Annotated in this window: 56 protein-coding genes, 2 tRNA genes and 1 pseudogene (1 of these 59 only partly in view); 32 read left to right on the forward strand and 27 right to left on the reverse strand. The window is 51.9% G+C overall.

Going from position 1 to position 55,932, the window contains the following annotated elements:
- Positions 1 to 359: 359 nt before the first annotated feature.
- Positions 360 to 725: pseudogene (locus KXR87_RS00005) on the reverse strand (type VI secretion system tube protein Hcp).
- Between the two features lie 437 nt (positions 726 to 1,162).
- Here KXR87_RS00005 and KXR87_RS00010 point away from each other — a divergent pair.
- A complete protein-coding gene (locus KXR87_RS00010) occupies positions 1,163 to 1,630 on the forward strand; it encodes a type VI secretion system contractile sheath domain-containing protein (protein ID WP_437430229.1) in 468 nt (155 codons plus the stop codon).
- Between the two features lie 219 nt (positions 1,631 to 1,849).
- Complete coding sequence (gene tssF / locus KXR87_RS00015; protein WP_437430230.1) at positions 1,850 to 3,682, forward strand: type VI secretion system baseplate subunit TssF; 1,833 nt, start codon at positions 1,850 to 1,852, stop codon at positions 3,680 to 3,682.
- A 449-nt stretch (positions 3,683 to 4,131) separates the two neighbouring features.
- Here the strand turns inward: tssF and KXR87_RS00020 are convergent, their stop codons facing one another.
- The 3 genes from KXR87_RS00020 to KXR87_RS00030 form a co-directional block, all read right to left on the reverse strand.
- Positions 4,132 to 4,890: a hypothetical protein gene (locus tag KXR87_RS00020; protein WP_437430231.1), complete on the reverse strand. Its 759-nt coding sequence runs from the start codon at positions 4,888 to 4,890 to the stop codon at positions 4,132 to 4,134.
- Between the two features lie 435 nt (positions 4,891 to 5,325).
- Positions 5,326 to 5,405 (reverse strand) — tRNA-Ser (locus KXR87_RS00025).
- Between the two features lie 453 nt (positions 5,406 to 5,858).
- A tRNA-Ser gene (locus KXR87_RS00030) sits at positions 5,859 to 5,938 on the reverse strand.
- A gap of 210 nt (positions 5,939 to 6,148) precedes the next feature.
- Between KXR87_RS00030 and ghrA the strand changes: the two genes are divergently transcribed.
- From ghrA to KXR87_RS00050, 4 genes are all read left to right on the forward strand, one after another.
- Positions 6,149 to 7,087, forward strand: coding sequence for a glyoxylate/hydroxypyruvate reductase GhrA (gene ghrA, locus KXR87_RS00035; protein WP_437430232.1), 939 nt, complete (start codon positions 6,149 to 6,151; stop codon positions 7,085 to 7,087).
- Positions 7,088 to 7,169: 82 nt separating this feature from the next.
- On the forward strand, positions 7,170 to 7,907 hold the full coding sequence (locus KXR87_RS00040) for a phosphatase (RefSeq protein WP_437430233.1): 738 nt from the start codon (positions 7,170 to 7,172) through the stop codon (positions 7,905 to 7,907).
- A 23-nt stretch (positions 7,908 to 7,930) separates the two neighbouring features.
- Entirely contained in the window at positions 7,931 to 8,485 is a 555-nt protein-coding gene (locus tag KXR87_RS00045) for a TorD/DmsD family molecular chaperone (protein WP_437430234.1), read from the forward strand.
- Positions 8,486 to 8,588: 103 nt separating this feature from the next.
- On the forward strand, positions 8,589 to 9,056 hold the full coding sequence (locus tag KXR87_RS00050) for a DUF1097 domain-containing protein (RefSeq protein ID WP_437430235.1): 468 nt from the start codon (positions 8,589 to 8,591) through the stop codon (positions 9,054 to 9,056).
- Positions 9,057 to 9,105: 49 nt separating this feature from the next.
- Here the strand turns inward: KXR87_RS00050 and csgG are convergent, their stop codons facing one another.
- From csgG to csgD, 4 genes are read right to left on the reverse strand one after another with little or no spacing between them, the layout of a single operon-like run.
- Complete coding sequence (gene csgG / locus KXR87_RS00055; RefSeq protein ID WP_437430236.1) at positions 9,106 to 9,939, reverse strand: curli production assembly/transport protein CsgG; 834 nt, start codon at positions 9,937 to 9,939, stop codon at positions 9,106 to 9,108.
- Between the two features lie 26 nt (positions 9,940 to 9,965).
- A complete protein-coding gene (gene csgF / locus KXR87_RS00060; protein WP_437430237.1) occupies positions 9,966 to 10,382 on the reverse strand; it encodes a curli production assembly/transport protein CsgF in 417 nt (138 codons plus the stop codon).
- 28 nt (positions 10,383 to 10,410) lie between these two features.
- Positions 10,411 to 10,800, reverse strand: a complete 390-nt coding sequence (csgE, locus tag KXR87_RS00065; protein ID WP_437430238.1) for a curli production assembly/transport protein CsgE — start codon at positions 10,798 to 10,800, stop codon at positions 10,411 to 10,413.
- Between the two features lie 4 nt (positions 10,801 to 10,804).
- Positions 10,805 to 11,455 (reverse strand): biofilm master transcriptional regulator CsgD, encoded by a 651-nt coding sequence (gene csgD / locus KXR87_RS00070; protein ID WP_437430239.1) that lies wholly within the window; start codon positions 11,453 to 11,455, stop codon positions 10,805 to 10,807.
- Between the two features lie 759 nt (positions 11,456 to 12,214).
- Here csgD and csgB point away from each other — a divergent pair.
- The 5 genes from csgB (at position 12,215) to KXR87_RS00095 (ending at position 16,267) form a co-directional block, all read left to right on the forward strand.
- Complete coding sequence (csgB, locus tag KXR87_RS00075; protein ID WP_437430240.1) at positions 12,215 to 12,670, forward strand: curli minor subunit CsgB; 456 nt, start codon at positions 12,215 to 12,217, stop codon at positions 12,668 to 12,670.
- A gap of 40 nt (positions 12,671 to 12,710) precedes the next feature.
- Positions 12,711 to 13,151 (forward strand): curli major subunit CsgA, encoded by a 441-nt coding sequence (gene csgA / locus KXR87_RS00080; protein WP_437430241.1) that lies wholly within the window; start codon positions 12,711 to 12,713, stop codon positions 13,149 to 13,151.
- A gap of 57 nt (positions 13,152 to 13,208) precedes the next feature.
- Positions 13,209 to 13,538 carry a curli assembly chaperone CsgC gene (gene csgC / locus KXR87_RS00085; protein ID WP_437430242.1) on the forward strand — a complete coding sequence of 110 codons (330 nt, stop codon included), beginning with the start codon at positions 13,209 to 13,211 and terminating at the stop codon, positions 13,536 to 13,538.
- A 575-nt stretch (positions 13,539 to 14,113) separates the two neighbouring features.
- Positions 14,114 to 14,656, forward strand: coding sequence for an O-acetyl-ADP-ribose deacetylase (gene ymdB, locus KXR87_RS00090; protein ID WP_437430243.1), 543 nt, complete (start codon positions 14,114 to 14,116; stop codon positions 14,654 to 14,656).
- Positions 14,657 to 14,785: 129 nt separating this feature from the next.
- Positions 14,786 to 16,267, forward strand: a complete 1,482-nt coding sequence (locus KXR87_RS00095; RefSeq protein ID WP_437430244.1) for a phospholipase D family protein — start codon at positions 14,786 to 14,788, stop codon at positions 16,265 to 16,267.
- Positions 16,268 to 16,287: 20 nt separating this feature from the next.
- Here KXR87_RS00095 and mdoC read toward each other — a convergent pair whose 3' ends face one another.
- Positions 16,288 to 17,436, reverse strand: coding sequence for a glucans biosynthesis protein MdoC (gene mdoC, locus KXR87_RS00100; protein WP_437430245.1), 1,149 nt, complete (start codon positions 17,434 to 17,436; stop codon positions 16,288 to 16,290).
- Between the two features lie 275 nt (positions 17,437 to 17,711).
- Here mdoC and mdoG point away from each other — a divergent pair, with 275 nt between their 5' ends.
- The 3 genes from mdoG (at position 17,712) to KXR87_RS00115 (ending at position 22,065) form a co-directional block, all read left to right on the forward strand.
- Positions 17,712 to 19,247, forward strand: a complete 1,536-nt coding sequence (mdoG, locus tag KXR87_RS00105) for a glucans biosynthesis protein MdoG (RefSeq protein ID WP_437430543.1) — start codon at positions 17,712 to 17,714, stop codon at positions 19,245 to 19,247.
- Entirely contained in the window at positions 19,240 to 21,768 is a 2,529-nt protein-coding gene (gene mdoH, locus KXR87_RS00110) for a glucans biosynthesis glucosyltransferase MdoH (RefSeq protein ID WP_437430246.1), read from the forward strand. The genes mdoG and mdoH overlap by 8 nt, the downstream gene beginning before the upstream one ends.
- Positions 21,769 to 21,837: 69 nt before the next feature.
- Positions 21,838 to 22,065: a YceK/YidQ family lipoprotein gene (locus KXR87_RS00115; RefSeq protein ID WP_437430247.1), complete on the forward strand. Its 228-nt coding sequence runs from the start codon at positions 21,838 to 21,840 to the stop codon at positions 22,063 to 22,065.
- 1 nt (position 22,066) lies between these two features.
- On the opposite strand, the gene KXR87_RS00120 is transcribed toward KXR87_RS00115, so the two are convergent.
- From KXR87_RS00120 to KXR87_RS00130, 3 genes are all read right to left on the reverse strand, one after another.
- A complete protein-coding gene (locus tag KXR87_RS00120) occupies positions 22,067 to 22,441 on the reverse strand; it encodes a MysB family protein (RefSeq protein ID WP_437430248.1) in 375 nt (124 codons plus the stop codon).
- An 81-nt stretch (positions 22,442 to 22,522) separates the two neighbouring features.
- Positions 22,523 to 23,779 carry a multidrug efflux MFS transporter MdtG gene (mdtG, locus tag KXR87_RS00125; RefSeq protein ID WP_437430249.1) on the reverse strand — a complete coding sequence of 419 codons (1,257 nt, stop codon included), beginning with the start codon at positions 23,777 to 23,779 and terminating at the stop codon, positions 22,523 to 22,525.
- 148 nt (positions 23,780 to 23,927) lie between these two features.
- The gene (locus KXR87_RS00130) at positions 23,928 to 24,848 is read right to left on the reverse strand and encodes a Kdo(2)-lipid IV(A) acyltransferase (protein WP_437430250.1); all 921 of its coding nucleotides are present in this window, start codon (positions 24,846 to 24,848) and stop codon (positions 23,928 to 23,930) included.
- 214 nt (positions 24,849 to 25,062) lie between these two features.
- On the opposite strand from KXR87_RS00130, the gene trhO reads away from it, so the two are divergent.
- Positions 25,063 to 26,112 (forward strand): oxygen-dependent tRNA uridine(34) hydroxylase TrhO, encoded by a 1,050-nt coding sequence (gene trhO / locus KXR87_RS00135; protein ID WP_437430251.1) that lies wholly within the window; start codon positions 25,063 to 25,065, stop codon positions 26,110 to 26,112.
- A gap of 34 nt (positions 26,113 to 26,146) precedes the next feature.
- Here trhO and KXR87_RS00140 read toward each other — a convergent pair whose 3' ends face one another.
- From KXR87_RS00140 to mdtH, 10 genes are all read right to left on the reverse strand, one after another.
- Positions 26,147 to 26,722 carry a YceI family protein gene (locus KXR87_RS00140; RefSeq protein WP_437430252.1) on the reverse strand — a complete coding sequence of 192 codons (576 nt, stop codon included), beginning with the start codon at positions 26,720 to 26,722 and terminating at the stop codon, positions 26,147 to 26,149.
- A 1-nt stretch (position 26,723) separates the two neighbouring features.
- The gene (locus tag KXR87_RS00145; protein ID WP_437430253.1) at positions 26,724 to 27,290 is read right to left on the reverse strand and encodes a cytochrome b; all 567 of its coding nucleotides are present in this window, start codon (positions 27,288 to 27,290) and stop codon (positions 26,724 to 26,726) included.
- 269 nt (positions 27,291 to 27,559) lie between these two features.
- Positions 27,560 to 27,676: a YceO family protein gene (locus KXR87_RS00150; protein ID WP_437430254.1), complete on the reverse strand. Its 117-nt coding sequence runs from the start codon at positions 27,674 to 27,676 to the stop codon at positions 27,560 to 27,562.
- A 53-nt stretch (positions 27,677 to 27,729) separates the two neighbouring features.
- Positions 27,730 to 28,848 (reverse strand): N-methyl-L-tryptophan oxidase, encoded by a 1,119-nt coding sequence (solA, locus tag KXR87_RS00155; protein WP_437430255.1) that lies wholly within the window; start codon positions 28,846 to 28,848, stop codon positions 27,730 to 27,732.
- Between the two features lie 116 nt (positions 28,849 to 28,964).
- Entirely contained in the window at positions 28,965 to 29,219 is a 255-nt protein-coding gene (gene bssS / locus KXR87_RS00160; RefSeq protein WP_437430544.1) for a biofilm formation regulator BssS, read from the reverse strand.
- Positions 29,220 to 29,489: 270 nt separating this feature from the next.
- A complete protein-coding gene (gene dinI, locus KXR87_RS00165) occupies positions 29,490 to 29,735 on the reverse strand; it encodes a DNA damage-inducible protein I (protein WP_437430256.1) in 246 nt (81 codons plus the stop codon).
- A gap of 74 nt (positions 29,736 to 29,809) precedes the next feature.
- Positions 29,810 to 30,856 (reverse strand): dihydroorotase, encoded by a 1,047-nt coding sequence (pyrC, locus tag KXR87_RS00170; protein ID WP_437430257.1) that lies wholly within the window; start codon positions 30,854 to 30,856, stop codon positions 29,810 to 29,812.
- 112 nt (positions 30,857 to 30,968) lie between these two features.
- The gene (locus KXR87_RS00175) at positions 30,969 to 31,529 is read right to left on the reverse strand and encodes a lipoprotein (protein WP_437430258.1); all 561 of its coding nucleotides are present in this window, start codon (positions 31,527 to 31,529) and stop codon (positions 30,969 to 30,971) included.
- A gap of 113 nt (positions 31,530 to 31,642) precedes the next feature.
- On the reverse strand, positions 31,643 to 32,290 hold the full coding sequence (grxB, locus tag KXR87_RS00180) for a glutaredoxin 2 (RefSeq protein ID WP_437430259.1): 648 nt from the start codon (positions 32,288 to 32,290) through the stop codon (positions 31,643 to 31,645).
- 64 nt (positions 32,291 to 32,354) lie between these two features.
- Positions 32,355 to 33,563, reverse strand: a complete 1,209-nt coding sequence (gene mdtH / locus KXR87_RS00185) for a multidrug efflux MFS transporter MdtH (RefSeq protein WP_437430260.1) — start codon at positions 33,561 to 33,563, stop codon at positions 32,355 to 32,357.
- A gap of 234 nt (positions 33,564 to 33,797) precedes the next feature.
- Between mdtH and rimJ the strand changes: the two genes are divergently transcribed.
- From rimJ to murJ, 4 genes are all read left to right on the forward strand, one after another.
- Positions 33,798 to 34,382 (forward strand): ribosomal protein S5-alanine N-acetyltransferase, encoded by a 585-nt coding sequence (gene rimJ, locus KXR87_RS00190; RefSeq protein WP_437430261.1) that lies wholly within the window; start codon positions 33,798 to 33,800, stop codon positions 34,380 to 34,382.
- 9 nt (positions 34,383 to 34,391) lie between these two features.
- Positions 34,392 to 35,039 carry a YceH family protein gene (locus tag KXR87_RS00195; protein ID WP_437430262.1) on the forward strand — a complete coding sequence of 216 codons (648 nt, stop codon included), beginning with the start codon at positions 34,392 to 34,394 and terminating at the stop codon, positions 35,037 to 35,039.
- A 2-nt stretch (positions 35,040 to 35,041) separates the two neighbouring features.
- Positions 35,042 to 35,965 carry a Gfo/Idh/MocA family protein gene (locus KXR87_RS00200; RefSeq protein ID WP_437430263.1) on the forward strand — a complete coding sequence of 308 codons (924 nt, stop codon included), beginning with the start codon at positions 35,042 to 35,044 and terminating at the stop codon, positions 35,963 to 35,965.
- Positions 35,966 to 36,070: 105 nt separating this feature from the next.
- Positions 36,071 to 37,606 carry a murein biosynthesis integral membrane protein MurJ gene (murJ, locus tag KXR87_RS00205; protein WP_437430264.1) on the forward strand — a complete coding sequence of 512 codons (1,536 nt, stop codon included), beginning with the start codon at positions 36,071 to 36,073 and terminating at the stop codon, positions 37,604 to 37,606.
- A gap of 62 nt (positions 37,607 to 37,668) precedes the next feature.
- On the opposite strand, the gene flgN is transcribed toward murJ, so the two are convergent.
- The 3 genes from flgN to flgA form a co-directional block, all read right to left on the reverse strand.
- Entirely contained in the window at positions 37,669 to 38,091 is a 423-nt protein-coding gene (gene flgN / locus KXR87_RS00210; protein ID WP_437430265.1) for a flagella biosynthesis chaperone FlgN, read from the reverse strand.
- A gap of 4 nt (positions 38,092 to 38,095) precedes the next feature.
- On the reverse strand, positions 38,096 to 38,389 hold the full coding sequence (gene flgM / locus KXR87_RS00215) for a flagellar biosynthesis anti-sigma factor FlgM (protein WP_437430266.1): 294 nt from the start codon (positions 38,387 to 38,389) through the stop codon (positions 38,096 to 38,098).
- Between the two features lie 94 nt (positions 38,390 to 38,483).
- Complete coding sequence (flgA, locus tag KXR87_RS00220) at positions 38,484 to 39,143, reverse strand: flagellar basal body P-ring formation chaperone FlgA (protein ID WP_437430267.1); 660 nt, start codon at positions 39,141 to 39,143, stop codon at positions 38,484 to 38,486.
- A 158-nt stretch (positions 39,144 to 39,301) separates the two neighbouring features.
- On the opposite strand from flgA, the gene flgB reads away from it, so the two are divergent.
- The 11 genes from flgB to flgL all read left to right on the forward strand — a co-directional run bounded on the left by flgB (position 39,302) and on the right by flgL (position 49,198).
- Entirely contained in the window at positions 39,302 to 39,715 is a 414-nt protein-coding gene (flgB, locus tag KXR87_RS00225; protein ID WP_437430268.1) for a flagellar basal body rod protein FlgB, read from the forward strand.
- Between the two features lie 3 nt (positions 39,716 to 39,718).
- Positions 39,719 to 40,123 (forward strand): flagellar basal body rod protein FlgC, encoded by a 405-nt coding sequence (gene flgC, locus KXR87_RS00230; RefSeq protein WP_437430269.1) that lies wholly within the window; start codon positions 39,719 to 39,721, stop codon positions 40,121 to 40,123.
- An 11-nt stretch (positions 40,124 to 40,134) separates the two neighbouring features.
- Positions 40,135 to 40,821, forward strand: coding sequence for a flagellar hook assembly protein FlgD (gene flgD, locus KXR87_RS00235; protein WP_437430270.1), 687 nt, complete (start codon positions 40,135 to 40,137; stop codon positions 40,819 to 40,821).
- A gap of 26 nt (positions 40,822 to 40,847) precedes the next feature.
- Positions 40,848 to 42,119 (forward strand): flagellar hook protein FlgE, encoded by a 1,272-nt coding sequence (gene flgE / locus KXR87_RS00240; protein ID WP_437430271.1) that lies wholly within the window; start codon positions 40,848 to 40,850, stop codon positions 42,117 to 42,119.
- A gap of 20 nt (positions 42,120 to 42,139) precedes the next feature.
- Positions 42,140 to 42,895, forward strand: a complete 756-nt coding sequence (locus KXR87_RS00245; RefSeq protein WP_437430272.1) for a flagellar basal body rod protein FlgF — start codon at positions 42,140 to 42,142, stop codon at positions 42,893 to 42,895.
- Between the two features lie 15 nt (positions 42,896 to 42,910).
- A complete protein-coding gene (flgG, locus tag KXR87_RS00250) occupies positions 42,911 to 43,693 on the forward strand; it encodes a flagellar basal-body rod protein FlgG (RefSeq protein ID WP_437430273.1) in 783 nt (260 codons plus the stop codon).
- 61 nt (positions 43,694 to 43,754) lie between these two features.
- Positions 43,755 to 44,453: a flagellar basal body L-ring protein FlgH gene (locus KXR87_RS00255; RefSeq protein WP_437430274.1), complete on the forward strand. Its 699-nt coding sequence runs from the start codon at positions 43,755 to 43,757 to the stop codon at positions 44,451 to 44,453.
- Positions 44,454 to 44,465: 12 nt separating this feature from the next.
- Positions 44,466 to 45,560, forward strand: coding sequence for a flagellar basal body P-ring protein FlgI (locus KXR87_RS00260; protein ID WP_437430275.1), 1,095 nt, complete (start codon positions 44,466 to 44,468; stop codon positions 45,558 to 45,560).
- Entirely contained in the window at positions 45,560 to 46,516 is a 957-nt protein-coding gene (gene flgJ / locus KXR87_RS00265; RefSeq protein WP_437430276.1) for a flagellar assembly peptidoglycan hydrolase FlgJ, read from the forward strand. The genes KXR87_RS00260 and flgJ overlap by 1 nt, the downstream gene beginning before the upstream one ends.
- Before the next feature lie 76 nt (positions 46,517 to 46,592).
- Positions 46,593 to 48,230 carry a flagellar hook-associated protein FlgK gene (gene flgK, locus KXR87_RS00270; RefSeq protein WP_437430277.1) on the forward strand — a complete coding sequence of 546 codons (1,638 nt, stop codon included), beginning with the start codon at positions 46,593 to 46,595 and terminating at the stop codon, positions 48,228 to 48,230.
- Positions 48,231 to 48,244: 14 nt separating this feature from the next.
- Positions 48,245 to 49,198: a flagellar hook-associated protein FlgL gene (flgL, locus tag KXR87_RS00275; protein WP_437430278.1), complete on the forward strand. Its 954-nt coding sequence runs from the start codon at positions 48,245 to 48,247 to the stop codon at positions 49,196 to 49,198.
- 72 nt (positions 49,199 to 49,270) lie between these two features.
- Here flgL and KXR87_RS00280 read toward each other — a convergent pair whose 3' ends face one another.
- Positions 49,271 to 50,485, reverse strand: coding sequence for an MFS transporter (locus tag KXR87_RS00280; RefSeq protein ID WP_437430279.1), 1,215 nt, complete (start codon positions 50,483 to 50,485; stop codon positions 49,271 to 49,273).
- A gap of 113 nt (positions 50,486 to 50,598) precedes the next feature.
- Between KXR87_RS00280 and KXR87_RS00285 the strand changes: the two genes are divergently transcribed.
- Positions 50,599 to 51,534, forward strand: coding sequence for a LysR family transcriptional regulator (locus KXR87_RS00285; RefSeq protein WP_437430280.1), 936 nt, complete (start codon positions 50,599 to 50,601; stop codon positions 51,532 to 51,534).
- 42 nt (positions 51,535 to 51,576) lie between these two features.
- Here the strand turns inward: KXR87_RS00285 and rne are convergent, their stop codons facing one another.
- Complete coding sequence (gene rne / locus KXR87_RS00290; protein ID WP_437430281.1) at positions 51,577 to 54,798, reverse strand: ribonuclease E; 3,222 nt, start codon at positions 54,796 to 54,798, stop codon at positions 51,577 to 51,579.
- A 572-nt stretch (positions 54,799 to 55,370) separates the two neighbouring features.
- Between rne and rluC the strand changes: the two genes are divergently transcribed.
- Positions 55,371 to 55,932, forward strand: the 5' portion of a protein-coding gene (rluC, locus tag KXR87_RS00295) for a 23S rRNA pseudouridine(955/2504/2580) synthase RluC (protein ID WP_437430282.1). The gene runs 392 nt beyond the window's last position; only the first 562 of its 954 coding nucleotides appear in the window; its start codon is at positions 55,371 to 55,373; its stop codon lies beyond the right edge, outside the window.

Below are 55,932 nucleotides of genomic sequence, written 5' to 3' on the forward strand. Positions count from 1 at the left end.
CGTCCCAGCCTGAGAATCTGCCGGTGACCTCCGCGTCAAGCCGGAAGGGTGTGGAGAGGTGCTGCTGAAGGGAAAAGGTGACGACGGCGATGGCACGCGGGGGGAGCCCCTCCACGTCAAGGGTAAAGCGAAGGCCTTCCTGAGACATAAACTTCTCCCGGTCCAGATAGTTAATTATGGAGCCACGATTTTCCGTGGCAGACTTACAGGCGTAATGGCAATTCCAGGCACGCTACCGCCAGAGTGTCCGGCATCTGCCATCTCCCATATGCAAAGGGTATTGCCGGGGGGCTGACCTGGTCATTCCGCCCCTGGTAAAAAATGCCACTCTTCTTGCAGTCGCAGTGGCATGGGTTGGATTATGCTTTCAGTGGTATGCGCAAGGCGTCCACCTCAGAGGGGCAGCGAAGAGGTGCTCCCACTCGACCTTGCAATAAGCCAGAGAGGCATTAACCAGTTGAGCGAATTCACGCTTTTCCACGTCCTGACAGTGCGGCAGATGGCAGTCGATAACCACGATCGTGGAGTCGGTAAGACAGGTGGTTAAGAGAGGCTCCTGTTTTGCCTTTAACAGAAAGACGATGCCAGTGCAGTTCAGTAGCCGGCAGCATTTCGTCTTCCTGAACCTGGCCATAGATGTTGCCCACAGACTCCACCGTAAATGCACGATGGGCGCTCAGCCCCTGAGTTTGTCCTTTAACTAAGAGGGAACACGGTATTGGCACGGGGAGTACTCCTTGTAGGGCATCGTAGTCATTTTGTAACGGCCTCCCTTCATCAAAATAATGATTTGATCTGATAATCTTTTATTTAATTTTGGGTGGATTCATTATTTATTTTTTAACCTATAACTTTATCAAAAAAGGTGTTTATCCCATTTTGCGTTGATGTTACCAGGGCGATTGCTTATTGAGCTTTAATAGCGCGAATGTATTCATCCATCGAATGATTGTTATGTATCCTATAGTGTATTGGATGCATTTGTGGTTCGGTTCTCTTGTTTATGTGCATTAATCTATTTATAGCATGTGTTTTTGCAGGAGTTATGTGCGAGTTGCCACAGTTTAATGTGTTTATTTTTAAAATGGTTTTAAAGGTAGAGTGATTAAAGGTATATATGACGATATCTTTTGTGTTCTGTTTTATATCATCAGGACGATTTATGAGTATTCTCTTAATAATTAAGAAAAGTCTTTTTCAACTCGACACTGAAATCCATGATACTTCGCGTCAGGAGATGGCAGCCGTTATCGACGCGTTATTGTACAATACAGCTGCATCTGTTGATATTCTTGTAGTAAATGCGATGATTGCACATATAAACGCCGGTGCTGGCCAACAGTGGGACCCTATTTTTTATACTCATGAGTTTCAAGAACGTAAAGCACAGCTTCGTTCACTAATCTTGCTGGTTGATCGCATTAAAATGCGTGAAAAAATTAGAATTCATCTGAGACATCTTATGAAAGAGAAAGTAGTTGACGATAGAGTGTTTGCGTCGGGCATCACGCGGGCAGGAGTTTACAAACACGTCTGTTCCAGCAAATATGGTGAATCTGGCGGTGAGTCTGTCACGGCCGCCATCGGTAATTATGCCTTGAAAAAACTGCTGTGGATTTTACGTTGCTAAATACGTTAATACGGGCAATGCAATGGTTTACACGACGTTCTTATCTTCGGTTGCGCCAGAATTGTTCGGCCTAGCTTCATGGTCGAAACGACAGGGTAAAAGGATAGAGCATCAATATTTGAAGGCCCGGCATATATCCAGTGACGATGGCTGCGTGAACTGTCCTAAATTTGGTATTTTGCTGGACTATTGCCAGCGCTAACGGGTGGTGTGAACAATATGGATGTTGAAGAGCGTTATTATCGAGAGGAACTGGACTACCTGCGTCAGTTGGGAAAATTACTGGCTAAAGAAAAACCCTTTTTAGCCCATTTTCTTAAGGAAAAACAGGGAGATACTGATGTTGAGCGCCTGATGGAATCTTTCGCTTTTTTATCGGGGAGATTACGGCAAAAGCTTGAAGATGAGTTTCCCGAGTTTACTCATGGTATCATCCGTATGTTATGGCCTAATTACCTTCGTCCGGTTCCGGCTATGACGGTCATTAAGTACGAACCTGAAAAGACGCTAAAAATACCCGTGCAGATTTTACGTAATGAATTGATTAGCACAGGTACGTTGCGGATTATTCGCCCAGAGGGGAACGTTCTGGGAAGCGATACGGCATCGTCTCCTCCAGCTTGCCATTTCACGCTGGCACGGAATATCTGGTTGCAGCCCTTAGCGATAAAAAACGTTCGCAACGCAAGCAGCCTTGATGAAGGTATTATTGATATTGAATTTTACACTGACAAAGGTATCACTGCTGACACACTGGATTTAAATAAAATCAGTTTCTGGCTGGGTAATCACGACGATAATACCCGCTATCAGCTCTATTTATGGTTAAGTGAGCGTTTGATGGACGCAGAAATAATTATGGGAAACATTAGCATGCCCTTGCCCAACTTATGGCTGGACCCTGCAGGGTTTGAGCGAGAGGATGCGCTACTGTCATGGCCTAAAAATATCCACAATGGATACCGGATACTGCACGAGTATTTTTGCTACCCAGAGAGTTTCTTCTTTTTTCATCTTCGTGATGCTGAACCGTTAATGGAGGATTTCCGCGGCGGCGAGTTCACGTTGCGTTTGCGTTTCAATCAACCGCTGCCCACCGATATAAAGTTGCGTAAGGATTCATTGCACGTGAGCTGTACGCCTGCGGTGAACCTTTTTTTACATCATGCTGAACCAATACGCCCAAATGGTGACTTACAGCAATATCCGTTACAGGCTAGCCACCAAGATCCGTATGCTTACGATATTTTTCGGGTCAAGTCCGTCACAAATAAAATTCCCAGTGCAAATGATGGGCCTGAACAACGATCGAATTCCGTCATTCACTGGCCAGAATTTGAAAGTTTCAAGCATCAGGTTGAATACAGAAACCAACGTGAGGTAATTTACTGGCATCATCGCACCAGGACGTCTTTATTTCATCGCGGTCTGGATCACAGTATTGCTTTTGTTCATGCTAATGGGGATGTACCAAATCCCGCTCGACTGAAGGGGGCGGTGATTAACCCCTTGCTGGTTTGCACAAACCGAATGCTTCCTATTGAACTTAATACGGGCGATATCAGTGTTGCTGTTAGCAAAAATCCGGCTGTCGCCTCATTCAGCAATATCACTTGTCCCACACGTCCTCTCGATCCGGTGATGGATGGAGATATGCACTGGTCGCTTATTTCCAGTATGAATTTGAATTATCTCTCTCTTTTGGACAGAGATGCGTTGGTGAACATTCTGCGTACCTTTGATATTCCCGGTATTCATCATCCCCAACGAGCTCGCTTATCTCAGCCAAAACTGGATGCAATTGAGAAGATGGAAACACATCCGGTGGATCGGCTTTTTAAAGGGATACCGGTAAGGGGACTTGCCACCACGCTATGGATCAATCCAGCACCTTTTATCTGTGAGGGGGAGATTTACCTGTTGGGTGCGGTTTTGTCTCATTTTTTCGCGCTATACGCCAGTATCGTCTCGTTCCACCTACTGAAAATTATCAATGCGGAAAGTCAGGAGGTCTGGGAATGGGAGAGTACTGGTCAGCATGCCCTGATGTAATCTTTTCGCAAGATGCGAATAATCACAATTTTTATGTGCTTCTGGCGTCACTGTAGCGCCAGGCTCGTTGTCGGTCGCTCTGTTCTGATTGTCAATTTTGCCCTCGGTGGGTAAAAATCTTATGGTCATTTTTTATTTTAAGTGACATGGACAATTACAAGGAGTGATTTTTGCAGGGTTTTCTCCACTGGACTCAGTTGGGAATACAAGAATATCAGGCGTACAGAACGGTGTTCCTCACGCTATTACCGATAGTGCAGTGCAAGCAGTATCATTTAATTATGAAAGTATTAACTATTGATGGCAAACATAGCCAATAACACTCTCTTAAATCTAAAAGTCTGGTTGCTGGAAAAAGGTATATCACCGCTTTTGTTTACCATTATTATGCAACACTGCCTGCCGCCACATCATACTGGCGGCAGGTGAGTAGACGGTGTATTCAGTGGTTATTGATAGCGTTTTACCAAATCTTTTACCACTGCGGCGATCGTTTTTTGTTTTAACTGACTCATCGTTTGTTGTGACAATGGTATTTTTTCGTTAAGTCGTAAGGAAAGATTTTCTTCATAGTTAATCGGAGACCAGGTTGCCCACGTGCCTGTTGCCACATCGACCAGAGCAAAACGTATCAGATAGCGTAGCGAACCCGAACTGGTGACTGTTTCATTTTGATAATCTGTCCATATGGTCGTTTTAGTTGCGTTTTGATAATGACCTGTTTGCAGTGCGTCCCAATAAACGAGTACCGTTCTTTGCTGCCCTTTTGCAGCGATATAACGCAGTGACTGCATATAGTTCATGTTTTCGCTGAAGGCGGCCTGGCCCTCGTCATTTTTCAGTTTATTGCAGGACAGGTTTCTTTGTCTGTCCGGGATACCTGAAAATGTCGTTACTCTGTAATATTTACTTAATTCCTGCTGCATAGCCGTCTCCGGCGCTCGACTGCCCGACTGAATGAGAATAATAGCTGAGCCCGGCGGCACACTGAGCTTTTCGTCATCAAGCGCAGCCTGAATATCCTCTTCTGAAACGGCGAGTGTAGTCTCGTTTCCAAATACATCTTTATCTGTCAGTTGGAGTGGGATGTTTTTACTCTTCCTTGCTTCAGTTTCGGGTGCGCTTTTTTTTCTGGCATCAATTGAAGATTGGGTGCAACCATTCGTCAGTAATGCTGCAGCGAATACAAGTAATAAAGGCGTTCTCATGAAGTATCTCGTGTAGGGATGGGTGGGTTATTTTACCCTGGCTGGGCGAAGTATCTTTGTTTTATTTTGATTATAAATAATTAAGGGGGGCTTTATATTTATTGCATCAATAAGTAAGTAGATTTAATAACTTTCAATATTAGGACTCTGATAGCGCGTAATTATAACCGGGCAACGTTCGCTATCTCCTGGCAAATACCTTAAGCGCAAATGCCGGAAGGCTGCGCAGATTTCCTTCCTCATGCTTATAAAGGAAGAGGGAGGGGGGATTGACTCGCTGCGCTCGCCCTGCGGGCAGCTTCCTCGCGGGCTCGTCAGCTGTCCACCCGGCTGTCGCCGGTTGTCGAACCCCGGTCGGGGGTTCTCATCCCCCCCGGGGGAGTGCAACATGCGAAAAAAAAGCCCGCATTTGCATGCGAGCTCTTCTTAAAATAATGGCGGTGAGGGGGGGATTCGAACCCCCGATACGTTGCCGTATACACACTTTCCAGGCGTGCTCCTTCAGCCACTCGGACAGCTGTGAGCAACGGACATTATTAAAAAGGATTGAAATGCTGAAATGTCGGAAGGCTGCGCAGATTTTCTTCCTCATGCTTATAAAGGAAGAGGGAGGGGGGATTGACTCGCTGCGCTCGCCCTGCGGGCAGCCTCCTCGCGGGCTCGTCAGCTGTCCACCCGGCTGTCGCCGGTTGTCGAACCCCGGTCGGGGGGTCTCATCCCCCCTGATGCGGGAGAATATAAAAGAAAAAAGCCCGTACTTACGTACAGGCTCTCATCTGAAATAATGGCGGTGAGGGGGGGACTGACTCGCTGCGCTCGCCCTGCGGGCAGCTTCCTCGCGGGCTCGTCAGCTGTCCACCCGGCTGTCGCCGATTGTCGAACCCCGGTCGGGGGTTCTCGTCCCCCCCGGGGGAGTGCAACATGCGAAAAAAAAGCCCGCATTTGCATGCGAGCTCTTCTTAAAATAATGGCGGTGAGGGGGGGATTCGAACCCCCGATACGTTGCCGTATACACACTTTCCAGGCGTGCTCCTTCAGCCACTCGGACAATCAACTTTTTCAATTAAGTCGCGCGATTATACAAACTTCAAACAACCTGCTTCTAAAATGCTCTGAAACTGACTTTTTTCTCAGCAGCACGCTTTTTTCACCGTGTTATCAATGATCTTTGCTATGTTGATGTGCCTGTTCGCGGACGTAACTTACGCCAACATATTGACGGATGTCCGGGACATCACAAACCATAACGGGAGCAGAGATGGACATTATCTTTTATCACCCCTCATTCGACAGTGAGCACTGGACCCAGGAACTGAGCAACGCACTGCCTGATGCGAGGATAAGGGTCTGGCAGCCAGGAGATGATAAACCAGCCGATTATGCACTGGTCTGGCATCCACCCGTTGAGATGCTGCGTGGACGAAACCTGAAAGGTGTGATCAGTCTGGGCGCCGGTGTGGATGCAATCCTGACGACATTAAAAGCGCATCCGGAAATGCTGGCACCGGATATTCCGCTTTATCGACTCGAAGACACAGGGATGGGACGGCAGATGCAGGAATATGCCGTCAGCCAGGTACTGCACTGGTTCCGGCGTTTCGATGATTATCAGCGGCTTAAGCAACAGGCGCGGTGGCAGGAGCTTGAGGAATACCGACCTGAAGAGTTTACCATTGGGATCCTTGGCGCAGGCGTACTCGGCACGCAGGTCGCAGAAAGTTTACAGGTTTGGGGTTTTCCACTGCGCTGCTGGAGCCGTTCGCGAAAGCATATTCCGGGGGTAACAAGTTTTGCTGGTAAAGAAGAGATGCGCGATTTCCTGCGCGATACACGTGTTCTTATCAACCTTTTACCGCACACGCCGGTGACCGCTGGCATCATTGACCACGCGTTGCTCAACCAGCTTGCCGATGAGAGCTATGTAATGAATCTCGCCCGCGGAGCTCATCTGGTCGAAAGTGATTTGCTGGCTGCGCTGGCATCCGGCAAGATCAAAGGCGCGATGCTGGATGTGTTTAATCAGGAGCCTTTGCCAGCTGATAACCCGCTCTGGTTACATCCGCGTGTAACTATCACTCCGCACATCGCAGCGGTTACCCGTCCCGATCAAGCCATTGTTTATATCGCCAGAACGATTCATAACCTGGAGCGTGGAGAGACAACAAGCGGGCAGGTGGACAGAACGCTGGGCTATTGAGTAAAACGCGATCGCCGGGGTTTTCATTAAAAATAGCGATGATAACTGCTATCCTTGCAAAAAACATTTACAGGAGAGTTTCATGTATCCCGTTGACCTGCATATGCATACCGTCGCCAGCACCCACGCCTACAGTACCCTCCAGGACTATATCTCTCAGGCTAAGCGCAAAGGAATCAAGCTTTTTGCGATTACCGATCACGGGCCAGACATGGCCGATGCCCCGCACTACTGGCACTTTGTGAATATGCGTATCTGGCCCCGTCTGGTTGATGGCGTAGGCATTTTGCGTGGCATTGAAGCGAATATTAAAAATACCGACGGCGAAATTGATTGCAGCGGACCGATGCTGCCGTCGCTTGACCTGATTATTGCCGGTTTCCATGAACCGGTGTTTGCACCACAGGATGAAGCGACCAACACCCAGGCGATGATTGCCACTATCGCGGGCGGCATTGCCCATATTATCAGCCACCCGGGAAATCCTAAGTACCCTATTAATATTAAGGCAGTTGCTGAAGCCGCAGCGAAGTATGATGTAGCGCTGGAAATTAACAACTCTTCTTTCCTGCACTCACGTAAAGGTAGCGAGGCCAATTGCCGCGCCATTGCCGCTGCCGTTCGCGATGCAGGCGGGTGGGTCGCGTTGGGATCCGACTCCCATACTGCTTTTACCCTCGGCGATTTTGACGAATGCCGTAAGGTCCTCGATGATGTGGGCTTCCCGGAAGAAAAGATCCTTAACGTCTCACCACGCCGTTTACTCTCTTTCCTTGAATCTCGCGGGATGGCGCCCATTAGCGAATTCGCTGAACTTTAATCTGTCATTTACTGGAACCTTGCATGAACGAATTTTCCATCCTTTGCCGTGTACTCGGCTCTCTTTTTTATCGCCAGCCGCAGGATCCCCTTCTGGTGCCGCTGTATACCCTGATTCGCGACGGCAAACTCGCTGAAAACTGGCCGCTTGAGCAGGATGAGCTGCTCACCCGATTGCAAAAGAACTGCGATGCACAAAGCCTGGCGGCAGATTACAACGCGCTGTTCGTTGGCGATGAGTGCCGTGTCTCGCCCTACCGTAGCGCATGGGTGGAAGGGGGGACGGAAGCTGAAGTGCATGCGTTTCTCGCTTCGCGTGGGATGCCGTTAACCCAGACGCCAGCGGATCATTTTGGCACTTTATTACTGGCTGCCTCCTGGCTGGAAGATCAGTCGGCAGATGATGAAAGTGAGGCGCTGGAAACCCTGTTCGCAGACTATTTATTGCCCTGGTGCGGTACTTTCCTGGGAAAAGTCGAAGCGCATGCCACCACACCTTTCTGGCGTACGCTGGCGCTACTTACCCGTGAAGCTCTCTCTGCCATGTGGGATGAGCTGCAGGAAGCAGAAGAGGAGTAACGTGTGATACTGATCACATTAACAATGTAACGGTTATTTTCTTGTTGCATTTATTGTGGTGTAAATCACATACGAAGAACGCGTATCTGCTAAGATGCGCGCCATGAACATACTTCTCTCTCTCGCATTAACAACAGGGCTACTGTCCGGTCTTTGGGGCTGGGTTGCTGTCTCACTTGGCCTTATCAGCTGGGCAGGTTTTCTCGGTTGTACGGCTTATTTCGCCTGCCCCCAGGGCGGCGTAAAAGGTCTCCTTATTTCGCTGTGTACCTTACTGAGCGGTGCGGCATGGGCGCAGGTGATCATTCACGGTAGCGCGCTTGCCCCTCATCTGGAAATCGTTGGCTATGTGGTTACCGGCCTGGTGGCGTTTTTGATGTGCGTGCAGGCAAAAAGCCTGCTGCTTTCATTTGTACCAGGGACTTTTATTGGTGCCTGCGCCACCTTTGCCGGACAGGGTGACTGGCGTCTGGTCGTCCCTTCGCTGGTGGTGGGGTTACTGTTTGGTTTTGCAATGAAAAACAGTGGCCTTTGGCTTGCGTCACGTCACACCCGTGCACTGACGAAATAACAGAAAAAAGCGTGAAGGAATAACCCGACACGCTTTTTTTATAGGGAAATCAGGATTCCGGTGGTACTGCCATTTCACGGTATTTCACTAAAACTTCATTTTTGGTTTCCGCTTTATTTTGCAGATCCCATAATCCACGATCGATACCATCATTAATAAGTAAAATAACACCGGTTTCGATAGCGGACATCAGGCAAAGCATTACTGGTTCGTTAGCGGTATAACCCACTTCTCCTTCCAGCAGACGCTGGTAATCAACGAAGCGGAAAACCCCGGCCTGAACCTCATACGACAGGATAGTCTTGCTGGTGTTCACCGAGGAAAGTATTTCCCCCGTGCTCACATTCACTACGCGCAAATTAACGGCTATCTGGTCGAGTTGATATTGCGTATCTGCGCCGATACCAAAATAGCGTGCTCCCGCACCACCGGATTTCACATTGCTTTCATAGCCAATGATCGATCCCTCAACCATGACGTTTGCTGCCGTCAATGACTGAAGAGGAAACCGGTTATTTACCGCAACGGTGCCATTCTCCTGTGCAGCACGGATAATTTTGCGCTCATTGAGTAAATTCTGCAGCCCCTGACGCTCCAGAGGAACAAACCAGCGTGAATCTTTCAGTGCCGTGACCAGCATTGACGTCGCGCTTTGCGGCACGGCAGTCGAGAAGTTGCTGGCAGGATAAGGTTTGAACTGCCCGGTTTCATCCTGAATGTTATAAACGGAAACGAAAATCTTGCCTGTCGGTAACGGCAGATGGGTTAAATCCTGATAGCTCTGAGCCCGGGGTAATAACGTAGGTTTAGCGGCCTGTTTTGGCGGCGCAGTTAAGCACCCGCTTAATAAACATACGGCCAAAATAAGTAAAAAGCGCTGCATGAGTATAGTCCTGTAAAGGCGATGCCTTAAAAATCAGTTGAACCGCTTTGCAGACCTGAAACTTCGATGGTTGAGGTTCTGCCTGTTTTTCTGTCGGTTACGTTTAATTGCAGTTGCCCGTCCCGGTTGGCAATATCAACGATATAATCGCTGGTAACCATTCTGCCCGGTTTTCCACTATTAATATTGGTTAATAACCCCCCCAGTATTTGTGACTGAATGGATTGGGTGAAATTATCCAGGGCGGAAGTGGACTCTATTCCGTAGTCATCCTTATAAGCAGGATCTTTATATGAATTTTGCGCTTGCGCGCTGTTTAATAGAAACGAGCCATTATTCGGATTGCCGCCAAAGTTAGGATTGCGGAACTGAAAGGTCATATTGCCGGCCCAGCTTAATGGTGCGACAAGCATTAACAAAGTTATGGCAGATGCGATACGCATTTGTGCCTCCGTAGAGGGTTATTGTGTGTCAGAACTCGTCTTTCGCTAAATCACCGGTGCTGAGTAGCACCTGGTTAATCTGCAGATGGTCGAGCGCTTCCTGTGTTTGTGCCAGGGCGAGATCGATGTTTTTATCGAAGTCGCGTTTTGTTGGGAAAAGAAATGTCTGGTAAACCACATTCTGATTAACCGCAATGGTTATCCAGCTTCCCCAGCGGGCACTGGGCCGTTCATTAATAGTGAGGTTTCCTGTCCAGGTACTTTCCCATTTATCACTGAACGCACGGTAAAAATCGTGGCCGATTGAAGAAACGGTATGATCGGTTAGCAGTCCGGGAATCTCCACCTCGACAGCGTGTGACGTCCCGGCGGCAAACGCTAAACTCATTGCCGCGAGATAACTCAGGTAACGTTTCATGATGCTAACGCCTGAGATTATCGTTTGCCCAGGAGACGGCCTGAGTACGGTTTTTTACCGATATCTTTTTAAAAAGGTTATAGAGATGGGTTTTAACTGTGTTTTCGCTTATAAACAGTGAGCGGGCGATTTCTATGTTTGATGCGCCGATACGCAGCTTATTTAAAATCTCCTTTTCCCGGTGGGTCAGCAGGGCCGATTCCGAACTGTTATAACGATAATTTCCTGAGTGGGTAATTAAATAGCTTGCCAGTTTTTGTGAGAAATAACACTCGCCACGCTGTATCCCTTGTAACCCTTCAATCATGCTGGTTTCATCTTCGGAGACATAAAAGACCCCGTTAATATGAGGCCAGTTCTCAATCTCACGGAAAGGGTATTCATCAGGTGTGTTCATTAACAATAATTTCAAGTTATTGTTTCTGCGAGATAAAATATCCTGCCAGTAATGAATCATTTTTTTATCTGCTTCCATCATATCAAATAACACCACACTGCCGCTGGAGATATCGTCCAGAGACCGTTGAATGTTATGGATTTTTCCCGTCAATGACAGAGAGTGTTTTAGATGCTGCAACAAGGCTGTTGCCTGCAAGGAAGGTTTGGTGATTAACAGTAATACCTGATTCTGAACATTTTGGACTTCACTATACATGATGAACCCCGCTTTTTGCACATCCGCAGTCTTCCCCATAGCAATGGGGAAGCCAGAGGTACTGACAGATGCAGTTTTGCTGTGTGTAGTAATAAAAGCTCAGCCCACAAAGGGGAAATTAATAAAATTACATGAGTACTGCTGATTTCAATCTAGTCCCAGCCAATCTTAAATCAAGTGTTAAACGTGTAACATAATGTAAAAATCAATATTAATTTGTTAAAATCGATTCATCTAAGGTTTGTTATTGATACATAAGTTGTACATTTTTTGGATTTTGCATAAATTTTAGGTTGCGAGATTTAATATACAATTCATTGTAATTTATAGCTATTTTTAATATAGAAACTTTCTTAAGGTTTTGTAAAAAAGAAAAACCCTTCAACCTTTTAGCCATTCTTTTTTCGTACAGAAAAAGTCGTGCCGTGACGTAAGGGATGCGAGAAAATGCAAAGCTGATCGCATCATCGGTACGTATTTAGGCCAAAGGAGCAGGCGGTTATAAGCAAAGGGATCATGGTGAAATACTGCGACCATTCTTTATGTGTGATTTTAAAAATTATCTGGCAGTCATACTTTGGGGTGAATAATATTTTTCAAAATACAACGTGCGGCGTAGTTATTTAAAATTTGTGCCTGCGCATACTGATTTTCGTAACGCAGCGTTAACAAATATGTCGAGTTTGTCTGCAGCGATACTGGCGAAACAAAATAATTATCCTTTTGCTTCGTGAACGTTAACCAGACCAGGGTGATAACATGAAAAACAAATTGTTGTTTATGGTGTTAACTGTGCTGGGTATGCCTGGGTTTGCAAGCGCAACAGGTTATGATTTAGCTGGCTCTGAATTTAACCAGGCGGTGAATGAATTAAGTGCAGCGTCTTATAACAAGTCAGCTATTATTGGTCAAAACGGTTCCAATAATAATGCACAGATTAACCAGGGTGGTTCCAGATTATTGTCGGCAATTTCCCAGGATGGTGCCAGAAATTCCGCAAGAATAGACCAGTCAGGTTCATACAACCTTGCTTATATCGATCAGTCAGGTAATTCCAATGACGCGAACATATCGCAAGGAGCTTACGGCAATACAGCGATGATTATCCAGAGAGGTTCAGGTAACAAAGCGAGTATTGCCCAGTACGGTACGCAGAAAACAGCAGTTGTTGTTCAAAGACAGTCGCAAATGTCGATTCGCGTTATTCAACGCTGAACGCAGAGCGACGTTTAATTCAATCCGATGGGGGTTTACCATGAAACTTTTCAAAGTGGCAGTTGTAGCAGCTCTCGTAGTGTCAGCCAGCGCATTTGCAGGTTCTGTTCCTCAGTATGGTCATGGCAACCATGACAATAGTGGCCCTGATTCCGATCTGAGCATTTACCAGAGCGGTAGCGGTAACTCTGCACTGGCGCTGCAGACCAATGCACGCGGTTCAGAAACCACCATCCGTCAGAACGGCGCAAGCAATGGTGCTGACGTTGGTCAGGGCTCTGATCGCAGCGAAATCAGTCTGTCACAAAATGGTTTCCGTAACAGCGCAACCATCGATCAGTGGAATAGCCACAACTCTGATATTACTGTCAGCCAGTATGGTGGCCGTAACGGTGCGCTGGTTAATCAGACCGCATCTGATTCAAGCGTCCTTGTACACCAGGTCGGTTTTGGCAACAACGCCACGGCAAACCAGTACTAATCAGCAATTATCAACAAGAACAGGGCTCAGGCCCTGTTTTTGTTTTTGCGGGGTTCTATGCACACTTTATTACTGCTGGCTGCCCTTTCCAGCCAGATAACATTCAACGCGACTCAACAAGGGGACCTGTACACCATCGTGCCGCAGGTCGTGTTAAGCGAAGACTGCCTATGTCAGGTTCAGATTCAGGCTATCCGGCAGGGGGATGGGGGGGAAAGCCGGACACAGCAGCGAAAAACCCTGAAGCTTAAAGCCGGTCGATCTACCGCACTAATGACATTGCGCATGTCAATCACGCCGCAGGATAACGTCACTATTACCGTAACGGTGACGGACGGAGAGAGACTGCACATGTCTCAGCAGTGGTCACCGGTAAATCGCACTTAAGTTATTCATTTCATGAATGAATATAGGAAAAAATATTTGGTTAATAATCTGTTAAAAATGTTTATTTAATGTATATATGAGGCTGGCATTCTGCATGAGCAGAGATTCAGAGGGGAAAGCTTTCTCCTCTGCCTAACAACATATTATTGAGGTCAATATGTCAGCGTCGCGAAAGCTTTTACTTTCCTTGTTTTTCCTGCTGTCCGGCAGCGGCATTCAGGTTGCTGTTGCCGGGACGGGAGGCATGGTTCAGTTTGAAGGGATGATTGTTGAGCCCCCCTGTGAAATGAATGTTCATCAAAACAGTTAATTTTTTCCTGTGCAAGGGAAGGTCGGGTTTATACCCGAACCATTACTTTCAGGCAGTTAACGGACGAACCACAGGGGGTTAAGAATATTGCTACAGTGCAAATGCACTATCTTAATCCCGGGCATACGCTTGCGGTTATGGATATCGTCTATAACTGAAGGGGTTTTATCCGGTGCACGTCAGGTTGTGCCGTCGCTTTTTTCATACTTCCCGCTCCTGCCTGCGATACACTATTAAAAAGAAAATGTTGATGAGAGGCGTCAATATGCAACCACGTTTACAGGTTTTGCAGGGCGACATCACCACCGTGAAGGTGGATGTCATAGTCAATGCCGCGAATGCGTCTCTGCTGGGCGGCGGAGGGGTAGACGGTGCAATTCATCGCGCCGCGGGTCCCGCACTGCTGGAGGCATGTAAAAAAGTTCGCCAGCAAGAGGGTGAGTGCTCACCGGGCCATGCCGTCATAACGACCGCTGGGAATTTGCCGGTAAAAGCGGTTATCCATACCGTTGGCCCGGTCTGGCGTGGCGGTAATGAACACGAAGCGCGTCTGCTGGAAGATGCCTACCGCAACAGCCTTAAACTGGCGGAAGCAAACGGCTACGAAACTATTGCTTTCCCTGCTATCAGTACTGGTGTGTATGGCTATCCGAAACCTGCGGCGGCTGAGATAGCCGTCAACAGCGTGTGGAGTTACCTGGCAACCCACTCGTTTATCAAACAGGTGATTTTTGTCTGCTTTGATGAAGAAAACAGGGCGCTTTATCAGCGCCTGTTAACTCAGCACGGTTTTCTGCCTGAATCCTGATATTTCCCCGTCGCCTGAGAGAGCCTGTCAGGCGATTTTCCCTCTTCTTTCATTATGTCCGGACCGGGACCTCCTGTTTCGGATTTCTCACCAACCTAACGGCAGAAGGGCAGATATAATTATACTGCCATGACAATAACAATCTCTGAGAGTGAGCCTTTTACGGTGGAAAACCATCCTGCCCGGCCCGATACGCGCCTGGGGCGTGCCGTTACACCTTTATGCGCCCGACATCAGGGGCTTTGCGGCCTGGTGGCCCTTGACGACAGTATGGATGCCTTCGTCGCCCGGCATCGGCTTGCGGAAATGGCTCAGTCGACGCTGGATGTGCAGTACTACATCTGGGATGACGATATGTCAGGGCGTTTACTCTTTCTGGCGCTGCTGGCTGCGGCTGACAGGGGCGTTCAGGTACGTATTTTGCTGGATGACAATAATACCTCGGGTATGGATGACGCATTACGTCAGCTTAATGCTCACCCACGCATAGAAGTCCGCCTCTTTAATCCTTTTTCATTTCGCACCCTGCGAGCACTGGGATATTTAACGGATTTCGCGCGTCTTAACCGCCGGATGCACAATAAAAGTTTTACCGCGGATGGTGTGGTCACCATCGTGGGCGGTCGCAATATTGGCGATGCTTATTTCGGTGTCGGGGAAGAGCCACTGTTTACCGACCTGGATGTGCTGGCGATAGGGCCGGTAGTGGCCGATGTTGAAAAAGATTTCGAACGGTACTGGCAGTCGGCGTCCGTCTCCTCGTTACGGGAAGTGCTTGATATTGATAACGATAATATCGCAGCGCGCATCCGAATGCCCGATGTCTGGTATGAGGACCCGACAGCGACACGCTACCTCAGGACGCTGGAAACAACGCAGTTTGCCAGCCAGCTCGAACAGGGCAGTTTACCGCTTATCTGGGCGAAAACGCGTCTACTTAGCGACGATCCGCGAAAAGGAGAAGGAAAAGCGTCGCCACGAACGCTTTTACCCCAGCGTTTGCTCAATGTGATGGGTAAACCCGAACAGCAGATTGACATCATCTCAGCTTACTTCGTCCCCGGTCGAGCGGGAGTGGCGCAGCTGCTACAAATGGTGCGCAAAGGCGTCCGTGTTGCCATCCTGACCAACTCACTTGCGGCCAATGACGTGAGTGTGGTCCATGCCGGTTACGCCCGCTGGCGTAAGAAACTTTTGCGACATGGGATTGAGCTCTATGAGCTTAAACCCACCCGCGAAAACGTCCACCCGCTGCATGACCGCGGCTTAACCGGCAATTCCGGCTCCAGTTTGCACGCCAAAACTTTCAGCATCGACGGCAGCAAAGTTTTTATCGGTTCGTTTAATTTCGATCCTCGCTCGGCGATGCTCAATACAGAGATGGGTTTTGTTATCGAGAGTGAGACTCTGGCGCGGCAGATCCACCACCGCTTCATACGTAGTCAAAAAGCCGCTGCCTGGCAGCTACGCCTTGATCGGTGGGGAAGAATTAATTGGATCGAAAGACGACATGGCGAAGATGTCATTCTGACCAAAGAGCCGAAGACCCGATTCTGGCAGCGGGTAATGGTGAAACTGGCTTACTGGTTGCCGGTTGAATGGCTGCTCTGACCCTGAGCAGCCCGTAGCTATTAGCCAGCGGTTGCCCGTGAGGCATCCGCTTTGCTCTGGGGTTTTCCGGAAAAAAGGAATTTCAGCACCGGAATGCGCAAATGCGCTTCATACAGCACCAGTGCACAGCCGTTCACAAACACCAGTCCGGTCAGAAAACCCAAAAGATTAGAGTGAATTAGAGGCGTTATCCAGGCTCCGAAAAAGAGCGTTAACGGATGATGGACCAGATAAATAAACAGTGATGCATTCACGAAGTAGCTCACGCGAGCAGACTGGAAATTGAGCAAGCGGTATCCCAGGGAAAAGACCACGTTAACCATCCATACGCCAAGCAGCATTGTGATCACCGACTCCGTTTCATACATCCAGCCATCACCGCTCCCGTACCGCTGATTGAGCAGGTAAGCAATGAAAGCGAGAAGGGAACCCACCATGCAGGCAGGGGAGGGGGTGAGGAACAGCGCTTTCAGTCGTGGACTGATAAAAGCCAGGGCCCCAAGCATGAAAAAGGGAATATAGAACAGAGACTGCATGACGGTAAAATTGAATAAACCATCCCGTAAAATATCCGGATAAACCATAAATATCAGTCGGCGAAGGGCGGCGTAGAGCAGACCAAACAGCAAGAATGCCACTGAGAGCTTTGTCCAGCTAATGTCACTGAGAAGTCGGCTGGCGTTATTTTTTACCTTTCTGAAGAGCCACAGGCTAATTGTGGTGAGGACAACCAGCACCAGTAAAAACCACAGGTGCGAAACCAGTTCCCACACAAGCGTATTGAATTTGTCGTAGGTTGACAACGTATGCCAGTTTTCGGCACGGGCGTTGACGTACTGCAGCATTAAAAATTGTGGCAGGGTCAGCAGCGGGATGGCCGTGAGCATAGGGATGCCCACGCGTTCGACGCGTACCGTCCACCAGCGTTTAACCGGGTAACGCAGGTAAAGCATGTAAGAGAAGTAACCGGAGATGACAAAAAACACCTGCATTCGAAACGCGTGAATCGCATCATTAAACAGCGTCAACCACCATGAGGGGTGAGCGCTATTCACATGCCATATGTGGCTTGAGTAGATAAGCGAAATGTGAAAAGGGATACCCAGCAGCATTAACCACGCGCGGATGGAGTCCAGAAAATATTCACGTTGTACAGGAGGATTGCTCACATATAACTCCATTGATTCTCAGACTTTTCGTCTTATCCATAAGACAAATAATGATTACATTCGAAAGTAACCCTACACTATGTCCCACGGACAGTCTCCAGGATAAGCACCTAAAACCCTAAAGGGTTAGTTTCAATTGCTTATTCACTGAGCCGGCATAGAGAACAAAGAGGGGATTCAGTTGTCGGATTGCTTGTATTTCCATTAAAATGGATCGGATCGATTTAAGCACACAAAGGGGGAAGTGCTTAGTTATTATGAAACCTAAATTACGAATGATGAAAATGCGTTGGCTGGGTGCCGCAGTTCTGTTGTCTCTTTATACGTCATCAGGCTGGGCTTTTTCTATTGACGATGTCGCAAAACAGGCTCAATCCCTCGCGGGTAAAGGTTATGAAGCGCCAAAAAGTAACCTGCCTTCTGCATTCCGTGAGATGAAATACGCGGATTATCAGCAGATTCAATTCAACCACGATAAGGCCTGGTGGAACACTGCTAAAACCCCGTTCAAACTCGAATTTTATCATCAGGGCATGTACTTCGACACGCCAGTGACCCTCAACGAAGTGACCGCCACTGCTGTTCGTGAAATCAAGTACAACCCCGATTATTTCAACTTCGGCAACGTGCAGCACGATAAAGACACGGTAAAAGATCTCGGATACGCCGGTTTCAAAGTCCTCTACCCCATTAATAATAAAGATAAAAACGATGAAATCGTCAGTATGCTGGGTGCCAGCTACTTCCGTGTGATTGGCGCAGGGCAGGTCTACGGTCTGTCCGCGCGTGGCCTGGCCATTGATACCGCCTTACCCTCAGGTGAAGAATTCCCGCATTTCAAAGAGTTCTGGATTGAACGCCCCAAACCGACTGACAAGCGTCTGACCATCTATGCTCTGCTCGATTCACCACGTGCAACGGGTGCTTATCGCTTTGTCATCATCCCGGGCCGTGACACGGTCATTGATGTGCAGTCTAAAGTCTATCTGCGTGACAAAGTAGGTAAGCTGGGCGTGGCACCGCTTACCAGTATGTTCCTGTTTGGGCCGTCTCAGCCTTCACCTGCGACCAATTACCGACCTGAACTGCATGACTCCAATGGCCTGTCCATACATGCGGGGAACGGCGAGTGGATTTGGCGTCCGCTGAATAACCCGAAACACCTTGCTGTCAGCAGTTACGCGATGGAAAACCCACAGGGCTTCGGCTTATTACAGCGCGGTCGCGAGTTTTCTCGTTTCGAGGACATTGACGATCGTTACGATCTGCGTCCGAGCGCCTGGGTGACGCCACAAGGTGAGTGGGGCAAAGGTAAAATCGAGTTGGTAGAAATTCCGACGAACGATGAAACCAATGACAACATTGTGGCCTACTGGACGCCGGATCAGTTGCCAGAAGCTGGCAAAGAGATGAACTTCAAGTACACCATCACCTTTAGCCGCGATGAAGACAAACTGCATGCGCCCGACAACGCCTGGGTTACTCAGACCCGCCGTTCGACCGGGGATGTGAAGCAGTCTAACCTGATCCGCCAGCCTGATGGCACCCTCGCGTTCGTGGTTGATTTTACGGGCCAGGATATGAAACAGCTGCCGCAGGATACTCCTGTCACAGCCCAGGCCAGCATTGGTGATAACGGTGAAATTGTTGAAAACAGCGTTCGCTATAATCCTGTGACGCAAGGCTGGCGCCTGATGTTGCGTGTGAAAGTGAAAGATCCGAAGAAAACAACGGATATGCGCGCTGCACTCGTCAATGCCGATCAGACCCTGAGTGAAACCTGGAGCTATCAGCTACCTGCCAATGAATAAGATAACTGAGTATATCGACGCGCTGCCGCTTCCGGAGTCGGAGAAGGCAGCGCTGCCGACTGAAAGTATTGCTGCCGTACACAGGGCATTGGGTGGTGGCCGTTCAGCGTGGGAGCGTGATGACGATACGCCACTCGGTTCCGTGAAATCACGTCTTGAACACAGCTGGCCGGACTCGTTAGCTGAAGGGCAATTGCTTAAGGACGACGAAGGCCGCGACCAGCTTCAGGCAATGCCTAAAGCGACGCGCTCCTCCATGTTCCCTGACCCCTGGCGTACTAACCCTATCGGTCGATTCTGGGACAGACTGCGCGGTCGTGATGTTCAGCCACGCTACATGTCTCGATTAACGGAGGATCAGCAGGCCAGCGAGCAGAAGTGGCGCATGGTCGGCTCTCTTCGTCGTTACATTTTGCTGCTGCTGACGCTGGCGCAAACGGTGGTGGCGACCTGGTATATGAAAACGATCCTACCTTATCAGGGATGGGCGTTAATTAACCCGGCCGACATGATGGGGCAGGACATCTGGGTCTCCCTGATGCAGCTCCTGCCGTATGTGCTGCAGACGGGTATCCTTATCCTGTTCGCCATTTTGTTCTGTTGGGTTTCAGCCGGGTTCTGGACCGCCCTGATGGGCTTCCTGCAACTGCTGATAGGCCGTGACAAGTACAGTATTTCGCACTCCACGGTGGGGGATGAACCTCTAAACCCCGAACACCGTACTGCGCTTATCATGCCGATTTGTAACGAAGACGTAGACCGTGTCTTCGCAGGGTTGCGTGCCACCTGGGAGTCCGTCAAAGCCACCGGCAACGGTGCGCATTTTGACGTCTATATCCTGAGCGACAGTTACAATCCGGATATCTGTGTGGCCGAACAAAAGGCCTGGATGGAGCTGATTGCAGAAGTGCAGGGCGAAGGCCAGATTTTCTACCGCCGTCGCCGTCGTCGTGTGAAGCGTAAAAGCGGCAACATTGACGATTTCTGCCGTCGCTGGGGGAATCAGTACAGCTATATGGTGGTGCTGGATGCAGACTCCGTAATGACCGGTGACTGTCTCTCAGGGCTGGTGCGTCTGATGGAGGCCAACCCGAATGCCGGTATCATTCAGTCTTCGCCGAAAGCCTCCGGCATGGATACGCTGTATGCGCGTTGCCAGCAGTTTGCTACCCGCGTTTATGGTCCTCTGTTCACTGCGGGTTTGCATTTCTGGCAGTTAGGTGAGTCGCACTACTGGGGTCACAATGCCATTATCCGTGTGAAGCCTTTTATTGAACACTGTGCGCTGGCGCCATTGCCGGGCGAAGGTTCATTCGCGGGTTCCATTCTCTCTCATGACTTCGTAGAAGCCGCGCTGATGCGCCGCGCTGGTTGGGGCGTCTGGATAGCCTACGATCTGCCGGGTTCTTATGAAGAGTTGCCACCTAACCTGCTCGATGAACTCAAGCGTGACCGTCGCTGGTGCCACGGTAACCTGATGAACTTCCGTCTGTTCCTGGTAAAAGGGATGCACCCGGTCCACCGTGCCGTCTTCCTGACAGGGGTTATGTCTTACCTCTCTGCGCCGCTGTGGTTTATGTTTCTGGTGCTCTCAACCGCGTTACAGGTAGTACATGCGCTCACCGAGCCGCAATACTTCCTGCAACCACGCCAGCTTTTCCCGGTCTGGCCGCAGTGGCGACCGGAACTGGCGATCGCGCTCTTTGCCTCGACAATGGTGCTGCTGTTCCTGCCAAAGCTGCTGAGTATTATTCTGGTCTGGTGTAAAGGGCCAAAAGAGTACGGTGGTTTCTTCCGCGTTACAGCCTCCCTGTTGTTGGAGGTGCTGTTCTCGGTCCTGCTGGCACCGGTTCGTATGCTGTTCCACACCGTGTTCGTGGTCAGTGCGTTTCTCGGATGGGAAGTGGTCTGGAACTCACCGCAACGTGATGATGACTCTACGCCGTGGGGAGAAGCCTTCATGCGTCATGGCTCTCAGCTACTGCTGGGGTTAGTGTGGGCGGTTGGTATGGCGTGGCTGGATCTGCGTTTCCTGTTCTGGCTGGCACCTATTGTCTTCTCGCTTATCCTCTCGCCGTTTGTGTCGGTTATCTCCAGCCGCTCAACGATAGGATTGCGTACAAAGCGCTGGAAGCTTTTCCTGATCCCTGAAGAGTATTCACCACCGCAGGTGCTGGTTGATACCGACAGATATCTGGAGCTTAACCGCAGTCGTTCGCTGGAACAGGGCTTTATGCACGCGGTGTTTAACCCGTCATTTAATGCGCTGGCAGTAGCGATGGCGACGGCGCGTCACCGTGCGAGTCACATCCTTGAAATAGCCCGCGATCGTCATGTTGAGCAGGCGCTCAATGAGACGCCTGATAAACTTAACCGTGACCGCCGTCTGGTGCTACTCAGCGATCCGGTGACCATGGCACGCCTGCATTACCGTGTATGGGCTGCCCCGGAGAAGTATCTCTCCTGGGTTAATTATTATCAGGATTTGAAGGTGAATCCACGGGCGCTTAAGGCGAAGTAGCCCGACATCAGCAAAAATACCGGCCAGCGTGCCGGTATTTTTTTTATCACAATCAGGACGAGGTATTTAATGAGAATTCTGGTGGTCTTACTCATGGCACTCCTGCTGACCGGATGCGGCAGTATCATCAGCCGCACTATCCCCGGTCAGGGTCACGGAAACCAGTACTATCCCGGCGTTCAGTGGGACGTCCGGGATTCGGCCTGGCGTTACGTCACCGTGCTGGATTTGCCTTTCTCACTGGTGTTCGACACGCTGTTATTGCCGCTGGATGCGCATCACGGACCCTATGAGTGAGTTAACGCTCGTCCCACTCATCGGCCGCTGCACGTCCTTCTTCAGTGTCGAGCGGAGGTTCAAGCTGAAACTCGCCTTCGTCCCATTCATGCAGTGTATTTTCTTCCAGCCACTCCTGACGTATTTCAATTTCGTCGAAATCGTTATCAAACACACTCTGCGCCGCTTCGCCACTTAACATGGGCAGGCACTCGCCATCATCCCCTTCATCGGCGAAGAACTCCGCCTGCCACATGATGTCACCATCCTGCAGCACGTACTTCTGGATATTGAACTGCTGTACGTTTGCCTCTTCTTCATTCACTCCCGGATTATTAGCCAGGAACTCTTCGCGAGCGGCATCAATCGCTTCTTCAAGCGTGGCGTACATAGTCATAGGTGTCTCCCTGTAATTTGACGAAGTGTTCAGGGAAAGAATAGTTGATTATCAGATTTTGCAAGAAGCCCGGATAAAAAATCAGTCATCGGTGTTAAGCGACTTTTGCCTGCGCAGGGGAGGGTCGGCAACAGAAACCCGTGCCGGTTTCTGCCAACTGGCCCAGGAGTAAAGGGCATTAAAAAGCACCACGCCGGCGGTCACTAAAAAGACGGTACGAAAACCATAGCTTGCCGAGACAGCCGCTCCCAGCAAAGGGCCTGTAACGTTACCGATGTCGCGAAAGGATTGATTGTAACTGAAAATGCGACCCGCAACCTGGTTGGTCGAGTTGTAAACCAGCAGCGTTTGTACGGCCGGAAGCAACGCGCCGTCTGCCGCACCCAGCAGGAAACGCAATAACCCGAGCTGCCACGGGCTCTGCACCCAGGCCATCGGAATGAGTAACAAAACCGAAATGAGCAGGGCGACAACAAGGATCTTTTCCGGACCAATGCGGTCACCGAGTCGCCCGAGGCGCGGCGCGCTCAACAGGGCGGCAACACCTGGAACCGAGGCGATCATACCGCTGATAAAAGCAATGTTACCCACATTACCGGCCAGTTCACGAACATACAGCGTCAGGATAGGAGCAATAGAGCCCGTCGCGACCTGAATTATCATGGTGGTAATAAACAGGCCCAACACCAGGCGAGGATTTTTCAGCGAGGCAAAGACCTCTCTGGCATGAAGCATCTCTTTCTTCGGTACAGGGACAAAATTTTCTCTGATACAGACCAGCGTGAGTAAAAAACAGAGAAAAAGGACGGTGGCCGTTATAAAAAAGACCATCCTCAGACCGTAAGTGTCCGCAAGAAGCCCGCCTGCAAGGGGCCCCAGCAGCGCGCCAGCCACCCCACCCGTTGAGAGGGTGCCCATGGCCCATCCACTGCGGTTACGTGGCATCTGGGTCGCAATCAGGGCGTTCGCGTTAGGTATGAAGCCGCCGAGCAGCCCCAACAGCGCCCTCAGTGCCAGTAACTGCCAGATGTTTTGCGCTAATCCCATTAAGGCCATCACGCAAGCCATGCCGAGCGCTGAGCGCAGCAGCATGATCTTTCTTCCCTTGCGGTCCGCAAGCCCACCCCAGAATGGCGACGCGATAGCTGAAAAGAGAAACGTGATACTGAAGACCAGGCCGGACCACATATTGAGAGCGCTATGGCCGGTAACGCCGAGCTGTTCGACATAGAGGGGAAGAAAGGGCATAACCAGACTGAAGGCCGCACCTGTTAAAAAACAGCCTATCCAGGCGACGGCGAGATTACGCTTCCAGTTTATGGGGGCAGACGATGTCATTACGCTTCACGTTACGCGCAGCAGGCGCGGATCAATGGGAAAGGGAATTAATAAGCAGGCTAATTATGCGCCTGGGTGATGATTGCTGCAACGTTCAGAGGGCTTAAAAATGAACCAAAAGGGCGATCCATAACGGATCGCCGGAAGATTAATAGCGGGAGGGCACCCCTTCAGGGCGCGTTTTAAATCTGCGATGCATCCACATATATTGTTCAGGTGCCAACAAAATGCAGCGTTCAATGACCTTGTTCATCCAGGCTGCGGTCTCTTCCGCCGTGTCGAGCGGCGGTGAAGTTTCTCCTTCCAGCATGATGAGCTCATAGCCTTTACCGTCAGGTTTGCGGCGAGGAACAAACGGGACCAGACAGGCTTTAGACATGCGGGCCAGCATCCAGGTACCGGTAGTGGTGGCTGCCTGTTCAACAGCAAAAAACGGTACGAACGCACTGGCTCGCGGGCCGTAGTCATGATCCGGAGCGTACCAGACGACATCCCCATTTTTCAGCGCTCGCACCATCCCTTTGAGATCCTTGCGATCGATCATCGTCTTGTTTGAGCGTAAACGGCCCCAGGTCTGTAGCCAGTCCAGCACCGGGTTATCATTAGGCCGATAAACCCCAATGCCCGGAATGTTCATGCCAAAAACGCGAGCACCCAGCTCCAGCGTCAGAAAGTGGATACCAATGAGCAGAATTCCTTTGCCTTGTTCAAAATGCATCCGGGTATTTTCCATTCCGGTGACATCAACCCAGCGGTTAATACGCTTATCGGACCAGAACCAGGCCATGCCCGTTTCCATCACGCCCATACCGACCGATTCGAAATTCTTTTTGACCCAACGCTCGCGCTCATCGCTGCTCATTTCAGGAAAGCAGAGTTGAAGGTTACGCCGGGCGATGTGAACGCGTCGCTTCATGACTTTTTGCGCCAGCGAGCCGAGCGCACAGCCCAGCCGGTAGATGACCGGATAGGGGAGTTGAACAACTAACCACAGCAAACCGATACCAGACCAGATAAGCCAAAAACGGGGGTGGAGTAAAGAAGCGGAGAATTTGGGTAAATGGGTCATGTCTGTCCTGTATTCCGTAACTATTCCCTATAGTGTCGCATTATTTGAGGCTTATCCAAAATAAACGACGTAATGCCTGTAATGTGAACGCGCGATCGACTTCATCAACGTAATGCCGAAAATGTAGCGCAAAATGTGTGGATGTAAATTGTCAGTAATTGCTTTATGATGCGCCGGTTTTTTATTCACCATGTATCGCAGGAAAACGTACACCATGCCAGTGTTACACAACCGCATCTCTAACGATGAACTTAAAGCCCGCATGCTTGCAGAAACGGAACCGCGTACCACGGTCTCTTTCTACAAATATTTCACCATTGTGAATCCTCAGAGCACGCGCGACTCACTCTATCAGGCCTTCACCAAACTGAATATATTTGGTCGTGTATATTTAGCGCATGAAGGTATCAATGCGCAAATCAGTATTCCTGAAAGCCAGTTACCAGCGCTGCGCGACTGTCTGGACAGCGTCGACCCTGCCCTGAAAGGGCTGCGTCTTAATATCGCTATCGATGATGACGGGAAGTCGTTCTGGGTGCTGCGCATGAAAGTGCGTGACCGCATCGTGGCCGATGGCATCGACGATGAAACTTTTGATGCCAGTAACATCGGTGACTATCTGCAGGCCGCAGAGGTTAATGCCATGCTCGATGATCCTGATTCCGTGTTCATCGATATGCGTAATCACTATGAGTATGAAGTCGGCCATTTTGAAGGGGCGCTTGAGATACCAGCAGACACCTTCCGCGAGCAGTTACCGAAAGCGGTCGAAATGATGCAGGAGCATAAAGACAAAAATATTGTCATGTACTGCACTGGGGGCATTCGCTGCGAAAAAGCCAGCGCCTGGATGAAGCACAACGGGTTTAACAAGGTTTCGCACATTGAAGGCGGTATTATTGAGTACGCTCGCCGTGCGCGCGAACAGGGGCTACCGGTACGTTTCGTAGGCAAAAACTTTGTCTTTGACGAGCGGATGGGCGAGCGGATTTCTGATGATGTGATTGCCCACTGCCATCAGTGCGGCACCTCCTGCGACAGTCACACCAACTGCCGCAATGACGGCTGCCACTTACTGTTTATCCAGTGTCCGGCCTGTGCCGAGAAATATAATGGATGCTGTAGCGAACAGTGCAGTGAAGAGAGCGCCTTGCCAGAGGAAGAACAACGTCGTCGCCGTGCGGGTCGTGAGAATGGCAATAAAATCTTCAACAAATCCCGGGGCCGTTTGAATACTAAACTGGGTATTCCTGACCCGGAATAAAGTTCAAAGCTGGCCCGTAACCGGGCCAGCTGTTTTATTTCTGCTGTACGCCTTCAACGGAAATGATCAGCTCCACGTCCTGAGAAGCAGGGCCAAGGTCGGTCTTGATCCCGAAATCCTTCAGCTTGATTTTACCGCTTGCTTCAAAGCCCGCGCGTTTTCCGCCCCAGGGATCGTCTCCCTGACCCACCAGCTTCGCATCGAGGGTTACCGGTTTGGTTACGCCATTCAGCGTCAGATTACCGGTAATATCCAGCCCGTCACCGTCCTTTTTCACCTCCGTTGAGGTGAAGGTAGCCTGTGGGAATTTTGCGACATTGAGAAACTCGCCGCTGCGCAGGTGCTTATCACGCTCGGCATGGTTGGTGTCCAGACTGTTGGTGTTGATGGTTACGTTAACTTTATCGGCAGCCGGGTTCGCCTCGTCAAAGGTAAATGTGCCGTCGAAATCTTTGAACGTACCGTACAGCCAGCTATAGCCAAGATGCTGAATACGGAAGTTAACGAAAGCGTGCTGACCTTCTTTATCAATTTTATAGTCTGCCGCAACCGCAGAACCGGTGGTAAACAGCAGGGCAGAAAGGGCCAGTCCTGGCAGGATTTTCTTCATATTATGCTCCAGAGTCAGGGGACGATTTACCCAGCATACGTTTGAGGGTGTCGTCTTTATCAATGAAATGGTGTTTAAACGCGGCAAGACCATGCAGCACCGACAACAGCACGACGCTCCAGGCTAACCAGAGATGAATATCGCCCGCAAGATCCGCCTGCGCTCCGGCATCCGCCAGCGTTGCCGGAACCTCGAACAGGCCAAAGACGCTAATGGGTTTCCCGTCGGCTGTCGAAATCAGGTAGCCGCTGAAAATAATGCCGAACAGCAGCAGATAGAGCGCGACATGCGCCACCACCGCGCTGACGCGGGTCAGGCGCGAATAGCTTTTCAGAGGCCGGGGTGGGGGAGAGAGATGACGCCAGGCGAGCCGCACGACCAGCACCAGCATTAACAAAATACCGATGCTTTTGTGGATTTCGGGTGCCTGATGATACCAGCCATCATAATAACTGAGAGTGACCATCCACAGACCCAGCGCGAACATGCCATAGACCACCACCGCCACCAGCCAGTGAAGGGCAACAGAAATAGCGCCATAACGAGATGGAGAGTTTCGCAAATGCATTTTTTCAGCCACGAAAAGGAATTTTGTTAAATCAAAATGGCGTGAGATAACCAATAAATCAACTTAAAAATTACATTCAATAATAATATTTTTCTTTATTCATTTTTTTTGAATTTTTGTGACGGGTTATGTTCAGCGTATTCGAGTGTTCTGGCGGGTGGCGACCATTGGTGGCTGTTTTATGGCGGTTTATTGCACGAGGCTGTTGTTCAAAAAATCTGTCCCAAACTTTTATTTTCTTAAATAAATGTCAATGAGTGTCAGTTTTTTCATTCTGCCCAAATAATATAAATTAAGTCAATTAACGCAATAACAGACCACAGAATGATATAGAGCATCAGATGTTCTCTGACATTATTCACCACAAACTGAAATAAACGGCGCATGACTTCTCCGGGCTGGAAGCAAAAATAAAGGCGACCACGGGGTCGCCCTGAAATTATCCAGCAAAGCGTGCCAGAGAGAATGGCGTTAAATCAAAATTACTGCGCTCACCCCGGGCAAACTGCAATGCAATTTCGCCCAGCACCGGGGCGAATTTGAAGCCATGACCACTGAGTCCGGTGATCACCAGCATGTCCGGTTCGCCCGGCACGTTATCGATAATAAAATCTTCATCCGGCGAGTTATCGTACGTACAGGCAGCGCCGTAAAGACAGCCACCAATACCCGGTAAAAATTGCCGCAGAAAGCCAAAGCATTCAGAGCCATCGGTGGCGATGCTGCCAAAGGGAACCCGCTCGCTGGCCTTTGCAATCAGTTGACCGCCGTTGTGCCTGCCGATTTTGAGTTCATTCTCTTCGGCAGGAAAGCCGTAATAGTGAGTACCGTCGGGCATTTCTCCCGTGAAGGCCGGGAAGTTATTTTTCTTACTGTAACGGCCATCAGCCTGAAACCAGGCAAACACTTTACGTACCGGTTGCACCGGCAGTCCAGGAACGAGTTCAGACACCCAGGTTCCCGCACTGACCAGCAGCTTTTTACCGCTGAACGAGCCTTCGGCGGTTTCAATGGTGACCCCTTCTGTAGAGGAGTGCACAGCCGTAACCGGACAGTTGAACAGTTGCGCACAACCGGCCTCCTGCGCCAGCCGAATCCACGTCTTGATAGCCAGCTCGCTGCGCACGAACCCCGAATCGGCCTCAAATAAACCGATGTAATCTTCCGGCACGGTAATTTCCGGCCAGCGTGCCATCAGCGAGGTCGCGTCCAGTTTTTCAACGGCAAGGTTCCACTGCCGGGCACTTTGCGCCACGTTTGCGAGGAAGGCGGAGTGTGCCGGGCCGAGGTTTATCACCCCACAACGCTCGAAAATGGGTTCGCCGCTCTCGGTCGCCAGTTGGTCCCATAATTCCTGAGCCCGTAGCACCAAAGGAACATATCGTTCGCCCTCACCATACGCATGGCGAATTAAACGGGTATCGCCGTGATGACTTCCCTCCTGGTGAGGGGGTAAATGGGCATCGGTCATCAGAACCTTCAGGCCAGCGCGTGAGGCATAATAACCGGCCGCTGCCCCGACAGAGCCGCTACCGACGATGATCAGATCGTATTTCATGTTGTTCTCCAGCGAATGCGTATTCAGGAGGGTAATTAACCGGGGAGCGTTACACAAGATGAGAAATAAATAAGGCACCCGATGGGTGCCTGTTGAGTGTATATTGCGCACTATGACTAATGCCTGCGATACTCATTTTCCTGGTATTCGCCTGACTCTATTTTGGCGATGCCCGCTTCTAATATGGAGATAAACTGACGGGCAACATCTGTCGTTAACCACAACGTCTGACCGACTTCAGCATCCTCGGAAGCGGGTCTGTTTGGGGTCTGGTAATGCAAGCGCAGCATGAGGGCATCGTAACTGTCCACTGTGCTGATATCCCATCCGACTAAAGGATGGGTTTGAATGACTTCATTATTTTTTTCCATCATAACCCCCGTATGGCGTGTTTAAGGACAACGACTTCTGAGGTTCAATGCATGTTTTTGTGAAGCCTTTTCAGTATACCAATATTTAACGTATTAGCTCTAAGAAATAACACTCTGCAACATATTTTTCGAATGCATAGATTTTTTTGAACAAGAAAGCGGGAAGTTAAACGTGAATTTTATGCAGGTGAGGCAGGAACTACGATTTCTGTACAAAAAAGAGACAAAAAAGCCGGGGCGACCCGGCAAGCACAACACAATGAGAATACATTAATCGTGGATAAACCAGTCGTCAGCGCTCTCCCAGGTTTCCTGCAAAATTTCACTGACGCGCGCTTTATCTTCTTTTGCTCCCCCCAGCACGGAGAGATTATTTGCCGTCGCGTAGCGCACAGAGATGGTGTTATCAGTCTGCGGAAACTGGTTATTTAAACGCCGGGATAGTTCTCCCGCCAGGGCATCAATGGCGCCCGGCGGAAGCGGTGATGTTTTCGCGATAGTGACTTCAATACGCATGGCAGCCCCCTTAAGCAATGACTGTATATATATACAGTCATCACCGCTGTTTTACAACAGGAGGGAGTAAAAATTTACTGTTTAACCGTCCAGTGTACGGTTTCACCTGCCAGGAAAGGAATTAATGTGTCGTCGCTAAGGGCGATGGACTCCATGACCGTTGAGGTTTCCCGCACCAACTCAACATAATCTTCGTTCACCGGCAGACCATAAAAACGCGGGCCGTTGATGGAACAGAACCCTTCGAAATGCGATAAGGCATTCATCTCATCAAAGACGGTGGCGTAGCTGGCGAGCGCGGTTGGCGCGTTAAAGCAGCCCGCGCAACCGCAGCTCGTCTCTTTACGATGGCGGGCATGGGGTGCCGAGTCTGTCCCGAGAAACGCACGCTCAAAGCCACTGGCGACCAGCTCACGCAGCGCCTGTTGATGAGTGTTACGTTTGAGAATGGGCAGGCAATACAGGTGAGGGCGAACCCCACCGACCAGCATATGGTTGCGGTTAAACAGTAAATGCTGGGGGGTAATGGTCGCCGCCAGCAGTTCGTTCCCCTCGCGCACGTAATCGGCAGCGTCTTTCGTCGTGATATGCTCAAAGACCACTTTTAAGCCGGGCAGACGCTGGCGCAACGGTTCCATCACGGTTTCAATAAAGCGCGCTTCACGATCAAAGATATCAATCTCTGCATGGGTGACCTCACCGTGGACCAGCAGCGGCATTCCCAGTTTTTCCATACGCTCAAGCACGGGCATGATGGCGTCGATACTGGTAACACCGTGGCTGGAGTTGGTGGTGGCGTTTGCCGGATAGAGTTTTGCTGCGGTAAATACCCCGTCATGAAAACCACGTTCGACTTCATCGGCGTTGAGGCTGTCGGTGAGATAGCAGGTCATGAGTGGCGTGAAATTATGCCCGGCGGGAACGGCATCAAGAATGCGCTGGCGATAAGCTTTTGCCGCTTCCACGGTAGTGACCGGTGGTGCCAGATTGGGCATGACAATGGCACGGGCATAGGTATTACTGGTCCAGGGCACTACGGTTTTTAGCATGTCGCCGTCGCGTAAATGGACATGCCAGTCATCTGGGCGGCGGATTTTCAAAACCTGGGGTTTAGCTGTCATGATAGTGCTCCGGCTGGGTGAGAATCAGTCATTATTGGCTGGTTTTTGCCGGGCACTAAGCATAAGCGTAATCGTTTCCGTTTGCATCCTTTTCCTGAAGAATGCCTTACGGCTAATCCGTCAGAGGAATGATAATCTCACCGGGTTTAACCTCGATCCCTTTAGCATATTTCCTGGCCAGGGCTTCGCCTTTACTGCTGTCTTCACGCAGTACATAGGCCGGACGCTGGTTGAAATAGTTGCTCAGAGACTGATTGAGATAAGGCATCAGGGTCTGCAGAATAGACTGCATTTTCTGCGGTTCTACGGTGGCATCAACCACCTCCATCTCATGAAGATAAATGGCACCCTTTTCTTTATCGAAAACCGGCAGTGCCTTCATTTTCAGTTTCATGGTGGCTTTTTGACTGCCAAACAGTGAATTCATATCGAGACTGGCATCACCGGTTAAGGTGATTTTATTCGGCTCTTCGCGACCAATCTCACTGGCCAGATTGCGCAACACAATGTGTGCATCAGCCACGCCCGGCAGACCGACATCCTTTGCAAAATCATTACGTTTTTGCAGTGCCTGGTTGATCTCCTGTTCGCTGATGCTGTACTGGGTAAGCTGATTGCATCCCACCAGGACGCCGCTCAAAATCAGTGCGGCGGCAAAAATGACTTTCTTCATTGCGTTCCTCAAATGACACCGGGTTTTCATCCCTGCCCGTAGCATTGAACCAAAGCTCAGGATACTCCAGCAGATAAAACTGAAAGCGGAAGCCGTAGCTTCCGCGGGTGGGATTATATCGCCATTGATGAGAGCAGGTTAATTTGTGTCTGTTTCGCCATGTTATCGCGGTAATCGGCAACGCGTGTCGGCCAGACGATACCCGCGACCAGTGTCAAATTACGCAGCAGCGGAAAAAGATGAATATCATCTTCAGAGAGTTCACCGTTTACCGCGTTCGGCTTAACGATGAGTTTATCCAGTGCGCGTAAGTCATCACTGATGTTTTTAACAAGGCCGGCGGAGTGAGCCATATGCTCGTCAAAGCTGCCAAGCGTTGCTTCTTTCTTATTAACGAAGTACGTCCTGGCTTGCGGAGTGGCAAATTCATCGAAACGGGAACGGGCAAAACGGGGGATAAGCAAGCGATTTGCATAACCGTTAACTTTACGTAGCCAGGTTTCCAGGGCCGGATTTGTCGCCCCGGTGAGCAGCGGCTTGCCATCAAGATTATCGACATAATGCACGATATCCATGCTTTCCGGCATATAGCGGCTGTCATCTTTTTGCAGGATGGGCGCCATTTTCTGCCCAATCATCCGCGTGGGTGTGGCTTCGTCATCGCTGAGTAACACATTGAGTTCGACAGGGATGTTCTTGAGGCCGAAAATCATGCGGGCTTTGATGCAGTACGGGCAGTGATCGTAAATGTAGAGTTTCACGCTTCTCCTCCATAGTGGTGGGTCATCACCAAAAAGTATGGAGGAGAATAAAAGTGCTGGCAAATCAGGCTTCGCGTTCCAGTACTGGCGGGTGCATTCGGCGAGAGCCAAACTGCCAGAGCAGGGCAAAGAAGGTCATAAGCCCGATAAGCGCAAGCATGACCCAGGGCAGCTCTGGCTGGTTAGCGGCTTTTCCGGCATCGAAAAGCCAGCCACCGCCGGCATAACCGAGCGCACCACCCAGCGCCAGACCCAGGCGGCTAAAGCCCATATAGCTGCCACGGGCACGGGCATCAGCAAGAGCCGCGCTGAGTGTTTCACGCGCCGGTTCCGCAATGATTGAACCGACATAGAACGTACAAATGAGGGTAAACAACTGTTGCAGGTTGCTGACCATACCAACCGGCAATAAGCTGAAGGTCATCAGCAGCAGCCCGGCCATCAGACGGTGTTCAAGTCGAAAGCGTTTTTCACTCCAGCGCGCAACAGGATAAAGCAACGTCAGAGAAAGGCAGGCCTCAATGGCATACATCCATTTTACCGGGGCAGGGGAGCCGGCAATATCATTCACCATGATGGGCAGCATCAGCATCACCTGCACGGCCAGCATGTAATAGCCCGTGAGCGTCAAAACATATGTGACGAAGTGCTTATCCCGCCACACACGCCCTAAACCCTCACGCATCGGGATTTTTGTGGTTGATAATTTCCAGGCCGGTAGCCACCAGGCGTTAAACGCCGCGCAGAGTACGAAGACGGCTGCGCCGACGGCGCAGACCAGGCGAAAATCATATTGCAGCAACCAGCTGCCGAGCAGTGCCCCGATAACCGCACCGGCGCTGTCCTGCATCATTAATAGCGAAAAGAAGCGCCCGCGCTGGGAAGGGCGGATAAGTTTCACCACCAGCGCCGACCGCGGCGGGTCGAACAGCGTGCCGCCAAGGCCAGAGAGAATACAGGAACACCATAAAACCCAGGGGTCCTGAGCGACACCCATGGTAGCGAACCCTGCCGCACGCATCAGCATACCGGTCACAATCAGCGGCCGGGCACCAAAGCGATCGGCGATCGCGCCGCCAAATACGCCGAGCCCTTGCTGAATAAACTGGCGCAGGCCAAGGGCAATCCCGACCATTAACGCTGCCCAGCCCAGTTGATCAACAAAGCAAATAGAGATAAGCGGGAAAACGACGAAAAAACCCAGTACAACCAGCATATTATCGACAAGCAGGAAATATTTACCCAGGCTCCTGGCCTGTGAGACGCGCGCCATTTCCCCTCCCGGGAAAGTAACAAAAAATGTCATCTCTATGATGCCGTTGCGCCGGTGCTTTTCCCATCGCTGAGATGACAATATTTTTTTATCAAAACCGAGCTTTAATTCAGACTTCTCATCGAAAACATCTATGGCGAGCGAAAATGCAGGTTGTTGTTTTCACAGACTCTCTGCGCAAAGGTATAGTAAAGAGAAAGGGTATAGAGACGTAAACCAAAAGAGAGGGAAAACATGTTTGGCTACCGCAGTAATGTGCCCAAAGTACGGTTGGTGACAGACCGAATGGTGGTTCGGCTAGTGCATGAGCGTGATGCCTGGCGGCTGGCGGACTATTACGCGGAAAATCGCCAGTTTTTAAAGCCCTGGGAACCCGTACGGGACGAAAGCCATTGTTACCCTTCAGGCTGGCAGGCCCGGCTTGGCATGATCAACGAATTTCACAAGCAGGGGACGGCGTTTTATTTTGCTCTGCTCGACCCCGATGAAAAAGAAATTATTGGTGTGGCGAATTTCTCCAATGTGGTGCGGGGATCGTTTCACGCCTGTTATCTCGGCTACTCCATCGGCCAAAAATGGCAGGGCCAGGGTCTGATGTTCGAAGCCCTGACCAGCGCCATCCGCTACATGCAAAGAACGCAGCATCTGCATCGCATTATGGCGAACTACATGCCGCACAATAAACGCAGCGGTGATTTACTTGCCCGTCTGGGCTTTGAAAAAGAAGGCTACGCGAAAGCGTACCTGTTGATTGATGGTCAGTGGCGCGATCATGTGCTGACAGCGCTGACGACGGAAAACTGGACTGCGGGTCGTTAAGGAGAAAACATGAAGTATCAACTCAGCGCGCCAGAAGCGCGTGTTATTGGTTGTCTGCTGGAAAAACAGGTTACTACGCCCGAGCAGTATCCTTTATCGGTGAATGCGGTGGTGACCGCCTGTAACCAGAAGACCAACCGCGAACCGGTGATGAACCTCAGCGAGCATGAGGTGCAGGATCTGCTGGATGCCCTGGTAAAACGTCATTACTTGCGTACCGTCAGCGGTTTTGGCAACCGCGTCACTAAGTATGAACAGCGTTTTTGTAACTCCGAATTCGGCGATCTAAAACTGACCAGCGCCGAGGTTGCGCTTGTCACCACGCTGCTGCTGCGTGGGCCGCAGACGCCGGGTGAACTGCGTGGACGCGCTGAGCGCATGCATAAATTTACCGATGTGAGTGATGTCGAAAGCGTGCTGGAGAATCTGGCTCAACGTGAAGATGGCCCTTACGTGGTGCGTTTGCCCAGAGAGCCTGGCAAACGTGAAAGCCGTTATATGCACCGTTTTAGCGGTGATGTTGAAACCCTCATCAATGTCGTGGAAGCGGTCAGTCCCTCTGCAGACGATCTGAGCGCGCGTGTTGAGGCACTGGAAATCGAAGTGGCAGAGCTTAAACAGCGTCTGAATGCTCTGCTCGAACATCTGGGAGACTGAGCGTGACAACACTACGAATTGGGGTGGTTGGATTAGGCGGTATTGCACAAAAAGCGTGGCTGCCGGTGCTGGGGGCAGCTACTGACTGGACCTTAGCCGGAGCCTGGTCACCGACCCGCGAAAAGGCGTTGCCGGTATGTGAAACCTGGCGCATCCCTTATGCCGCTTCGCTGGCCGATCTGGCAGCGCAGTGTGATGCTGTCTTTGTGCACACCTCTACCTCCTCCCATTACGCGGTGGTAAGCGCGCTGCTCAATGCGGGGGTGCACGTTTGTGTGGACAAGCCGCTGGCGGATAATCTTGCTGACGCCGAGAAGCTGGTCGACCTTGCGGCCAGAAAAAAACTGACGCTGATGGTGGGTTTTAATCGCCGTTTTGCGCCCTTGTATCAGGATCTCAAATCCCGGCTGACGATGGCCGCTTCGGTGCGAATGGATAAACACCGCACCAATAGCGTAGGCCCTCATGATTTGCGCTTTACCTTGCTGGACGACTATCTGCACGTCGTGGATACCGCCCTCTGGCTAGGGGGCAGCAACGGGCATCCGGTCAGTGGCACCTTAGTGACCAGTGCTGATGGCGAGATGGTCTATGCCGAGCACCATTTTTCGGCGTCAGGGGTACAAATTACAACCAGCATGCACCGCCGGGCGGGCAGTCAGCGCGAATGGGTTCAGGCCGTCACGGACGGGGCGTTATACGATGTGACCGATATGCGGCAATGGCGTGAGGAGGCAGGGCAGGGGGTGATTGAACGGCCGGTGGCTGGCTGGCAGACCACCCTTGAGCAACGAGGTTTTGTCGGGTGCGCGCGTCATTTCATGGAATGTGTGCAAAATCAGACGGTTCCTGAGACCGCCGGGGAGCAGGCCATCGCCGCACAGCGGGTTATCGAGAGACTCTGGCGCGATGCTATCCGGGAATAATCCGCTGTAACATCTGCCGGTAGTAATTCGCATTATTCCCGGTAGACTAAGCGCTTCGCATTACCAACGCCTGCATTGCAGGCGTTGTGCCTTATGGGATCCTAAATGAATTTATTAAAATCACTGGCTGCGGTCAGTTCAATGACTATGTTTTCTCGCGTGCTGGGATTTGCGCGCGATGCCATCGTGGCAAGAATATTTGGTGCAGGTGTGGCGACAGACGCCTTTTTTGTCGCTTTTAAATTACCGAACCTTCTGCGTCGTATATTTGCAGAGGGGGCGTTTTCTCAGGCATTCGTGCCTATTCTTGCGGAGTATAAAAGTAAACAGGGCGACGATGCCACGCGCGTCTTTGTGGCCTATGTTTCCGGGTTACTGACCCTGGCGCTGGCGCTGGTCACCGTTGTCGGGATGCTGGCGGCACCCTGGGTGATTCTGGTCACGGCACCGGGCTTTGCCAACACGGCGGATAAGTTCGCCCTGACATCACAACTGCTGCAAATTACGTTTCCTTATATTCTGCTTATCTCCCTGGCATCGCTGGCGGGGGCCATTCTGAATACCTGGAACCGCTTTTCGGTGCCGGCATTTGCGCCGACCTTCCTTAATATCAGCATGATTGGTTTCGCCCTGTTTGGCGCACCCTATTTTCACCCGCCGGTACTGGCCCTGGCATGGGCGGTGACCGTTGGCGGTGTGCTGCAGTTGCTTTATCAGCTGCCACATCTGAAAAAAATCGGCATGCTGGTGTTGCCCCGGGTGAACTTCCGTGATGCTGGCGCAATGCGCGTGGTAAAACAGATGGGACCGGCCATTCTCGGGGTATCGGTGAGTCAGATTTCCCTCATTATCAACACCATCTTTGCCTCTTTTCTGGTCTCAGGCTCCGTCTCATGGATGTACTACGCCGACCGTTTAATGGAGTTCCCGTCAGGTGTATTAGGCGTAGCGCTCGGAACCATATTATTACCCTCGCTGTCTCGCAGTTTTGCCAGTGGAAACCATGACCAGTACTGCCGATTGATGGACTGGGGGCTGCGTTTATGCTTTTTACTGGCGTTACCCAGTGCGGTGGCGTTGGGCATTCTGGCCAAACCCTTAACCATTTCGTTATTCCAGTATGGAAAATTTTCAGCCTTTGACGCGCAGATGACCCAGCAGGCGCTCATTGCCTACTCGGTGGGTCTCATCGGCATCATCGTGGTAAAAGTGCTGGCACCGGGTTTCTACTCCCGTCAGGACATCAAGACACCCGTAAAGATAGCCATTATTACGCTTATCATGACCCAGTTGATGAACCTCGCCTTTATCGGACCGCTCAGGCATGCGGGGCTGTCATTATCCATCGGTCTTGCCGCCTGCCTGAACGCCGGGCTGCTCTACTGGCAACTGCGTAAGCAGAACATTTTTACGCCGCAGCCAGGTTGGCGCAGTTTCCTGGTACGTCTGTTGGTGGCGGTACTGGTGATGTCCGCAGCGCTGGTGGGAATGCTTTTCATCATGCCCGAGTGGGCGGACGGCAACATGGCGCATCGCCTGATGCGCCTCTCTGCCGTAGTAATTGCGGGCGTAGTGGCTTACTTCGCAACGCTAGCCCTGCTCGGATTCAGGGTTAGCGAGTTCGCGCGTCGGGTAGGGTAAACACAAAAGGGAGTCTGCCAGAATGGCGACTCCCGTTCAGAGACCGACAGGCGTGCTGAGCGTCAGATGGAAATCTTTTTGCCGCCGCGGCTGCCGGAGAAGGTCTGGCCATTTGCACCATAGAGACCTGGCTCCTGGTGAGGCTTGAGCACCTCGAGCGCTTTCTGATTCAGCGCGATTTGCCCTTCAAGTAACCAGCCATTGTGTTGGTTCAGATCGCGCAAATGCTGCGTTTTTTTGGTAATAAGCTGCCAGCGATCTGCGACATCATCATTCGCACTGCTTTGCAGGTTCTGCGCTGCGCGGCGCTGCTGTTCAAGATAATCCAGGGTAGCGAGCAAGGAACTTTTCTCTTCCGTAATACGCTGTAACGTACTGCCATTCACATGGCCCACGGAAAGCTGTTTCTGCTCAGCATCCATCACGTCTTTCAACGCATTCAGGATAACTGTCATTTGATCAAGGATATCTGACAGTCCATTCATACCGTTATTTACTCTGTAAGTAGCTCTGTGCGTCGCTGATCAGGGCATCGGCAATTTTGCCGGTATCCATTTTCAGTTCGCCATTGCGGATCGCGGTTTTGAGTTTCTCAACGCGTTCCATATTGATATCGTTACTACCAGGCTTCATCAATTTTGCCTGCGCGTCACTCAGGGTAACGTTAGTGCTGTTCGCAGTGGCTGATTTTTCCTGACGTACTTTTTGCGCCTGTGTTTCGCTTGCTTCGCGCGGTTGTACAGTACTAACAGGCTTCAGGGGCGATGTACGATCAATGCTCATAGTGTTTCCTCATTGAGGTTTCCCGGCGTTTGGGAGCGGCCAGTCTTCAGTCGTTGCTTATTTATCGGCAGAAGCCGAGGAATCTTTAAAAAGATTATAGATTAATAAGAATATTCCCATCAGCCCCCACCGTGCCACTCACAATCTGGCCGGATGCCATTCGAACCCTGGCGTTTTGCGCCACTGCTGCATTATTCAGAGCCTGACCCTCACCATTTACACTAAAGCCGTCACCGTTAGCAATCACCTGAACGCGTTGCCCTGCTTTTATCCGCCAGGCCTGACGGAGGAGAGAGAGCTGGACCGGCTGCCCTGGCGCGAGATCGCGCAGACTGACGGCGTCCTGCGCCTGAGTAATATCAAGCATAGTCTTCGGCGGTAATTGATCGAGTCGTCCTCGGGCGAGCTTCACGCTACCCGGTTCAAGCGCGCTGCCACGAGTAATGGCCTGCGCTGCAACAACATAATTCCCCGTTACCTGGACGTTGACCTGCAGATACCGTTTTTCGTTACCGCACCGTGCCAGCACATTTACATTTCCCCACAGCTTCGCGTTGCCGGTCATGCTCAGCGCGGGCTGCTCACAGGCCGGGAGCAAATTTTTCGGTGTGCGAAGCGTCACAACAACCTCATCACTAAAACCTGCCAGACGTGTGGCAAAGAATGAGGTCAGTTGCGCATTCAGGTCCTGAGCCAGCAAAGCAGGGCTTAACAACAGTAAGGCCGCGGCTAAACCGATTTTAAGTATGTTCATCGCAGACTCCTGCCTGTGGAAAGGATGAGAGAATTCTAACCGGGGAGCAAATCTATCAACGCAATAAATAGCGACGCATTTTGCTCTTATTCTGACGATAAGGCGTACGTAATGAGATTTAAGCTATTGACTAAATAATTCTCATCAGCGGTGAAGCCATGCTCGATAAACTTGATGCCGCGTTACGGTTCCAGCAAGAAGCGCTGAACCTGAGCGCAAAGCGCCAGGAAATCCTGGCCGCGAATATCGCCAACGCTGATACCCCAGGGTATCAGGCACGTGATCTGGATTTTTCCAGTGAGCTGAAAAAAGTGATGGAGCGTGGTCGTCCTGAAACCAATGGCGTTGCTCTGGCCTTAACGTCCAGCCGCCATATTCCGGCTCAGGCAACCTCCACAGCGTCCACCGAATTGTTATACCGCATCCCTGACCAGCCTTCGCTGGATGGTAACACCGTCGATATGGACCGCGAGCGGACGCAGTTTGCTGACAATGGCGTCAAATATCAAATGGGTCTGACCGTCCTGGGCGGGCAGATTAAGAGCATGCAAAGCGTGCTACAGGGGAACTGATAGATGGCATTACTGAATATTTTTGATGTCGCCGGCTCGGCACTGACCGCGCAGTCCAAGCGCCTGAACGTGGCGGCCAGTAACCTGGCAAACGCCGACAGCGTAACCGGGCCAGATGGCCAGCCTTACCGGGCAAAACAGGTCGTCTTCCAGGTAGACGCGGCCCCGGGTCAGGCTACTGGTGGGGTAAAAGTGGCTGAGGTTGTGGAAAGTCAGGCTCCTGAAAAACTGGTTTATCAACCGGGCAACCCGCTCGCGGATAACAATGGCTACGTCAAAATGCCGAACGTGGATGTGGTGGGCGAGATGGTGAACACCATGTCCGCTTCCCGCAGCTACCAGGCGAACGTAGAAGTGCTCAATACCGTTAAGAGCATGATGCTCAAGACGCTCACTCTCGGCCAGTAAAGGAGACGCTCATGTCCTTCGCCGTAAATGTGAATGACACCACCACCAGCGGTGCCAGTTCCACAAGCAGCAGTAGCAGTGCTTCTTCGCTGACCACAAGTAGTGCATCAGACCTGCAAAGTAGCTTCCTGACCCTGCTGGTAGCCCAGTTGAAAAACCAGGACCCGACGAATCCGTTGCAGAACAATGAACTGACCTCGCAACTTGCGCAGATCAGTACCCTTAACGGTATCGAAAAACTCAACACCACGCTGGGATCGATTTCCGGTCAGATTAATAACAACGAATCAGTACAGGCCAGTACGTTGATTGGTCATGGCGTCATGGTCCCTGGCACCACGGTACTGGCGGGTAGTTCCACCACCACGCCGTTTGGGGTCGAGCTGGAGCAGGCGGCAGATAAAGCCACCGCGACCATCACGAATAAAGACGGCACCGTTGTACAGACCATTGAGCTTGGCGCACTGAAAGCGGGCGTCCATACGTTCAGTTGGGACGGGAAGCTGCTGGATGGCACTACCGCAATTGACGGCTCTTATAAAGTTTCTATCGCCGCCAGCTCTGGCGCAACGCAGCTGGTTGCTCAACCGTTGCAGTATGCGCTGGTACAGGCAGTAACGCGTACCTCTAATGGTAGCACCTTAGATCTTGGTACTTACGGTAATACCACGCTCGACGAAGTTCGGCAGATTATTTAAGCCTTAACACTTATCAGGAGTAAGTCATGGCCTTTTCACAAGCGGTCAGCGGTTTGAATGCTGCTGCAACTAACCTCGATCTCATTGGTAACAACATCGCCAACTCCGCCACCTATGGCTTCAAATCCAGCACCGCGTCCTTCGCTGACATGTTTGCAGGATCTAAAGTCGGTCTGGGTGTGAAAGTAGCGGGTATTACTCAGGACTTCAACGACGGTACTACTACCAACACCGGTCGTGGCCTGGACGTGGCAATCAGCCAGAACGGCTTTTTCCGCCTCACCGATACAAACGGTTCCGTTTACTACAGCCGTAACGGCCAGTTCACGCTGGATGCAAACCGTAACCTGGTAAACATGCAGGGTCTGGCCGTCACGGGCTATGCAGCGGTAGGTTCTCCGCCGGAAATTCAGACTGGTGGTAACCCGGCCGGGATTAATATTCCAAACGATCTGATGTCCGCGAAAACGACCACCACCGCAGCAATGCAGATGAACCTGAACTCATCCGACGCCGTGCCGACGGTCGCTGTTTTCGACCCGGCGAATGCAAACAGCTATAACAAAAAAGGGCCGGTTACCGTTTATGACACTCAGGGTAACTCCCATGACATGAACGTCTACTACGTCAAAACCACCAATAACAAATGGGACGTTTACACCCAGGACACCAGCGTGGCCGGTTCCGCAGCGGTGAAATCTGCCCAGATGAGTTTTGATGCCAACGGTAATATCGAAGGTGTTCGCAACTATATCGCGCAAAACACCACGCCGCAGACCTATGTACTGAACGCTACTGCCAACGCCACGCCGTCAATCACGGTGAGGACCGGTGCCCTGAACGGCGCGACTCCGTCAACCTTCTCTTTGAGCTTCCAGGGCTCAATGCAGCAGAACGTCGGCACCAGCGCCATTGTTTCCACCTCACAGAACGGTTACAAGCCGGGCACGATGGTGAGCTACACCATCAATGACGACGGCACCGTAGTCGGGACTTACTCCAACGAACAAACACAGCTGCTCGGCCAAATCGTACTGGCAAACTTTGCCAATAACGAAGGGCTGAAATCTGAGGGCGATAACGTCTGGTCTGCGACTAATGCCTCCGGTGTTGCGCTGCTGGGTACGGCAGGTACCGGTAACTTCGGTACGCTGACCAATGGCGCGCTTGAAGCATCAAACGTGGATCTGAGTAAAGAACTGGTCAACATGATTGTCGCGCAGCGTAACTATCAGTCGAATGCGCAGACCATCAAAACCCAGGATCAGATCCTTAACACGCTGGTTAACCTGCGTTAATCGCCTGACGGGATAGCCTAATGGATCACGCAATATACACCGCGATGGGTGCCGCCAGCCAGACGCTGAACCAGCAGGCTGTGACCGCCAGCAACCTCGCAAACGCTTCAACACCGGGCTTTCGTGCTCAGCTCAATGCGCTGCGTGCGGTACCGGTACAAGGTATGTCAGTGCCGACCCGTACGCTGGTGGTTGAGTCAACGCCGGGCGCGGATATGACCCCAGGTCAGATGGACTACACGTCGCGTCCGCTGGACGTGGCGCTGCAGCAGGACGGTTGGCTCGTCGTACAGGGTAAAGATGGCACCGAGGGGTATACCCGTAACGGTAACATCCAGGTGAGCCCGACCGGTCAGCTGACCATTGGCGGAAACCCGGTCATTGGTGAAGCAGGACCTATCGCCGTACCGGAAGGCTCTCAGGTCACTATCGCTGCTGACGGTACTATCTCCGCCCTGACGGCCGGGGATGCGCCAAATACGGTTTCGCCGGTCGGCAAGCTTAAGCTTGTGAAAGCGCAGGGCAACGAAGTAGCACGCGGTGATGACGGTCTTTTCCGCCTGACTCCGGCAGCCCAGGCTACACGTGGCCCTGTTCTCCAGGCTGACCCGACCATCACCGTTATGTCTGGTGTGCTGGAAGGCAGTAACGTTAAAGCGGTGGAAGCTATGGCTGACATGATAGCCAGTGCCCGCCGATTTGAGATGCAAATGAAAGTGATTGGCAACGTTGATGAAAATGCGCAGCGCGCCAATCAGTTGCTGTCTCTGAGCTAATAAACAGGATTACCTATGATCAGTTCATTATGGATCGCTAAAACCGGCCTTGATGCGCAGCAAACCAATATGGACGTTATCGCCAACAACCTGGCGAACGTCAGTACTAACGGTTTTAAACGCCAGCGTGCGGTATTTGAAGATTTGCTCTACCAGACTATTCGCCAGCCAGGCGCCCAGTCTTCTGAACAGACAACACTGCCTTCTGGCCTGCAGGTCGGTACCGGTGTGCGTCCTGTGGCGACCGAGCGTCTGCACAGCCAGGGTAACTTGTCTCAGACCAATAACAGCAAAGATGTAGCCATTAAAGGTCAGGGCTTCTTCCAGGTGCTGCTGCCGGATGGGACTTCTGCTTACACCCGTGACGGTTCGTTCCAGGTGGATCAGAATGGCCAGCTGGTGACGGCGGGCGGCTTCCAGGTTCAGCCTGCAATTACCATCCCGGCAAACACCCTTAGCATTACCATTGGGCGTGATGGTGTGGTCAGTGCGACCCAGCAGGGTGCGGCAGCTGCGGTGCAGGTGGGGCAGTTAAACCTCACTACCTTTATGAATGACACCGGCCTCGAAAGTATTGGTGAAAACCTCTACATCGAAACCCAGTCTTCAGGCGCACCAAATGATACGACGCCAGGCCTGAATGGTGCAGGGCTGCTCTACCAGGGCTATGTGGAAACGTCGAACGTTAACGTGGCTGAAGAACTGGTCAATATGATCCAGGTTCAGCGTGCGTATGAAATTAACAGCAAAGCGGTCTCCACAACCGATCAGATGCTGCAGAAACTGTCGCAACTCTAAGGCGTATTCCGGTGTGGCTGTAAAAGGCGGCACCGGAACCCTGATTTTGAAGATGAATGTAATGCAAAAATTCACCACCGGCCGTTACCCTGTTTTGGCTTTACTGGCTGTCACCCTCAGCGGGTGTGCATGGGTTCCTTCAACTCCGCTGGTGCAGGGCGCCACCACCGCCCAACCAATGCCAGGCCCCGTTCCTGTGGTCAATGGTTCTATTTATCAAACCGCGCAGCCGATTAACTATGGTTATCAGCCACTGTTTGAAGACAGACGTCCGCGTAATGTGGGCGACACGCTGACGTTAGTGCTGCAGGAAAACGTCAGCGCCAGTAAAAGCTCATCCGCCAACGCCAGCCGTGATGGCAAAAGCAGTTTTGGCATGGAAACCACGCCCCGTTATCTTGAAGGGCTGTTTGGTAATGCCCGTGCGGATCTTTCGAGCTCAGGCAGCAACTCCTTTAATGGAAAGGGTGGCGCCAATGCCAGCAACACGTTTAGCGGTACGTTGACCGTCACCGTCGATCAGGTACTGATCAATGGCAATTTACATGTCGTGGGTGAAAAACAGATTGCCATCAACCAGGGCACTGAATTCATCCGCTTCTCAGGTGTGGTTAATCCACGCACCATCAGCGGCAGCAACACGGTTCCGTCCACCCAGGTGGCGGATGCGCGTATCGAATATGTGGGCAATGGCTACATCAACGAAGCGCAGAACATGGGCTGGCTGCAACGTTTCTTCCTCAACTTATCGCCGATGTAACCGGGGTGCATTATGTTTAGATATCTGACTGGACTGGCGTTAATCCTGCTGGCAACTTTTGCCCAGGCTGAGCGTATCCGGGATCTCACCAGTGTACAGGGCGTACGTGAAAACTCACTTATTGGCTATGGCCTGGTGGTAGGCCTTGACGGAACGGGTGACCAGACGACCCAGACGCCGTTCACCACGCAAAGTATCAATAACATGCTGTCCCAGATGGGGATTACCGTCCCTGCGGGCACCAACATGCAGTTAAAAAACGTCGCCTCGGTAATGGTCACCGCGCAACTGCCAGCGTTTGGCCGTCAGGGCCAGACAATTGACGTTGTTGTCTCCTCTATGGGTAACGCCAAAAGCCTTCGCGGCGGTACGCTGCTGATGACGCCGCTCAAAGGCGTTGACAGCCAGGTTTACGCGCTGGCGCAGGGGAATATTCTGGTCGGCGGTGCGGGTGCATCAGCCGGTGGTAGCAGCGTGGCGGTAAACCAGCTTAATGGTGGCCGCATTACCGGTGGTGCGGTGATTGAACGTGAACTGCCGTCGCAGTTCGGTAACGGCAATACCCTCAACCTGCAGCTCAATCAGGATGATTTTACGATGGCGCAGCAGATTGCTGACACCATTAACCGCCGTGGTATGGGCGGGGCGACCGCACTGGATGCCCGTACCGTTCAGGTTCGGGTGCCGCAGGGCGGCAGCTCTCAGGTACGCATGCTGGCGGACATTCAGAATCTTGAAGTCGGCGCCGCGCCGCAGGATGCCAAAATTGTAATTAACTCCCGTACCGGCTCGGTGGTGATGAACCGCGAAGTAACCCTGGATAACTGTGCGGTGGCTCAGGGTAACCTTTCGGTCACGGTGAATCAGTCTGCTAACGTAAGCCAGCCTAATACGCCGTTTGGTGGTGGACAGACCGTGGTGACGCCGCAGACGCAGATCGACTTGCGTCAAAGTGGCGGTTCGCTGCAGAGCATTCGTTCCAGCGCCAACCTCAACAACGTGGTGCGTGCGCTTAACGCGCTGGGCGCAACACCTATTGATCTCATGTCCATCCTGCAGTCGATGCAAAGCGCAGGCTGCCTGCGTGCGAAGCTGGAGATCATCTGATGCTGACTGACAACCGCCTGAACGCAAGCGCTGCATGGGATGCGCAATCCCTGAATGAGCTGAAAATCAAAGCCGGACAGGATCCGCAGGCCAACATCCGGCCGGTGGCCCGTCAGGTCGAAGGGATGTTCGTGCAGATGATGCTGAAAAGCATGCGCGAAGCTCTGCCGAAAGACGGTCTGTTCAGTAGCGACTCCACGCGGTTGTATACCAGCATGTATGACCAGCAAATCGCCCAGCAGATGACGGCCGGGAAGGGACTGGGGCTGGCAGAGATGATGGTTAAGCAGATGACCGGGGAACAGGCTCCCGTTGAGGCTGGCGATCGTATGCAACAGGTGCCAATGAAATTTGACCTGGAAACGATCAATACCCTGCAAAACCAAACCCTGGCGCAAATGGTTCGTAAAGCCGTACCAAAAGCGCCAGAAACCACTGATGAACCGATGAGTGGCGACAGCAAAGACTTCCTGGCGCAACTCTCGCTACCCGCTCGTCTGGCCAGCCAGCAGAGCGGGGTGCCGCACCATCTGATTCTGGCCCAGGCTGCCCTTGAGTCAGGCTGGGGACAACGGCAGATTAAACGCGAAAACGGTGAACCGAGCTTTAACCTGTTTGGTGTGAAAGCCACCTCAAGCTGGAAAGGCCCGGTCACTGAAATCACCACCACGGAATTTGAAAACGGTGAAGCGAAGAAGGTCAAAGCGAAGTTCCGCGTTTATGGCTCATACCTCGAAGCCTTGTCCGATTACGTGGGTATGTTAACCCGTAATCCGCGCTACGCCGCCGTCACCACCGCCGCCACGGCGGAGCAGGGTGCGCAGGCACTGCAGAATGCCGGGTATGCGACCGATCCTAAGTATGCACAAAAATTAACCTCCATGATTCAGCAGCTCAAATCGATGGGGGAGAAGGTCAGCAAAGCCTACAGTAATGATATTGAAAATCTGTTCTGAAACGGCTCAAGTTCAGCTCAAGGTTGCCGATAATCGTTAACAGGACTTATGTCTTAAAAGTTAATAAGGAACCTCCATGTCCAGCTTGATTAACAGCGCCATGAGCGGCCTCAGTGCAGCCCAGGCTGCACTGAATACCACCAGTAATAACATCTCAAGTTATAACGTGGCGGGCTATACCCGTCAGACAACCGTCATCTCTGCTGCCAACAGTACCCTGGGCGCAGGCGGTTGGGTGGGTAATGGGGCCTTTGTCTCCGGCGTGCAGCGCGAATATGACGCTTTCATCTCGAACCAGCTTCGCGGTGCCCAAACGCAGAGTAGCGGTCTGACGACGCGCTACCAGCAGATGTCTAAAATCAACGACATGGTGTCGAGTACCACCAACTCGTTGTCGACGTCCCTGCAGGGGTTCTTCTCAAGCCTGCAAACCCTGGTGAGCAACGCCGAAGATCCGGCGTCACGTCAGAGTTTGCTCGGTAAGGCGGATGCATTAGTCAACCAGTTCCAGGTTACCGATCAGTACCTGCGCGATCAGGACAAACAGATCAATATTTCGATCTCGTCGAGTGTCGATCAGATCAACAGCTTTACCAAGCAGATTGCCAACCTCAACGATCAGATCTCACGTCTGACCGGCGTTGGCGCGGGCGCATCGCCAAACAATCTGCTCGATCAGCGTGACCAGTTGGTCAGTGAGCTGAATAAAATTGTTGGGGTTGAAGTCAGTGTTCAGGACAGCAACACCTATAACGTGACCATGGCAAATGGTTATACCCTGGTGCAGGGGAGTACAGCGCGTCAGCTGGCGGCAGTAGCCTCCAGTGACGATTCGGCGCGTACTACCGTGGCCTATGTGGATAACACCGCAGGTAATGTTGAGATCCCGGAAAAGCTGCTGAACAGTGGTTCACTCGGTGGGCTGTTAACCTTCCGTTCGCAGGATCTTGATCAGACCCGTAATACCCTTGGCCAACTGGCGCTCTCCTTTGCTGATGCGTTTAATAAACAGCATAAAGCTGGCTATGACGTCGATGGCGAACAAGGCAAAAATTTCTTCAAAATTGGTAGTCCCACCACCTTCAGCAATGCGAAAAATACGGGCAATGCGACAATGACTGCCGTCGTGACCGACAGCAGCAGCGTGAAGGCGACGGATTATAAAATTACCAAAACCACTGCTGGCTGGACCGTCACACGCCTTGCGGATAACACCTCATTTGCGGCAACGCAATCCGGTGGAGCCCTTAATTTCGATGGCCTGAAAATTAACGTCTCTGGTGCGGCTGTGAAAAACGACAGCTTTACCGTCAAGCCGGTCGCCAACGCCATCATCAATATGGATGTGGCGATCACCGATGAGTCGAAAATCGCTATGGCTGCGGGCGCGGATACGGGTGCCAGTGACAACAAAAATGGTCAGGCGCTGCTGGATTTGCAAAGTGCGAAAAAAGTGGGTGGAGCCAAGAGCTTCAACGATGCCTATGCGTCGCTGATAAGCACCATTGGTACCACGACCGCCACACTTAAAACCAGCAGCACGACGCAGGAGAACGTGGTGACGCAGCTGAGTAATCAGCAGCAGTCCATCTCCGGGGTTAACCTGGATGAAGAGTACGGTAATCTGCAGCGCTACCAGCAGTATTATCTCGCCAACGCACAGGTTCTGCAGACTGCAAGCAGCCTGTTTGATGCGTTACTGAACATACGCTAAGTAAGAGGTGATTGATGCGTATCAGTACCCAGATGATGTATGAACAAAACATGCGTGGTATCACCAACTCACAAAGTAAGTGGTTGGGATACGGCGAGCAAATGTCTACCGGCCTGCGCGTTAACCGTCCTTCAGATGACCCTATTGCTGCATCGCAGGCGGTAGTGGTTTCTCAGGCGCAGGCACAGAACGAGCAATATAAAACGGCGCGTACTTTTGCCAACCAGAAAATTTCGCTGGAAGAGAATGTACTAAGCCAGGTCACCACGGCGGTGACGGCGGCTCAAACCAGTGTCGTTAAAGCCGGCAACGGCTCCCTGAGTGACGATGACCGTGCCTCAATGGCTACCGAACTTCAGGGGATTCGCGATCAGCTGATGAACCTGGCGAACAGCACTGATGGCAATGGCCGCTACATTTTTGGTGGTTATAAAACCAGCGAGCCCCCGTTCAATAAAACGTCTGGCGCTTACAGCGGTGGTCCTGAAGCCATTACGCAGCAGGTTGATTCCGCACGTACCATGGTAATAGCCCATACCGGCACGCAGGTCTTCGATAACATCAGCAGCAATGCGGTGAAAGAGCCAGACGGTACGGATTCCCAGACTAACGTCTTTGACATGCTGGATGACGTCATTGCCGCACTGAAAGTGCCGGTAGGGGATGACGAAACGGCGAAGGAGACGTCTCAGGCCGCACTGGACAAAGCAAACCGTGGTTTGCGTAACTCCCTGAACAATGTGCTGACCGTGCGTGCAGAGCTGGGAACCCAGCTTGACGAGCTGGATAAGCTGGACTCATTAGGTGATGACCGTGCGTTGGGGTTAACGCAGCAGATGAGCGATCTGGTCAACGTGGACTGGAACGCAGCCATCTCCTCGTACACCATGCAGCAAGCGGCATTACAGGCATCCTATAAAGCATTTAGCGACATGCAGGGCATGTCGCTGTTCCAGCTCAATAAGTAATTTTCGTTTTGACCATATCTTGAAACTGGGTATGGTTTGTGTGCCCGCACCGCAAACCGGTGCGGGTTTTTTTTATCCTGCATTCCTCGCCGCCGCCTGTAACCGACGGCTGTCAACGAGGCGAATAACCAGCGCGATAAGCCCGGTCACTGTCGCCAGCGCCACCACGCCAGACCAGCCTGCAAAGGTGTAAACTTTACTGCCCAGCGCAGACCCCAGAGCCATGCCGATAAATACGACGGTAAAGAGTAAGGCATTCAGTCGGCCACGCGCCTGAGGTTCAAGCCCATAGACCAGATTCTGATGAGCAACCAGACTGGACTGCAAGCCCAGGTCAAAGCCAACCGCTGCAAGGGCGATAATCACCAGCTGTGCCTGCGGGGAGACCAGCGGCAGAACAAACATCAGCGCGAAGGAGGCGGAGACAAGCGCCGCACCAAGCTGGGTTACTTTTTCAGCACCGACTTTATCGGCAAGACCACCTGCAAGCGGGGCGGCCAGCGCGCCTGCGGCACCTGCTATTCCGAATGTCCCAGCGACGGCGCTGCCCAGGTGATACTTTTCAAGCAACATGACGGCAAGGGTAGACCAGAAGGCACTAAAGGCAATGGATAAAAAGCCCTGCGCAAACGCAGCACGGCGCAGCGCAGGGTAGCGCTGCCAGAGATGCGCCATAGACTTCAACAGCTGGGGGTAACTCAGCGTAGAGTGAATGGCGAAGCGTGGCAGCACAAACCACATTAACGTGCCGATGAACGCGATGCTCACCGCCGCTAACTGAAACATGATGCGCCAGCCAAAGGCGGCACCCACAAAACCACTGACGGTTCGCGAAAGCAGAATACCCAATAACAAACCGGTCATTACGGTACCCACCGTTTTGCCCTGTTTACCCTCCGGGGCCAGTATGGCGGCGGCCGGTACGATATCCTGCGCCATCGTGGCGGCCATGCCCAGTAGCAGACTGACTACCAGCAGCGTAGAGAGGGTGGTTGTAAAACTACAGGCCAGCAGCAAAAGGGCAAGCGCGGTACATTTTGTAAGGATCAGGCGGCGGCGATCGTAACGGTCACCCAGCGGCAGTAAAAAAAGGATCCCCAGCGCATAGCCAGCCTGAGTAAGCGTCGGCACAAGCCCCATGCCGTTAATGGTCAAATGCAGGTCGCTACCCATCAGCGGGAGCAGTGGCTGGGCATAATAAATCGCTGCCACACTAAACCCCGCGCCCATTGCCAGCACGAAGATTATCCAGCGCGCAACAAGTAACGGTTGAGAATGACGGTTCATAAGGTTTTCCTCATATTGGGTGTGAGAACATTTTTTATGAATTCCGCATAGCGTGGTAGATAGCGAGATGGTAAAACGGTTATACGCATAACGTATAACCAGGAGGGAATAAAATGCGCACAGAGCGTATAGATAGAGTGGATTTAATGCGTACCCTGGTGCGTATTGTCGAAGCGGGATCCCTTTCTGCAGCAGCACGGCAGCTTGATACCACCCAGGCCACCGTGAGCCGACGGTTACAGTCACTGGAAACGCTGCTGGGTGTGAAACTGCTCCTGCGTAGCACGCATGCAATGAAACTTACCGATGATGGCGAGCGCTGTTATCAGCATGCGAAACGGGTTATTGATGCCTGGGTGAGTCTGGAAGACGCGCTCAGTCAGGCCGGGGATGAACCGGTAGGCATGCTCAGAGTACGCGCACCCCACGCATTTGGTCAGGAACAGCTTCTTTCGCCCCTCACCCGGTTTCTGCAACGCTATCCTCAGCTGAACGTAGAGTGGATGCTCAATGATAAAAATGTCAACTTCCTCAGTGACAATATCGACTGCGCTATCCGCGTGGGGGCGGAGGTGGATCCGGCAACGGTATCGGTACTGTTAGCAGAAGTCCCTCGTTGCCTGGTGGCCTCCCCGGAATTACTGGCCCGTTATCAGCCGCTGACGCAACCCTCGCAACTGAGTGAACTGCCGTGGATAGCATTGAGTACCTTTTATCAGCATGATATTTCGCTTAATCATTCACAGCATGCTGAGCCAGAAAGGATCGTCCTCGCGCCGCGGTTATACACCGACAGCCTTTATGTGGCACGTAATACTGCGCTGGCAGGCTTAGGCGTGGCAGCGGTATCAAGCTGGACGGTGGAGGAGGATATCCGACACGGCAGGCTGGTGGCGGTGCTGCCGGAGTGGATGCCAGCCCCACTGCCGGTTCATCTGGTGTACCCCTGGGCTCGCTACTATCCTGCGAGACTGCGCATGTTTTTGCAGTTGATGCGTGAAGTGATGCCGGAAATGAGCGGGATGCGCCAGCCCGGTGCGCAGGCATAAAAAAGCCGACCCGAAGGTCGGCTTGTCAGGGTTTGTCAGAACTTATTCCGCTGACTGAGGGCGGGTTGCTGGCGCAGTGGCCGTATGTGTAGCGCTATGGCCACCGGCAGACCCTTTACCTTCAAAGTCGAACTGAGGACGTACCCAGTCGCTGTGACGAGGCGCTTCCGGAACGTAGTCCGGGGCCGGGGCTTTGGTCATCGGCGCGGTAGCATGACTGACTACTGCATGGGTTTCGTGCGAAGCTGCAACCGGAGTGCGTTCTGCCACTGCCGTGACTTTCGCATCAGCGGCGTGGGCGACAGGCGCGGCAGGTTCCTGCTCATCGCTCGCGCGCTCAGCGACAACCGGCGTCACTTCCACCGGCGTTGCAATGGCTGCTTCGCGGTTATTCACCTCTGGCTCGGCGGCGCTAACCACCTCGTCAACCACGGTGTCAGCTACCGCCTTGTCAGCGTCAGAGATGAGCTGCGGCTGTGCCTCAACCGGTGTGTTGATCACTTCCGGGTGCGACGTTTCCACGTCCACCTGTTGTGGCTGGTCAACAGGGGTGACTGGTTCAACGACCACCGCGGCTGGCGCTTCAACCACCTCGACAGGCTGCTGTTCGGCTTCTGCGGTGACCAGCTGAACTTCAGCGACCAATGGAGATGCCTCCTGCGCAGTCTGCTCGTCTTGCACGGAAGGTTGCTCAGTAACCTGGGTTTCCTGCACTTCATCCTGAGGACGAACCACCGGATAGGTGATCCACACTTTGCCAGAGGCCATTTCAGGGGACGCACAGGCTACAGCCAACGGCATCGCAGAGTGCGTCGGATAACGCTCATCACGATAGCGACGACGGCGCTGACCGCTCACACGCAGATGGCGCGGCGAACGACGTGAACGGCGCGGCATACCCGCATTATCACGCGCTTCTGTAGACTCTTCCTGCTCAGCGACAGCATCGACAACGGCAGGCAGGTCACGTTTAGCAAGCTCAGTACGCTCTGCGGGAGCATCTTTTGCGATGGCGTCCGGCTCAACACTCTGCACATCACTCTGCACTTCGCCGGAACGAACTTTTTGTGTCAGCTGGCGCTGCTTACGGCGCGGCATAACCTGAACCCGCTCTTCCTGGGCTGTTTCCTGCTCAGGCTGCTCTTCGCGCTCCTGCGCTTTGACATCCGGCTGGGGCTGACGCTTGTCATCGTTATTCCGACGACGGTTGCGCTCACGGCGTGGCTGATGCTCAGATTTGGTTTTTTCACCCTCATCGGCCACGACGGTCTGGCGAAGCTCGCGATCCTCGTTACTCTGCTGAGGTTTCTCGCGGCGGTTACGGCGATTGTCCTCACGGCCTTCGCGTGCTTCATTACCTTCTGCACGGTTGTCACGACGCTCGTTGCGCTCGCCACGTTCCCCGCGATCGTTGCGGTCACGGCGATTGTTCTGACGCGGCTTGCGACGCTCCTGGGTGCGCTCCGGCTTCTCTTCTTTCTTCTCTTGTATCTCCTCAGCAGGGGCTACGGGCTCGTTGCCTGCAAAGAGATTTTTCAGGGCTGTGAAGAGACGACTCAGGAAGCCAGGCGCTGCAGGTGTTGCAGCCTTAGGTGCTGGCGACGCAGGTTGAGGTTGTGTAACCGGCGTTGCAGGGGCCTGAGGAACCGGCGGGATGTCAGGCATGACAAAGGCAGCCAGTGCCGGCTGCTCAGGGCGTTTTCGCTCAGCAGCTTCTTCTTCGGACGGGAGTGCCATCTCTTCTTCATGCAGCTTAGGCAGCATGTAGCTAAGGGTGGCTGTCTCTTCGCCTTTACGCACGCGCAGCACGGAATAGTGCGGCGTTTCCATCTGATCGTTCGGCACAATCACACAACGAACACCGTTCTGGCGGGTTTCAATCGCGTTAACGGCCGTACGCTTCTCGTTCAGCAGGTAAGAGGCAATAGGCACCGGTACGATGGCATGCACTTCCTGCGTATTTTCTTTCAGCGCCTCTTCTTCGATAAGACGCAGAATCGACAGAGAGAGGGATTCATTGTCACGAATCGTACCCGTACCCGTACAACGCGGGCAGACGTGGTGGCTCGATTCGCCCAGAGAAGGACTCAGGCGCTGACGGGACATCTCCAGCAGACCAAAGCGGGAGATGTGACTAATCTGAATACGTGCACGATCCTGGCGAACGGCTTCGCGCAGGCGGTTTTCGACCGCGCGCTGGTGACGCACTGGTGTCATATCGATAAAGTCGATAACAATCAGGCCGCCGAGGTCGCGTAAACGAAGCTGACGCGCGATTTCATCGGCGGCTTCAAGGTTGGTATTAAACGCGGTTTCTTCGATATCACCACCACGGGTTGCGCGGGCGGAGTTGATATCGATAGCGGTCAGTGCTTCGGTGGAGTCAATAACGATGGAGCCACCGGACGGCAGGCGGACTTCACGCTGGAAAGCGGATTCTATCTGGGATTCAATCTGATAGTGGCTGAACAGCGGAATCTCACCGGTGTAGAGTTTGATTTTACTGCTGAAATCCGGACGACCCAGAGCAGCAATGTGCTGGCGTGCCAGCTCAAGCACTTTCGGGTTATCAATCAGGATTTCACCAATGTCCTGACGCAGATAATCACGGAAAGCGCGAACGATGACGTTGCTTTCCTGATGGATCAGGAACGGGGCGGGGCGGCTCTCAGCGGCTTTCTGGATAGCTTCCCAGTGCTTAAGACGGAAACTTAAATCCCACTGTAACGCTTCGGCTGACTTGCCAACCCCTGCGGTACGAACGATAAGGCCCATGCCATCCGGAAGTTCCAGACTGGCGAGCGCTTCTTTTAACTCGGTGCGATCGTCGCCTTCAATACGGCGGGAGATACCACCCGCACGCGGGTTGTTTGGCATCAGCACCAGGTAACTGCCGGCAAGGCTGATAAAGGTAGTCAGCGCAGCGCCTTTATTGCCGCGTTCTTCTTTATCAATCTGAACAATGACTTCCTGGCCTTCGCGCAGCACATCTTTGATGTTCGGACGACCATGAGAATTGTAACTGGCAGGGAAGTATTCGCGGGCAATCTCTTTGAGAGGCAGGAAACCGTGTCGTTCAGCACCGTAATCCACAAATGCGGCTTCAAGACTTGGCTCAATGCGCGTGATTTTACCTTTGTAGATGTTCGCTTTTTTCTGCTCGTGTCCTGGGCTTTCGATATCCAGATCGTACAGACGCTGCCCATCCACAAGGGCAACACGCAACTCTTCTTGCTGAGTTGCGTTGATTAACATTCTTTTCATCGTAACTTACTCATTATTCTTACATTGACGACTAAGCTGCGGGCATAATAACGCCTTTCCGGGGGAGAACCGATGGCCTCGTGTCTGTTCACGTCGCCAACCTCACGGTTGTCGCTCGCTTAAGAGGCGCAGTGTGTCGGTTGCCTGTATTTCCTGTGGAAAACACAGCGCAATTATCAGGGGAACAGCCTGGGAAAAACTCTCCAGAGAAGATTCCATCTACCGGTAAGGACTGCAACCCGCAGCCCGCTAAGTGCCTGAAAGTCCAATACGTCTTACGCCATTGCTGCGTGTATGGTCGGACAGGCAAAACTGGTCATTCCGCATAATTGCTTGTATTAACAAGAGTCAACGCGGAAAACTGCAACATTATTCCTTGCGAACCCTGTTATAGCAAGCTGACTTTTACCTTTTATCACCCGGTTACTCACAGTTTTTTCACTTTTGACTGGCGATTGACTTAATAACCGCCAAATCATCTGTGGAGAACAACGTTATCCGGGATCACGTCTAAATATAAGCATAGAAAAATGAGTGGCGCTAATCATCCGCGATAATTAGAATCGCCACCCATGAAAACTGAGAACCCATCCGTAAAATTTGTTGTTATCGCTGATGACGAAGCGGGGCAACGTATCGATAATTTTTTGCGCACCCAGCTCAAAGGTGTGCCAAAAAGCATGATTTACCGCATCATTCGTAAGGGTGAAGTCCGTGTCAATAAAGGCCGTACTAAACCTGAATATAAGCTGGAAGCCGGGGACGAAATACGTATCCCGCCGGTACGCGTTTCCGAAAAAGAAGAGGAAGCCGTTTCACCGCATTTGCAAAAAGTTGCCGCACTGAACAATGTCATCCTGTATGAGGATGACCATATCCTGGTGTTGAATAAACCTTCAGGCACGGCCGTGCACGGGGGAAGCGGTCTGAGCTTTGGTGTTATCGAAGGTTTGCGTGCGTTACGCCCGGAGGCCCGCTTCCTTGAACTGGTCCACCGTCTTGATCGTGATACTTCCGGTGTGCTGCTGGTGGCGAAGAAGCGTTCTGCCTTGCGTTCGCTCCATGAGCAATTACGCGACAAGGGAATGCAGAAGGACTATCTCGCGCTGGTGCGCGGACAGTGGCAATCCCACG

Source organism: Yokenella regensburgei, assembly GCF_051486985.1.
Lineage (GTDB): Bacteria > Pseudomonadota > Gammaproteobacteria > Enterobacterales > Enterobacteriaceae > CBFFRJ01.

What these genes read in the sequence shown, in the direction of transcription:
- mdtG (WP_437430249.1), bottom strand. Translation starts at nt 23,779, where the DNA reads ATGACATCGTCTGCCCCCATAAACTGGAAGCGTAATCTCGCCGTCGCC.
- flgB (WP_437430268.1), top strand. Translation starts at nt 39,302, where the DNA reads ATGCTCGATAAACTTGATGCCGCGTTACGGTTCCAGCAAGAAGCGCTG.
- flgC (WP_437430269.1), top strand. Translation starts at nt 39,719, where the DNA reads ATGGCATTACTGAATATTTTTGATGTCGCCGGCTCGGCACTGACCGCG.
- murJ (WP_437430264.1), top strand. Translation starts at nt 36,071, where the DNA reads ATGAATTTATTAAAATCACTGGCTGCGGTCAGTTCAATGACTATGTTT.
- csgG (WP_437430236.1), bottom strand. Translation starts at nt 9,939, where the DNA reads ATGCAGCGCTTTTTACTTATTTTGGCCGTATGTTTATTAAGCGGGTGC.
- tssF (WP_437430230.1), top strand. Translation starts at nt 1,850, where the DNA reads ATGGATGTTGAAGAGCGTTATTATCGAGAGGAACTGGACTACCTGCGT.
- flgE (WP_437430271.1), top strand. Translation starts at nt 40,848, where the DNA reads ATGGCCTTTTCACAAGCGGTCAGCGGTTTGAATGCTGCTGCAACTAAC.
- csgD (WP_437430239.1), bottom strand. Translation starts at nt 11,455, where the DNA reads ATGTATAGTGAAGTCCAAAATGTTCAGAATCAGGTATTACTGTTAATC.
- ghrA (WP_437430232.1), top strand. Translation starts at nt 6,149, where the DNA reads ATGGACATTATCTTTTATCACCCCTCATTCGACAGTGAGCACTGGACC.
- flgN (WP_437430265.1), bottom strand. Translation starts at nt 38,091, where the DNA reads ATGAATGGACTGTCAGATATCCTTGATCAAATGACAGTTATCCTGAAT.
- KXR87_RS00045 (WP_437430234.1), top strand. Translation starts at nt 7,931, where the DNA reads ATGAACGAATTTTCCATCCTTTGCCGTGTACTCGGCTCTCTTTTTTAT.
- KXR87_RS00150 (WP_437430254.1), bottom strand. Translation starts at nt 27,676, where the DNA reads ATGCGCCGTTTATTTCAGTTTGTGGTGAATAATGTCAGAGAACATCTG.
- ymdB (WP_437430243.1), top strand. Translation starts at nt 14,114, where the DNA reads ATGCAACCACGTTTACAGGTTTTGCAGGGCGACATCACCACCGTGAAG.
- flgJ (WP_437430276.1), top strand. Translation starts at nt 45,560, where the DNA reads ATGCTGACTGACAACCGCCTGAACGCAAGCGCTGCATGGGATGCGCAA.
- flgG (WP_437430273.1), top strand. Translation starts at nt 42,911, where the DNA reads ATGATCAGTTCATTATGGATCGCTAAAACCGGCCTTGATGCGCAGCAA.
- KXR87_RS00195 (WP_437430262.1), top strand. Translation starts at nt 34,392, where the DNA reads ATGAAGTATCAACTCAGCGCGCCAGAAGCGCGTGTTATTGGTTGTCTG.
- dinI (WP_437430256.1), bottom strand. Translation starts at nt 29,735, where the DNA reads ATGCGTATTGAAGTCACTATCGCGAAAACATCACCGCTTCCGCCGGGC.
- KXR87_RS00175 (WP_437430258.1), bottom strand. Translation starts at nt 31,529, where the DNA reads ATGAAGAAAGTCATTTTTGCCGCCGCACTGATTTTGAGCGGCGTCCTG.
- KXR87_RS00095 (WP_437430244.1), top strand. Translation starts at nt 14,786, where the DNA reads ATGACAATAACAATCTCTGAGAGTGAGCCTTTTACGGTGGAAAACCAT.
- trhO (WP_437430251.1), top strand. Translation starts at nt 25,063, where the DNA reads ATGCCAGTGTTACACAACCGCATCTCTAACGATGAACTTAAAGCCCGC.
- KXR87_RS00115 (WP_437430247.1), top strand. Translation starts at nt 21,838, where the DNA reads ATGAGAATTCTGGTGGTCTTACTCATGGCACTCCTGCTGACCGGATGC.
- mdtH (WP_437430260.1), bottom strand. Translation starts at nt 33,563, where the DNA reads ATGGCGCGCGTCTCACAGGCCAGGAGCCTGGGTAAATATTTCCTGCTT.
- mdoH (WP_437430246.1), top strand. Translation starts at nt 19,240, where the DNA reads ATGAATAAGATAACTGAGTATATCGACGCGCTGCCGCTTCCGGAGTCG.
- KXR87_RS00245 (WP_437430272.1), top strand. Translation starts at nt 42,140, where the DNA reads ATGGATCACGCAATATACACCGCGATGGGTGCCGCCAGCCAGACGCTG.
- KXR87_RS00050 (WP_437430235.1), top strand. Translation starts at nt 8,589, where the DNA reads ATGAACATACTTCTCTCTCTCGCATTAACAACAGGGCTACTGTCCGGT.
- KXR87_RS00280 (WP_437430279.1), bottom strand. Translation starts at nt 50,485, where the DNA reads ATGAACCGTCATTCTCAACCGTTACTTGTTGCGCGCTGGATAATCTTC.
- rne (WP_437430281.1), bottom strand. Translation starts at nt 54,798, where the DNA reads ATGAAAAGAATGTTAATCAACGCAACTCAGCAAGAAGAGTTGCGTGTT.
- csgE (WP_437430238.1), bottom strand. Translation starts at nt 10,800, where the DNA reads ATGAAACGTTACCTGAGTTATCTCGCGGCAATGAGTTTAGCGTTTGCC.
- flgA (WP_437430267.1), bottom strand. Translation starts at nt 39,143, where the DNA reads ATGAACATACTTAAAATCGGTTTAGCCGCGGCCTTACTGTTGTTAAGC.
- flgM (WP_437430266.1), bottom strand. Translation starts at nt 38,389, where the DNA reads ATGAGCATTGATCGTACATCGCCCCTGAAGCCTGTTAGTACTGTACAA.
- csgF (WP_437430237.1), bottom strand. Translation starts at nt 10,382, where the DNA reads ATGCGTATCGCATCTGCCATAACTTTGTTAATGCTTGTCGCACCATTA.
- csgB (WP_437430240.1), top strand. Translation starts at nt 12,215, where the DNA reads ATGAAAAACAAATTGTTGTTTATGGTGTTAACTGTGCTGGGTATGCCT.
- solA (WP_437430255.1), bottom strand. Translation starts at nt 28,848, where the DNA reads ATGAAATACGATCTGATCATCGTCGGTAGCGGCTCTGTCGGGGCAGCG.
- KXR87_RS00120 (WP_437430248.1), bottom strand. Translation starts at nt 22,441, where the DNA reads ATGACTATGTACGCCACGCTTGAAGAAGCGATTGATGCCGCTCGCGAA.
- csgC (WP_437430242.1), top strand. Translation starts at nt 13,209, where the DNA reads ATGCACACTTTATTACTGCTGGCTGCCCTTTCCAGCCAGATAACATTC.
- KXR87_RS00140 (WP_437430252.1), bottom strand. Translation starts at nt 26,722, where the DNA reads ATGAAGAAAATCCTGCCAGGACTGGCCCTTTCTGCCCTGCTGTTTACC.
- flgD (WP_437430270.1), top strand. Translation starts at nt 40,135, where the DNA reads ATGTCCTTCGCCGTAAATGTGAATGACACCACCACCAGCGGTGCCAGT.
- KXR87_RS00130 (WP_437430250.1), bottom strand. Translation starts at nt 24,848, where the DNA reads ATGACCCATTTACCCAAATTCTCCGCTTCTTTACTCCACCCCCGTTTT.
- rimJ (WP_437430261.1), top strand. Translation starts at nt 33,798, where the DNA reads ATGTTTGGCTACCGCAGTAATGTGCCCAAAGTACGGTTGGTGACAGAC.
- KXR87_RS00260 (WP_437430275.1), top strand. Translation starts at nt 44,466, where the DNA reads ATGTTTAGATATCTGACTGGACTGGCGTTAATCCTGCTGGCAACTTTT.
- bssS (WP_437430544.1), bottom strand. Translation starts at nt 29,219, where the DNA reads ATGGAAAAAAATAATGAAGTCATTCAAACCCATCCTTTAGTCGGATGG.
- KXR87_RS00145 (WP_437430253.1), bottom strand. Translation starts at nt 27,290, where the DNA reads ATGCATTTGCGAAACTCTCCATCTCGTTATGGCGCTATTTCTGTTGCC.
- KXR87_RS00040 (WP_437430233.1), top strand. Translation starts at nt 7,170, where the DNA reads ATGTATCCCGTTGACCTGCATATGCATACCGTCGCCAGCACCCACGCC.
- KXR87_RS00010 (WP_437430229.1), top strand. Translation starts at nt 1,163, where the DNA reads ATGAGTATTCTCTTAATAATTAAGAAAAGTCTTTTTCAACTCGACACT.
- KXR87_RS00255 (WP_437430274.1), top strand. Translation starts at nt 43,755, where the DNA reads ATGCAAAAATTCACCACCGGCCGTTACCCTGTTTTGGCTTTACTGGCT.
- flgK (WP_437430277.1), top strand. Translation starts at nt 46,593, where the DNA reads ATGTCCAGCTTGATTAACAGCGCCATGAGCGGCCTCAGTGCAGCCCAG.
- pyrC (WP_437430257.1), bottom strand. Translation starts at nt 30,856, where the DNA reads ATGACAGCTAAACCCCAGGTTTTGAAAATCCGCCGCCCAGATGACTGG.
- mdoG (WP_437430543.1), top strand. Translation starts at nt 17,712, where the DNA reads ATGATGAAAATGCGTTGGCTGGGTGCCGCAGTTCTGTTGTCTCTTTAT.
- KXR87_RS00020 (WP_437430231.1), bottom strand. Translation starts at nt 4,890, where the DNA reads ATGAGAACGCCTTTATTACTTGTATTCGCTGCAGCATTACTGACGAAT.
- KXR87_RS00285 (WP_437430280.1), top strand. Translation starts at nt 50,599, where the DNA reads ATGCGCACAGAGCGTATAGATAGAGTGGATTTAATGCGTACCCTGGTG.
- flgL (WP_437430278.1), top strand. Translation starts at nt 48,245, where the DNA reads ATGCGTATCAGTACCCAGATGATGTATGAACAAAACATGCGTGGTATC.
- csgA (WP_437430241.1), top strand. Translation starts at nt 12,711, where the DNA reads ATGAAACTTTTCAAAGTGGCAGTTGTAGCAGCTCTCGTAGTGTCAGCC.